Origin of the sequence: Parahaliea aestuarii (assembly GCF_008064635.1) — a bacterium.
GTDB lineage: Bacteria > Pseudomonadota > Gammaproteobacteria > Pseudomonadales > Halieaceae > Parahaliea > Parahaliea aestuarii.
Genome location: NZ_VRYZ01000006.1, coordinates 285,099 through 342,769, shown reverse-complemented (window position 1 = coordinate 342,769; position 57,671 = coordinate 285,099). Strand labels below are relative to the sequence as shown.

Here is a 57,671-nt window from a genome sequence, read left to right as displayed (position 1 = left end):
CGCCGTGCTGGAGGAGGTCGGTTTCGATCCCAACCTGGTGACCATGGTCGCCGACACCCGCGCGGCGCCCGCCGCGCTGGCCCTGGTGGAGCACCCCGACACGGCGATTATCGATTTCACCGGCAGCCCGCGTTTTGGCAGTTACCTTGAGCAGAACTGCCCGGGCAAGCAGGTGTACACCGAGACCGCCGGCTGCAATTCTGTGGTGCTGGAGTCCACTGACGATCTCGCGGCCACCGCGCGGGCCATCGCCCAGTCCCTGTGCCAGGCATCGGCGCAGATGTGTACCAGTGTGCAGAACATTCATCTGCCTGCGGCGGGGGTGAAAGTCGCCGGTGAACGTGTGCCGCTGGCGCAGGTGCAGGCGGCGATCTGCGAGGCTGTTGACGGGTGGCTGGCTGATCCGCGGCGCGCCGCCACATTGTGCGGGACGCTGTTTGATCCCTCGGTGACCGACAATATTGCCCGCTACCGGGAGCTGGCCGGTGATCGCATCCTCAGGGACTCGGCGCCGCTGCACTATGCAGAGTTTCCCGAGGCGCGAACCGCGTCACCGCTGGTGATAGCGGCGACGGAAAGCGACCGCGAACTCTATCGCCAAGAGGTCTTTGGTCCGGTCTCCTTTCTGATCGCCAACAGCTCGGCTGAAGCCTGCCTGGCGGACGCCACCGCCAACGCGCGGGACTGTGGCGCCATTACCTCCCATGTGTACTCTGTGGACGAGTCTTTTATCGAAGCGGCAGTAGAGGCCTATCATGCGGTGGGCGCGTCGGTGGCGGTAAATCTCCACGGCATGCCGATCAACTTTGCCGCGGCCTACTCCGACTTCCACGTCACCGGGCTCAATCCCGCCGGCAATGCCTGCCTGGCGGACCTGGCGTTTGTCACTTCGCGCTTTCGCATCGTGCAAAGCAAGTTCATGCGCAGCTAGAAGGTGTTTGAGATGGGCGATGGCGTTTTTATCGTCGGCGTTGGCATGACGGCGCTCGGCAAGTTCCCGCAACGATCGGTCAAGGACCTCAGTCGGGAGGCGGTTGAGGCCGCACTGAAAGATGCCGGCCTGACCGTCGGTGATATCGAAGCCGCCTGGTTTTCAAACACCCGGCAGGCTCTGCTGGAAGGCCAGAACACAGTGCGCGGCCAGTGCGCGCTGCGCAGTATGGGATTTGAAGGCATCGCCATAGCGAATGTGGAAAATGCCTGTGCCAGTGGCAGTACCGCGCTGCTGCAGGCCTATGCGCACCTGCGTGCCGGTTTGTGTGACATCGCGCTGGTGCTGGGGGCGGAGAAAATGTTTTTCCCCGATCGCCCGGAGGCGATGCTGCGGGCATTCCTTGGAGGCACTGACATTTACACAGTGGACGAGACCCGCGCGCGGCTTGCCGCCATGGCGGCGGACCTGATTCCCGCTGCATTGCGCGGCGCCAAAACTGGCGAGCACAGTTTCTTCATGGATATGTACGCCGCGTTCGCCCGGCTGCATATGAAAACCTTCGGCACCACCCAGCGCCAGCTGGCTGCGGTGGCCGCCAAGAATCACTGGCACTCGACGATGAACCCGCAATCCCAGTACCAGCACAACATGAGCGCGGATGAAGTGCTCGCAGACAAGCTCATCAGCTGGCCCTTCACCCGCTCCATGTGCGCGCCGGTCAGCGACGGCGCCGCGGCGCTGGTTGTCTGCAGCGAACGCGTGTTAAATCGCTTTCGCGACCGCGCCCCGGTGCGTGTCGCCGGCATCAGCCTGGTCAGCGGCACGCAGCGAGAGGCAGCAGACTATGAGCGCCACCTCGGCCGGCGTGCCGCATTCGCTGCTTACGAACAGGCCGGTATTGATCCCGCGGATATAGATGTAGTCGAGCTCCACGATGCATCAGCCTTCGCCGAGATTCAGCAGATTGAAAACCTCGGTTTGTGCCCGGTAGGTGAAGGAGGGCCTTTCAGTGAGAGTGGTGCCACCGCGCTCGGGGGAAGGGTTCCCGTCAACCCGTCAGGAGGCCTTGTTTCCAAGGGACATCCGGTCGGTGCCACGGGCGTTGCACAGCTGGTTGAACTGGCTACCCAGCTGCGCGGCCGGGCCGGGAAGCGGCAAGTGGAAGCAGCCAGAGTGGCCGTTGCCGAAAACGGCGGTGGTTTCTACGAGGTTGAGGAGGCCGCGACTGTCGTCACGGTGCTGCAGCGCTGACATGACAGACCAGCTTGAACATTATCACCCGGTTGATTGCCTCTATCGCGGACTGGCCATTGATCCTGATGCGATTGCTGCCGAAGATGAAAGCGTCCAACTCACCTATCGGGAACTGACCCGGCGCAGCGAAGCGCTTGCTGCTGCGATAGTCGAGCAAGTACCGATGGGCGGCTGCGTTGCCATCTGTGCGCGTAACAGCTGTGATCACCTTTGCGCCTTCCTCGCCGTACTACTGGCTGGACGCGTCTGGGTGCCGGTAAATCCGCGCAATGGGGTCCAGACGAATCTCGCTGCTTTGAAACGGGTGCAGCCGGCCTTGTTACTGGTGGATGTTTACTCGGCGTCGGCGCTGTCTGACTGCACGGTGGAAACAAGGTACCTGGACGCGGCACCGGACGCCAAGGATAGTGTTGACTATCTGCTGACACCGCACCTTGACCAGCCGTTCGTCCCGGACAGGCCGCCACTGGATGAATTGATGGCTATCAAGTTCACCGGCGGTACTACCGGCGAACCCAAGGGAGTACTGCAGAGCTACCGGAATGTCGCAGCGGTAATTGCAACTTTTGATACTTTCTATCGCCTGGGCCCTTCTGATACCAATCTCGCTGTGGCACCTCTCACGCATGGCGCGGCGCACTATATCCTGCCGCTCCTGGCGGCCGGTGGTCGGCATGTTCTTACGCAATCGGCGGAACCTCATCACCTGGTGCAGCTGATAACGGAACGACGGGTAAGTGTGAGCTTTATGCCGCCAACCCTTATCTACAAGCTGATAGAAGCGCCTGAAAGTTCACCCGAGGCGTTCCGTAGTCTGCGTCATATCACTTACGGCGCGGCGCCAATGCCGGGAGAGCGCATCGCGGCGGCACAGGCTGTACTGGGTCCCTGTGTCTCGACCGTCTACGGCCAGACAGAAGCGCCGATGGTGATTACCATGCTTGGCTCCGATGAGATGTGCCGGCCGGAGTTGCGAGCTTCGGTCGGGCGGGCTGGCCCACATGTCCAGATTGAGATTCGTGATCGGCAAGGTGGCGCCCTGGCTCCGGGGGAAATCGGCGAGATAACAGTGAAGGGCGCGCTGGTGACTTCGGGCTACTTCGAGGCTCCGAAGCAGACCGCAGAAGCTCTTCGTGACGGTTGGCTGTATACAGGCGATCTGGGGTACCTGGATGACGCCGGCTATCTTTATATCTGTGGCAGGGCGAAAGAGGTGATCATCACCGGTGGTTTTAATGTATATCCCGCCGAGGTCGAGGCTGCGTTGATGGATCTGGGAGGCATTCGTGAATGCGTGGTGGTTGCAATGCCGGATGCCTACTGGGGGGAGCGGGTGGAGGCGGTCTTGCGGGTGGAGGACACCGAGTCCATTGGCGCAGATTTCATTGAGGCGACACTCAAAGCGCGTATCGGGCCGGTGAAGACCCCCAAGGCTTTTCACTTCTGGCGTCAGATACCCAGAAACGCGGTGGGGAAAGTCGTTCGGCGTGAAGTTCAGCAGCAGCTACAAAAGCAGATGGGTCAGGTCGACGAGCAGGCAATTTCAGATGATTGATTATCATAAGGAGTATGGTCACCTCAGCGGACTTGAGAGAATGCGGCTGTTCGAGCGCGATGTCGAAGCGCGCTTCGGTATGGCAGCCAATCTCGGCTATGAAGTCGCCAGCATTGCGGAGGGTAGTGTTGTTTATATCTATACGCCGCAAGAGAGCCATATAAACCTTATCGGTGGCGTTCACGGCGGTGCACTGGCTTCGCTACTCGATACGGCCATGGGGGGCGCCGCAATGACAACACTGGCACCCGGTGAGCGTCATACGATCGTTGATCTGGCAGTAAAGTTCCTGCGGTCGCTTCGCCAGGGAGATCCGGATGTCTCGGTTGAGGCCAGTGTTGAGCACAGGGGGCGGCGCTTGGGTACCGTGACTGGACGAATCCTATCCGCAGATGGCAAGTTGATTGCCAGTGGCACCGCTACCGCAATGATTCTGTAGAAAGTGGTGGCGCCCTGTATATAGCTATCGCAAAAATACTAGAAATATAAATACTAATATCAAATAATTCTCTAGGTTATCTTTATATACGATCTACGTTGAAGGTTGGGTCTACTATAGCTTGCAATATAGTAGTAGAATTGTCGGTGCCATGCCGATACTCTATCGGTTGTCGGTGTACAAGAGTTACTCCGCTGATATACCTGCTTCTCTGGAGGGCGTAGTTATGACAAGTAATCCCCTATCTGTAGTCCATGAAATGGTCATCGCCTGGAATGGGCTGGATGTTGATGCCATCGTCGGGATATTCAGTGAGGATGGCGAGTTTCACAGCATGATGAATCGATCGCCGACCAAGGGTCGGGAAGCATTGAATGCGCATTTAACCAGGCTGTTCGGTGGTGCCGGTATGTTAAAGCTGAATCTCAGGAATATTGCAGTATGTGGCAATACGGTATTTCTGGAACGATTGGATGTTTTTGAAGTGAACGGCCGGCGCGGGGAAATTCCCGTAGCTGCGGTACTGGATGTGGAAGGGGCGCATGTTGTCAGTTGGCGGGAGTACTACGACAGGGCACAACTGGTTTCGCAGATGGATACGCTGTCTGAATAATGCGGTGGTGAGTTAAATGCGGGGCAGAAGCAGATATGTACTTGGTGGCGCGCAGCCGATTCATGTCAGGCAGTGCTTGAGCGGGGAGTCAGAGTGAGAATAGACACCGGATCGAAATTGCCAGATGGAGTGTTCAGAGTGCTGGAAGCAAGCGGGCCTGCCATTGTCAGCGCCGCCGACCTGTTTAGCGGAAAATCGGTGGTGCTTTTTTCCTGCCCCGGAGCATTCACGGAGAAAAGCACCCGACTCCAGGTTCCCAGCTACCTAAGATACTCATCGGAACTGTTTTCGCTCGGCGTGGACACGATATGTTGTGTTTCTGTGAATGACGCGTTTGTGATGCATGCATGGGGCGAGCGGTGCGAAGTGGGAAATAAGATACTGATGCTGGCCGATGGCCAATGTGAGTATCACACGCAACTTGGTCTGGAAATGGACTGTACGCGCTTTGCTCTCGGCTTTCGGAGCCATCGGTTCTCGCTGCTCGCAGTCGATCGGGTTGTCAGGATTCTCAATATCGAAGAACCCGGTGCTTATGAGGTCAGTGACGCAGCGGTCATTACAGGCCAGATCAGAGAATCAGGAATATTCGACGAAGGTGACAAAAATGACTTCAGGTAGCAGTAAGCAGCTGGAAGTGGAGCAGAGGAATCTGGGCGTTATAAAAGCGTGGGCAGAAGCCTGGCGTCTCCCGGGGGGTTCTGCTGCGCGAATGGTTGACGAAATCTACGCGGACGAGCCGGATGTTGTCGCAGTTTTGCAGGGGCACCGGGTTTCCGGGGAAGGAAACTTCAAGCAGGCCTGGCGAAAGGCGGAGCTCCAGATTGAGGGGGTTTATGCCGAACGGAAAATCGTCTTCGGGACAGTCATAGCAAGCGGAAATTCCGTTGCCTTCGAAGGAGAGGTGCGCATGACAACGAAGGAGGGTGAGTCCCGCGGCTGGCCATTCTCTGCGTTCATGGTATTCAATGAGGAAGGCCGGATCGTCAGCGATCATACATACATGCCGGATTCCCCGCACGGCCAGCTTTTTGAAGATGCGGCTCGTTGTTGAGCCGCGTCCTGCCGGACTGAACCCCGGTTTCCGGTTAGCCAGAGTAGCCGTATACCTCTTTGGCTGCTTCAACTGATACCTTGCCATCGATTACATCGTTCTCGACGGCGATACGATCTCTTTCGCGAGGATTGCCATAGCCGCCTCCGCCGGTTGTATAGATGGACAGCCTGTCGCCGGCAATCAATGCCCTTCTGCATTTGCCAGGCAGTTCTTCGTTGCTACCGTCGATCCCGAAGAACTCAGTGCTGCAAAGTGGTGCATCGCTTCCTCCCAGGGCGCCCCAGGGTTTGAACTTCATCCTCTCGCGTCGTAGCTGGGCGTAAACAGCAGGCCCTCTCCATTCAACATCGACGTGGTAGCCGAGTCCGCCGCGATTGCGTCCTGCTCCCCCAGAATCGGTCCAGAGCGAGCACTGCCTGAACAACAACGGTAGCTTTGCTTCGGCTACCTCGAGCGGAATGGGAGAGCCGTTGGTTGCGCCATGTTCTGTGACATCGATGCCATCTTTGCGCGGACGAGCCCCATGGCCGCCGGCGTAAGGTCCTCCAATATGCCCAAGTAGCGCTCGACCGGTTTCCGGATCCTGGCCCGCGATAGTGACCATGGTGTACTGGCCACTATGGGCAGCCGTGAAGAACTCTGGCACGGCTTTTATCATGGCGCCCAGCACTACGTCCTCGATGCGTTTTAGCGACATTCCACGGGCTGCTACTGGTGCCGGATAGTTGGCACTTACCAGGGTACCGGCAGGAAGCACGGTTCTGATGGGGCGATAACATCCGTCGTTATTCGGTATTCGGTCGCCGGTCAGCAGGCGGACTGCGTAGAACACTACGGCATTGGTCGAGGAAGGGACGTTATTGATGGCAGAAGTAGCCTGTGGATCAGTCCCGGTAAAATCAAATTCTATTTCGTCTCCGCGGACCCTTAATGTAACGGCAATTTTCAACGGATCATTGGCAGGATCAAGGCCGTCATCATCGAGCCAGTCCTCGAAGTAGAAGTCGCCGTCATTTATGCGACCAATCTCTGCTCGTGTGAGTGATTCGGCGTAATCCATCAATTGCCGATTTGCCTCGGCGATGGTCTCCCTGCCCCAGCGAGAGAATACACGTGAGTACCGCTTGAGGCCGGTACGGCATGCGGCAATCTGTGCGCCCAGGTCGCCACGCAGGCTCTCGGGGGTGCGGGTGTTGGATTCCAGGAGCGCATTGAGGGAATCGTTCAATTCGCCCCGGTGATACAGTCGTACTATGGGAATGCGGAGCCCCTCCGCGTGCAGATCCCTTGCCTCTACGTTAACGCTTCCAGGCGCGTAGCCACCAATGTCGCGATGATGGGTCATGGTGGCAACGTAGCCAACCAGGTAATCGTCATAGAAAACAGGGGCTACTACCGCAATGTCCGGCAAGTGCGTGCCACCACAGTAGGGATCGTTGCAAACATAGATATCACCAGGCTCCGCAACTCCTTCGGGATACTGGGCTGCGAACCTTTTCCCCATCTCAACAAGCACGCCCAGATGTACCGGAACGGCAGTTGCCTGCGCTATGTTTCGACCCTCTGTATCAAAGATCGCCGCAGTGGCATCCTGCCCTTCAGTAATGATTGGAGAGTGTGACGTACTAATCAGAGTCTGCTGCATCTCTGCAGTCACTGCGTTAAGCATCCCGCTTATAACTTCGCGGGTGACGGGGTCTACCACTGTATTATGCATGCCCTGCTCCTTCGACTTATTCTGTATCGGGAACATCAATAATGATGTTGCCATAGACATCTACGCTGGCACGGTGATTTCGATAGATCAGTGTGGTTGTATCGAGTTGCTCAATGATGGCGGGGCCAATGAGCGAAAAGCCTGTCGGCAGAGTGGCACGGGAATAGACCGGGGTATCCTCGAAGCCGATGCTCTTGTCAAAGCACATTCTTCGGTAGGTAGGCTCCGGGGTTTCCTTCGCCGTTCCTGCGTCCTCGCCCAGCAAGGCTTGTTCCTGAGCGTTGCTGAGGTGAACGCTGCGCAGCGAGACGAGCTCAACCGGCGCAGCTGGGTCACTGTGATTGTAGGTTTGATGATGAGTTTCGTGGAAAAGCTGTATGAGGTGATTTATGCAGGATGGGCCCAGTTCAGATCCGATGGGAATTTCAAGTTCGTGGGCCTGTCCCACGTAGCGCATCTCCGCGTAGTACTCCATGATTACGTCGGAGGTATCCACGCCATCAGCGCTCATGCGGGCGCTGTTCTGGCTGTCCAGCTGTGCCAGTGCTTCACGCAGGCTGTCTACGCTTGTATCACTTGCGGTAGCCTCGTAGCTGACCATAGACTCATGCTGAATTGGAGCCAGCATGAGCCCCATCGCAGACAGCACGCCTGGCGCCGGTGGTACAAGGATCTTGCGGATACTGGCAAACTCAGCACAACGCCCACCCTGTAGCGGGCCGGCACCGCCGAAGGGAATCAGGGTGAAGTCCCTTGGGTCAAAGCCGCGCTTGATTGATACAAGCCGTAACGTCTGAGCCATGTTTGAATTGACAATGGCGTGGATCCCAAGTGCAGCTTCCAGCGTATCCATTCCAAGCGGTTTTGCAATTTGCTCCTCAATAGCCTTGAAGCTCTTTTCGCGGTCGATGTTGAGGTCACCTGCGAAGGATTCAGGGTTTAGATAGCCTAGTACAAGACTGGCATCGGTAACGGTCGGCCTGGTGCCGCCGCGACCATAGCAAACTGGTCCGGGTACTGCGCCGGCACTTTCCGGCCCGACTTTCAGCGCCCCGCCCTCATCAACATATGCAATACTGCTGCCGCCGGCTCCAATTGTTCTCACGTCAACCATGGGAATGTTGAGCGGATAGTCTTCAAAACTGCCATTGCTGGTGATGATGGGTTTGCCATCGCTGATAAGGGCAACGTCTGTGCTCGTCCCGCCCATGTCAAAGCTGATGCAGTTCGGGTGTCCTGAAGAGCGTCCGACATTCGCTGCGCCAATGACGCCCGCAGCGAGGCCGGAAAGCACCGTGCGCACGGGGCGTTCCACGATATTCGGTACTCCGCCAACGCCTCCGTGCGATTGCATGATATGGAACGGGGCATTTATCCCGGATTCCTGCAGGCTGGTAGAAAGCTTGGTGAGATAGTCGGTTACTGCCGGCTTTACATAGCCATCAAAGCCAGTGACGACCAATCGGCGATATTCGCGCTTCCTGGGTAGTACATCGCTGGAAATGCTGACAGGTATATCCGGGTACATCTGAGCCAGGATGTCCCGACTGCGCCGCTCATTTTCCGGGTTGACGTATGCGTGAAGATAGCAGATCACAAAAACCTCTACGTCGTGTTCTTCAACCAGACACTTCGCAGCACTTCTAAGACTTTGTTCATCCAGTGGTGTGATGATGTTGCCTGACACGTCTGTTCTTTCCTTGACTTCCAGTGACCGGCGTCGTGGAGCAAGAAAAAGTGGCTCCACCGGGTCCATGTCGAGGTCGTACATGTGCGGCCTCCATCCCAGGCCTATGTACAAAATATCCCTGAATCCCTCTGTCATGAGAAAGCCAACGCGAGCGCCGGTTTCAGTAATGATGGCATTGGTTGCAACGGTAGTGCCGTGTATCACCCGACCCACTTGCGGCGCAGACGATCCGGACTTGCCAAGTATGCTCCCAAGGCCGTTCATGAAGCCCTGTTCAAAATGGGGCGGCGTCGAGGGGACTTTCTGTACGACCCAGTGCTTGCTGTCACTATCTCTCAGGAATACATCAGTGAATGTTCCGCCTACATCTATGCCTATGGTGATCATGGGTATCTCCGGTTATACTGCGTTCAGGAACTTTTACCTTTCATTATAGTAGTAATATATACGAATGATGTATATTTGGTAAAGCATAAAAAAAGCGCTATTGTCGTTAATGTATATATTTATATCGTGAAATGCTTGCAGAACGATATCTAGATTCTGATCGAGTGCGAAGGCCCGCCGATTGCTGCGGTGGCCATTGCCGTGGGGAGCATATGTGGGAGGCGGGTTTGGAAGAGAGTTCCGGGGCTGGAGTAGGGGCGGGTGCAGCTTCGGGTGCAAGCGGCAGGGAGCTTTTCTCGCCGCTTTCGATTCGGGGGGTCACCCTCAGAAACCGGATTGCGCTGTCACCTATGGTTCAGACCAGTGCATTTGATGGCATGCCCAATGACTGGCATTTGATGCACCTCGGGGCGAGGGCGGCGGCTGGTGTCGGGCTGGTTATGACTGAGGCTACGGCTGTGAGTCCGGAGGGCAGGATCAGCCCCTATGACCTGGGCTTGTGGTCAGAGGGGCATGTCGATGCTCATCGCCGATTGGTGGCTTTCATTGAGAGTCAGGGGGCGGTGCCCGGTATTCAGCTTGCGCATTCCGGCCGAAAAGGAAGTATGGCGCGGCCCTATAACGAATGCGGACTGGTTCCAGTGCACTGGCTGTATCCGGGGGAGGGGGGGTGGCCGGTGATGGGGGCGAGTTCAGTCCGTTTTGGTCCGGGGGCGCCAGTGCCGAGAGAGATGGCAGCGGCTGATATTGAATGTGTTCAGAGTGAGTTTGAGAGGTCGGCCGGATATGCTGTAGAGGCAGGCTACCGGTGGATTGAGCTACATGCCGCCCACGGCTATTTGCCACATTGCTTCTATTCGCCTCTGTCAAACAAGCGAGAGGATTCCTATGGTGGTGACAGGGTCGGGCGTTCGCGCTTCCTGCTGGAAACCGCTGCTAGGGTGCGGCGCCGGATCCCGGCCGATACGGTGCTGTCTGTGAGGATTTCGTACACAGACTGGTTGAGCGGCGGGTGGGATATTGATGACTCAATATATCTGGCAGGTCGGCTAAAGCAGCTGGGGGTGGATATCATCGATGTCAGTTCCGGGGGCAATAGCCCTGACACGGTTGCAGTGATGAAGGATTTGCCCCGTGAAGGGTGTGATGGAGAGTCCCCCGCTAGTGGTGTCATACCCTTGTATCCGGGATATCAGGTCGACGCAGCTGCGCGGATACGTCGTGAAGTCGATATTCCGGTGGCTGCTGTTGGCTTGATTGAAGATCCCGTGTTCGCCACGGAGATCATTGCGGGTGGCAGGGCCGACCTCGTCATGCTCGGGCGGGCGCTTTTGCGCGATCCGCTGTGGGCGGCTCGTGCTGCATCGACCTTGAACTGCTGTGAGCTGGTGGCATTGGCACCGCAGTATTACCTTGGGTGGAAGAGTGTCGGTAACTACGCATACCACTATTCGTGTGGAGTGCCCGGGTAGCGCGTCTGCCGATTGCTTGGCCGGCGCGTGGCTCGAGGTGCGCGCCGGCGAAGCCTTGGTGATCTAGTTCCTCTTTTCAACGCGAATTCTTGCGCTGTGTTCGTGCGCAATTTCCCAGTCGCCATCGTCGCGCAGCCTCCAGACCAGGGTGAAGTTTCCGTCTACAGTTTTGTCCGGGAAGCGGTGCTGAAACAGCCCGTGTGAGAGGGCCGTGGTCGGGGAAAGAATTCTTGCAGTTACATTGAAAACTTCAAACTCCCCCATTGCCTGCTTGGTGGGCCAGGTTGTGAGGTACAGCTCCCTGGCGGATTCTATGCCAAGGTTCTGCCCCCCTGAGTAGTACAGGGCAAAATCCCCTGTCTGCTCGTAGCTGCCAATGTATCTGTTGATGTCGCCGGTATTCCATGTGTGAGAGAACTCCATGGTTTTCGAAACAATGGTGTCCGTGATACCGCTTTCAGTGCGGCTGGCCTGGGACGCGGGCGGGGGTTCCGCAGCCACGGCTGTGGAAGTGCCAAGCAGAAGCGCAATGCTCAGTGTGTAATTCAGGATGTTCATGGCTTTCTCCATTGTTATAGGTTCTTGGTGTGGTCGCGGATACAGGCGGGCCGCGCCTCACGCTAGAACTCCGGGTGTGCCACGGCGTTGCTCCGGGCTGTGTTGAGGCTGATTGGGTTGCCGCAATCGGAAATCTATCCCACGATATTAGACTTGTCTAGTAGTATCTACAGTATGGTGTTGCGCGGCATGAGTTTCGGAAGCAATGCTTGGACAGAATCCTTTTATACTATGCCAAAACGTAGATGAATGGCCGGAAAGATTCCGGAATCTGTTGGGCATAGTCAGGGCCATCTGGTCGGTGGCGAATATTTACAACAAACTCACTTGCACAAAAGTATGTAAGGTTGTAGTGTCATTGTGGTGGGGTGGGCAACTGGCGCTACCTGAAGTGAGTGCATACCTGTAAATGGAGCGAGCAAGCTGATGAGAATAAACATCAAGAATATTTCACTTGTCGCAAGCTGTGTGCTGTCCGTCTCAGCGAAGACGGCGTTAGCGCAACAGCTTGAAGAAGTGATAGTGACCGCCAACAAGCGCGAGCAAAGCATTCAGGACGTAAGCATTGCGATGACAGCCTTTTCTGGCGCCGAAATTGCCGATTACGGCTGGTCTGACGTTACGCAGATTGCAAACCAGGCGCCGAACGTGGACATAAAATACGCTTGGGGTAACTCGATGCCGATATACACCATCCGCGGTGTTGGTATGAACAGCTTCCAGGCTAGTGATACGCCGAGCGTCGGGCTGTTCATTGACGAAGTGTTCCAGACCTCGCTTGTCAGCATGGGCGCGCAGCTTTTTGACATGGAGCGTGTAGAGGTGCTCAAGGGGCCTCAGGGTGCCCTTTTTGGTCGCAACACCAATGGCGGTGCCATTAGCTATTTGTCAGCCAAGCCCGGTCAGGAAGCGGAGGGCTTTGTCAGGGCGGATTACGGAAAATTTGACCGGCTGGAAGTAGAAGCCGCCTACGGTGGACCAATCTCGGATACGGTTAGCGCGCGAACGGCAATCTACTCCATACAGCAGGGAGAAGGGTATGTACACGACAGGACGAGCGGCAAGGACCTCGGTGAGGTGGACATCAACGCCGGCAGGCTGCAGCTGCGCTGGCAGCCAAGTGACTTCCTGGACGCAAATCTGAAAATTTATGGAAGCCGCGACCGCTCCCAGCCCTCCGTATTCCAGCATATAGGCTTCTGGTCGAAGGACTTCGCCGGGGGCGTACCGGGCGCCAACCAGTACTGTTCTTCGTTTGCGGCGGGCAGGGCTCCAAATCCTTCTGAATGTGTCGATGTGCTCGGCTACAGTGACACGGATGGGCGGGATTATGCGGGCGATTATACCAACCGGCTCGATACGCCGATCAATGCGGGTGCAAAGCTCAAGAATGATAGCTACGGCGCTACGCTTGCGATGGATTTCAACTTCGACAGCTTTACGCTGACGTCAATTACCAATTTCCAGCAGTACGACCGTTCGCAACCCAAGGAATCTGATGCGAATCCGTTGCTGTTTGTGGATCTTGTCTTTAACAGCGATGTCAGCCAGCAGTCTCAGGAATTGAGAATTACCTCCGCGACAGATGGCCCTGTCAGCTGGATTGCGGGAATCATACTCAGCAATGATGAAGTTTCGGAATCGCCGCCAAGAACTATCTATGCTGATGACTATCTCGGTGTTCGCGCCTCTGTGGACTACACCCAGGATCGCGATTCCTATGCGGCCTATGCGCAGGCAGACTGGCGAATCAGCGATGAATGGGCGCTCTCTGTCGGTGGTCGCTGGATCGATGAAAGTATTGAGTTTGAGGAAGAAACAGCTTTCCTGTTCCCGCCTGATTTTTCCTACGATGAGCGACTGGTTCTCGTGACCATTCCGGCACCCGCTTTCGGCGTGGATGGCAAGCTCGATAGCAGCGAGCCAACCTGGCGTGTTGCACTGGATTATACGCCTACCGAGGAAATACTGGCTTATGCGTCGGTTTCCCGTGGCTACAAGGGTGGCGGTTTCAATGCGGGATTGATTACCAATCCGCGTCTCGCGCTACCATTTGATCCTGAACAGATCACGGCTTACGAGTTGGGTGTAAAAAGTCAGCTGATCGACAACCGCGTGACCCTGAATGCAGCCCTCTTTTACTACGATTATTCCGGGCTCCAGGCGGCGACGCCACAGTTCGACCCGGTGGCTCAGTCGCCCTTGAACTTCCTGACCAATCTTGATGATGCAAAGATCACAGGGTTCGAGGCGGAGCTGGATTGGGCGGTCAGTACAGCGTTCCGTATCCAGGCGGGGCTCGGCTGGCTGGATACGGAGAATAATGATCCCGGTGTCAACTTCGATGGGGTATTTGGTCGCGCGCCCCGCGTGCTGCCGAATGCGCCAGAGTACAACTTTAATCTGGCGCTGACTTATGACATTGATCTTTCCAGCGGCGCTCGCGTGCGATTCTTTGGTGACTATGTCTGGCAGGACGATCATTACAAGGAAATCGTCAATAATCTGGAAGTCGATTCCCAGTACCAGGTTAACAGCCGCATCACCTGGCTTTCCCCTGATTCGCGATACAGCCTTTCGCTATGGGGCAAGAACCTGACCGACGAAGTCTTTGTACACGACACTCTGACAGATCCAGTGGGGTCTGGCTGGGGAGTCTATGTTAATGGTATGCCCAGAACCTATGGCGTTAGCGCCAAGTACAACTTCCTCTAGGGCTGCTGCTCCTGGCTGATCCTGCCGCTTGGAGTTCGGTGCACTGTTACGCGTTAGTAGCGGTGCGCCGGCTTGCCTGATCTTTCCTTGCAGGTGTCTGCTCTTGATCAATGGGGCGCGGGCAAAGGACAGGTTTCAATACGAGTTAACCCTGGGAAGACTACAACTATGGATCTCGGTATTGCTGGTAAACGTGCAATCGTATTTGGGGGGCAAACGCCTTTGAGCCAGGCTTGCGCAAAGGCGCTGAGAGCTGAGGGTGTTGCAGTACTGGTTGTGTCGCCCCTGCCGGTAGAAGAGAGCGATCTATGCTGTCACGGAAGTAAGCTGCCTGGATCGATCGAAATCCTGGTTGCGGACTCTACGCGTGAGGAGGCGCTCGCATTGGTCGCTAATCGCTGTCCGGAGCCAGATATTCTTATCAATCATGCAACTGGATTGCCGCCTGGCGATTTCCGACGCCTTTCTCACAGTGACTGGCTCGAGTCAGCGAACAGCATCATGCTGCCGGGTATTCTCGCATCTACCCGGTTCTATGATGGCATGGTGGACAGAGGATTTGGGCGGATTATCAATATAACCAGCCAGTGTGTGAAAGCGCCCATGGACAATATGGACACTTCCAATGCAGGCAGGTTGGGATTGACGGGTTTTGCAGCGGGCCTGGCCCGATACAAGAGAGCCAGTGATGTAACCGTGAATTCAGTGCTGCCAGGCTTATTCGATACGCCGTCTCTCAGAAGCCACCTCAGTAGAATGGCTTTGGACAATCAGTGTACCGAAGAGGATGCAATGGCGCAGCTTGTGCAGGGGAACCCGCTTGGGCGCGTCGGAGACCCGGCAGAGCTTGCCCAGGTCTGCACCTTTTTATGTGGCACATCATCCGGATTCATTAATGGCCAGAATATTCTGGTGGATGGCGGTGCGTTTCGAGGAGTGATGTAGATGGCTCGGGACGATAATGCTGCCGCAGAAAGCGAGGAGCCTCTAGGAGGCTGGCGTGCCTGGTATACGGTTGGCATGTTGTTAATCGCCTACATGGTGGCGTTTGCTGATCGCCAGGTTATTACCTTACTGGTTGAGCCGATAAAGTCCGATCTCGGGATCAATGACACACAGATCAGCTTGCTGATGGGTTTTGCCTTTTCGATTTTCTACGTCACGATGGGCGTGCCTATTGCTCGCCTGTCCGACCGCTTCAATCGCAGAACCATTATCTCGGTTGGCGTATTTTTCTGGAGTCTCGCTACCGTCTCCTGTGGCTTTGCCAGAAGCTTTCTCCAGTTATTTTTCGGTCGGGTGGCTGTGGGCGTCGGTGAGGCCGCGTTGACTCCGGCGGCCTATTCGATCATTGCAGACAGCTTTTCGGTCAAAACCCAGGGGCGGGCAATAGCGGTGTACTCCACCGGTATTTTCCTTGGGTCGGGGATAGCGACCATTGCCGGTAGTGCATTGATCGCTATGATTGGAGATGTCGCGTCGCAGATGCCGGAGTTCCTGCAGAGCTTTCGACCCTGGCAACTGGTATTCATGATCGTGGGTGCGCCGGGCTTGTTACTGGCGCTGATGATCCGCTTCACCGTGAAGGAGCCGCTGCGACGGCATCGCCTTTCCTCCAATCCAGGGGGAAAAGTATCCGTTAAAGCCCTGTTGAGTTTTGTCTGGGAGCGGCGCTGGTCCTATTTTCCCATTTTCATTGGCTATTCGCTCGGCGGCATCGGGTTCTGGTCGTATCTGTTCTGGTCTCCGGAGTTGCTGAGACGCCAATTTGGGATGGACATTGGTGAGGCGGGAACGGCTTTTGGCGTAATTCTGACGGTTTTTGGCACGCTGGGGGTGCTCCTTGGCGGCTGGGCCTGTGACAAGGCGGTATCGATGGGATACAGGGATGCTTCGCTACGTCTTGCTATGATCTTCTTTTTATTGGCCTTGCCTGCGATGGTTGCGACCCCGCTGGTGTCGGATAAGCATCTCGCGCTAGCTTTACTGTCTGCGACTATCTTCCTGGTGTCGTTACAGCAGGCTCTGTCACCCGTTGCACTGCAACTTATAACGCCTAACGAAATGCGTGCTCAGGTCGTGTCCCTTTTCCTTATGGTGGCATCCTTTAGTTCAATAGCTTTCGGTGCGAGCTCAGTCGCAATCATTATGGATTTCGTCTTCTCTGACTCAATGGCCATTGCAAAGTCTCTGTCCATTGTGGCGGGCGTCACCATGACACTGGCGGTTATCACCTTGTGGATAGGCCTGAAAGGCTTTGCAGTCAGTGTGAAAGATGCTGAGCGCTGGTCCCAGCAATAGGCTGCATTAGCTGGGTTTTCGCCCAGGCGTGAAAGGCTTCGGGTAATTGGTGTCGATGCACCAAGATGTCACGGTTTCTTCGTACGCTGTCGCTCGCCTGGCTTTGTTGACGTCAACCGCCCTTTGCGCGGATACTAGATTGCGTTCTTCGCGATCGGCGCCCTGTTTTCCTTTCCTTAATTGTCCGAATTGTATTGCCAGTGAATTCCACTCCACAATCAGGATTAAATGTTCAAGACCGGATCCTCAAGGGGCAGGTACGTCGAGCCCTCGATGAAATTGGCGACCGTTGGACCTGCCTTATTCTTCTCGGCCTGTTTCGTGGCATTAACAGTTTTGATGCGTGGCTTAATAATTACGGCATTTCTCCGGGCATTCTGAGTAGCCGGCTGAAGCACCTCGCGCAGATTGAAGTGTTGTCCAGGTCAACTTGCAAATCCGATTCGCGGCGTGTCATCTATTCGCTGACCCCCAAGGGACAGGATCTGTACATGTGGGCGCTGGCGATTTGGCAGTGGGAATCAAAGTGGGTTTTTCGTGACTCTCCGCATACCGTTTTGCTCAATCACGCTGATCATGGCACGGTTAGTGATTTGCATTTTGTTTGTGCAGAATGCCTGGCTGGTGTGAGTTTTGACAATGTGGCTATTACCACGGGGCCGGGCTATGAATCGCTGAAGCTTTTGCCCGGGAGTGCCGAGCGAAAGACCCGGACTTCGCAGAAAGTGACAGTGGAAGCCGAGCACTTCGGGCGTTCGATGGATATTATCGGCGATCGCTGGAGCTTCCTGATTATTTCTGCGGCCTATTTCGGTGTGGCAAGATTTGACGAGTTTCAGGCGCAGCTAAACATTTCAAGCAATATTCTTTCGGATCGCCTGGCGAATCTGAGTAACCACGGAATGCTGGCGCGAAATCGCTACTCCGAGCGGCCTCCACGCTACGAATATATTCTGACCCAGAAAAGTCTCGACTTTTACCAGATACCCCTGATGCTCGCACTTTGGGGCGATCGCTGGTTGACTGTGCCGGAGGGGGAGTTGTTTGTTCGCCACCATATACCCTGTGGTCACAGGCTCAAGGTGGTGGCAATCTGCGCGGAGTGCAGTGAGCCGGTCAGTGCGGCATCGATGTCATTCGCCTGATGAGCTAGCGGGAAGAGAGGTGATGGCGGTTTCACCTCTCTTTTGCATGACACTCCGCAAGGTAGCGTCAGGCGATAGTCAGTATGTCCCGCGGGTTTTGAACGAGGAGCTTGTCGATGAGTTCCTCGTCAAACCCTTTGTAGCGCATCAAGGCGGTGACAGATTCCGGAATATGTTGCCACCCGTGACCACCATACTTCCTCTGCCAGTGCTGAAGCGCGATATCGTGTGACATGAGTACTTTTCGCTCGTAGCCGGCATCCGCAAGGGCTGCGATATAGTTCAGTCTTATTGCGTCATTTGGCATGTCAATCTTGCCGCGTTGGCGGAAAGACTCCTCCCAGCCAAAACAGTCCAGTTCCAGGTAAACCCCGGTCTCCGCAAGGCGCAGAAAAGGCTCTGGCTCGAAAGACCTCGGGGCCGGTTTGTCGGGGAGCCTGTGCTCGACATGGCACATGATGGTTCGCGACAGATCGCCGCCTTCTTCTTCGATGACGCGCACGGCATCCCAGATGGAATCAGGACCAAATCCCGGATGGATGCTAAGTGCGGCGCCGGTCAGCTTTTGCGCCCGCACGGACGCTCTCAGCACCTTTTCCTCGTCGGGATGCATTGGCGTACTCAGGCCTACTTCGCCAATAATGCCTGCCTGGATGCCGCCGCTGACCCCCGTGTCGAGGTCCCTGACAATGCGTTCACAGATCTCATCAATGCTTAATGTGGCGACGTGTCCCGGGTGATACTCATGTGTGTAGTAGCTTGTCGCCATCACGATGTGAATGCCGGTAGCGTGAGATACCTGCCGCAGGCCCTGTGGGTCCCGGGCCAGGCCAATCGAGGTCTGGTCGACGATGCAAGTGCCGCCGTGGCGCTTGAAGGCATTGGCTTCTTCGATGACATCGTCAATTGAGTTGATTTTATAGTTTCCGTAGTAGAACCAGTTGCGTGCCACGTCTGCGCGGTTGCCAAGGCAGATGGGTTCGTTCCACTTTGCGCCCCAGGTGGCGGCCGTTCCCGGCCCGTCTTCGCCTGGCTCCCAGCCAGCGGCCACAACAGATGCCGCCGCCTTTGCGCTCTCGGTTGCTTCGATCAATGACTCGGCGCTGCAGGCGCCCTTGGTCATATCGATGAGCACATGTTCGTGCGGGAGGGTTATGCCAAGAGTGTTGGGGTCGATCGGGCCCAGCACAGTCTGGATTTTTCCTTTGTGTAGCATGTCTGCCGTTTCCTCTTGTTATCGGTGCCACTGGCGTGAGATGCAGGGTGGCAATAAATGCCTTTTGGGCCGTGTTGAGTGCGGTCCTCCTGCTCCTGGGGGGTATCTGCGTTGTGGCCTCACTTGCTTGCCATGGACTGTAGATAGCTTATGACTTCAGCTTCCGAGTTCCGGGACGAACGTGTGGCATCGAACATGTGGGCACTGCGCGCCTTGCGGTCAAACCAGAGGACATCTTCTCCTCCCTCCGCTATCGGTGGCCGATTGGCGCAAAGCCAGATTGCGGTATCTGCGCCCTGGGCTGGGGTGCGGAGTATTTTCCCCTGGTAGCGGACGAGTCCGGGTAAGGCTGAGTCCACGCCCGGTGTGCGGGTCCAGCCCGGGTGCATGGTGTAGCAGCGAATATCGCAGTCTTTGTGATGGAGGTTCCAATGGTTGGTTAGCGTGATCTGCGCGCGCTTGGCGCAGCCATAGGCCATTTTTCCGTTGTAGAGCGCCGGGTCGTCAATGTTCAGGCCGTCCAGCATCAGTGGCCATTTATACAGTCCGCCGGAGGCCATGTTGATGATGGTAGCGCCCTGGTTGACCAGCCCCGCCGACAGGCAGCCTTCGGTCAGGATATAGTGAGAAAGCAGGTTGGTTGCAAAGCTGGTTTCCAGGCCCTCTTTGGTCAAGGTGAGGCTGCCCAGCATTACCCCGACATTGTTGACGATGACGTCAAGTGTAATGCCCGCCCCTGCTAGCTTGTCTACCAGGGCGTGGGTTTCCGACTTCAGCGACATATCGGCAATAGCCGGTTCAACCTTCCCGGCGACCTGTGGCGGGAGTGAGGCAATGGCATCGCGCAGTTTTTCTTCGCTGCGGGCAACGGCAATAACCCGGGCGCCATTTGATGCTGCCGTTTCCATAATGGATCGCCCAATCCCGGCGTTGGCACCTGTAACCAGCCAGACCTGGCCGGTGAAATCATCTCGCTTTCGGGGCCCCCAGAGGACAGAGCGGGAGAAGTAGCCGATTTTTGTGTAGCTGGGAGAGAATCGGGCATAAAAATTCATCAGCTGCAGAAATTGCTTTATTTTCATGGGTCTTTCCGTCCGGGCCTGTTCCAGTCTATGGGTTGAAGCTTTCGTGATAATATCTAACTTTTGTAGATGTATTGAGATTTCAAGATATATGCGAACGAGATAAAAGGCAATAAACAAAGTATATAAGTTGCTGTTATAACTCTGACAAAGTGCTTGTCGATCATAAAAGGCTTCTGCTAAAGTAGCTAAAAGCGATGCCGTGCGGGTGGCTGGATTTGTCTGTGACCCGGATTCCGCTACTCCCTTTTGCCTGTGAGAGAGACCATGGAAAACCATAACGTTAGAGTTTCAGAAGTTGATGCGGTGACCTTGCAGGTGCTTCAGGGGCAGCTGTCAGCCGCGGCCGAAGAGATGCAGATCACCCTGCTGAAGAGTTCTTATTCGAGCATCGTGACCGAATCGCAGGATGCTACCTCGGCAATCTTCGACAAGCATGGGGCAACGGTCGCCCAGGCGGTGGCAATCCCGATTCATCTGGGTGTGCTCGCTGAGCTGGGCAAGCGCTTTGCCGCCAGCTTCCCTGAGGGGGTTGCTCGCCCGGGTGACGTTTATGTTATGAATGACCCCTATGCAGGAGGTACGCACCTACCCGACCTTGCCGTTGCCAGCCCTGTATTTGCGGGAGGTGAACTGGTGGCGTATGTCGTGACTATGACGCATCATCAGGATGTGGGTGGATCGGTACCAGGCAGTACAGCGATCAAGGTATTTGATCACTTTGCCGAGGGGCTTCGTATCCCGATGTGCAAGCTTTACGATGGGGGGGAGCGGAACGAAGCCCTATTCGCCATGATGTTGTCCAATACACGGACACCTTCCAATATGCGCGGAGACCTCAATGCCCAGATATCCGGTTGTATGACCGGCGCGGGGCGGGTAGTGGAGATGTTCGAAAAGTGGGGTGCACCGGTTGTCAACGCGGCCATGCAGCAACTGCTGGATTATGCTGAAAAGCTGACCCGGCTGGAGATTGAGCGCATACCTGATGGCCAGTATCACTTCACAGATTACCTCGACGATGATGGGTCTTCCCCTGATGCCGAGCCGCTCCCTGTGGTTTGCTGCATGACGGTCAAAGGATCCTCGCTGCATTTTGATTTCACGGGTACCGCGGATCAGGTGTCTACGGCCATCAACAATGTTCCTTACTCGGCTGTCTCAGCTGTGTATTACGTAGTGCGGACTCTGACCGGCGATCAGGCGCCGAACAATGATGGTGGTTACCGCCCGGTAACTTGCCATATGCCGGAAGGGTCGCTGATCAACCCCCGTTTTCCAGCGCCTATCAATGCCCGGGCAGTTTCCCTGCGTCGTGTGGTGGATGTGGTGCTCGGTGTTATGGCGCAGGCGATACCAGAACGAATGCCAGCCGCGAACTGCGGCCAGAGCTCTCTGATTCATGTGGGGACCACACGCAGTGCCACCGGAGAGCGCGTTGTCGCTACGGTTGGCGGCCCCTGGATGGGCGGCATGGGCGCCCGGCCAGGGAAGGATGGTGTTGATGTTACGGATCATGATGCGTCAAACGTTTTCCACCTTTCGGTTGAAGTCAGTGAGGCTGAGCTGCCAATTCAGTTCAAGACCGTCCAGCTTTGGACAGATTCGGGCGGCGCGGGCAAGTACCGCGGTGGACTGGGTTACCATTGTGAGTTTACCTGGCTGGAAGGTGAGGGTATGGCCACGGTGCGACGCGACCGGCACAAGTTTGCGCCGTGGGGACTTGACGGTGGTCTGCCGGGCCCGCATTGCAGAACGGTGCTTCAGCCCAGCGATGGGGATGAGCTGCCACTCATGTCCAAGGTACAGCTCGTCCTGAAGCCGGGCGATACGCTGAAACTCTGGACTACGGGTAGTGGTGGTCACGGCGACCCCCGCGAGCGAGAACTGGATCGGGTCCTGGATGACGTCATTGATGGCAAAGTGAGCGAAGAGGCAGCGGAAAGCTTGTACGGTGTGCATATCGACCGGACCAGCATTGAGGGCTCGTCTGCCCAGCAGTTGCGCCCCCGCCGCGTAGCAAACGCCGGATAGGCTATCTGGCGGTGTCGAGCGTGGAACAGTCTGCTTCTGAGCGCTACGCCTGGTATGTCGTGGCGGTGCTCACATTCGCGTATACCGTGGCTTTTATTGATCGGCAGATAATCAGCTTGCTGGTAGAGCCGATCAAGGCCGATCTACAGATCAGCGATTCCCAGTTCAGCTGGCTGGCTGGATTCGCCTTTGCCCTATTCTATTCTTTTATGGGTGTTCCAATCGCGCGTTTGGCTGATCGATACAACAGGAAGTACCTCATTTGCGCTGGTGTTTTCCTGTGGAGCCTGCTGACTGCCATGTGTGGATTGTCACGCACCTATGCCCAGCTGTTTCTGATGCGAATGGGTGTGGGGGTGGGAGAGGCAGCGCTGTCACCGGCAGCGTACTCTATGATTGCGGACTATTTTCCGCCGGCCAGGGTGTCGCGTGCTATTGGCGTGTACGTGATGGGTCTGTATCTCGGCTCTGGCATCGCGCTTGTCGCAGGATCTACAGTCGTCGCGCTGGTTTCGACTGCGGACCCGGTGACAGTGCCCTTCATTGGCGAAATCAAGCCGTGGCAGATGACATTCCCGATTGTCGCTCTGCCCGGCTTTCTTGTGCTGGCGTTGATGATGACTGTCAAAGAGCCGCAGCGCTCAAGGCCAGCGGGGGTTTCGGACAATGCGCCGTTGCAGCAACGAAAATTTGCTGATGTTCGCCGCTTTCTGATGCGGAACTGGCAATTCCTGGGCCTTCTGACGCTCGGCTTCCTGCTTCTGGGTACGGTAGTCAGTGCTTACCTGATCTGGTTGCCGGAAACGTTGAGGCGGACCCATGGCATCAGTATTACCGAGGCGGGCTTTATGTACGGTGTGGTGCTGCTGCTGTTCGGGACAACAGGGCCAATCTTTGGCGGGTGGCTGGCAGGTTATCTGAACCGGAAGTGTGTGCGCCATGGAGAAGGAGAAATCAAGGCGACCGAGTGGTGTACCCTGGCGATGATCCCGCTGGCTACCCTGGCGCCTTTGGCGCCCAGCCTGTCGCTGGCTGTGGTGTTGATTGCCGGCGCCACATTTGTCCTCTCGGCACCCCAGGGTCTGGCACCTTCGATTCTCCAGGTGGTGTGCCCTGCCGATATGCGAGCCCAGGTAACTTCTCTATATATTCTTGTATCCGTCCTGCTTGGTTTTACACTCGGGCCGGTGCTGACTGCAGGGATCAACGACCACCTGCTGGGTGACGAGAGCGCGCTGAACATCAGCCTGGCGATTGTCACCGGGTGTTTGCTTCCGCTGGGCTTGGTCTGCTTGAGGATGGCGAGGTTGCGCTTCTGCGAGCAAGGCGTCACCCAGGTCTGGTAATGTCGGTATCCACACCCCGAGCAGGGGGGTGGTTATTGTCGCAGCGGGGTAGCTCTTTCTGTGCCCGCTTAGTCTATAGCAAGCGCGAGCCTTGGGCGGCAGGCCACTCACAGTCTTCGGTAGGCCAGTGCTTCGGTCAGATGGGCTGGGCACACGGCGACCGCCTGTTCCAAATCCGCCAGTGTGCGCGCTACCCGCAATAGCCGGTGTACGGCGCGCATCGATAGATGCAGGCTTTCTGCCGCCTTTGTCACCAGTTGCTCGCCTTCACGGCCCAGCTGGCAGGCCTGCATCAGCGCCTTGTTACTTAGCTGGTCGTTGGTACAGCCCTGCCTCTGACGCTGTCGCGTCTGGCAGCGGCTGACGCGTTCGCGAACGACGGCTGAGGGCTCGCCTCGTGTTTCCCCCCTCAACAAATCGGCAGCGCTGATGCGCTGAACCTCCAACTGCAGGTCGATGCGATCCAGCAGGGGCCCGGAAATGCGCTGCCGATAGCGCTGTATCTGGTCCGGCGTGCAGCGGCAGTGATGATCCCGATCGCCCAGGTAGCCGCAGGGGCAGGGGTTCATGGCCGCCACCAGCTGGAAGCGGGCGGGGTAGGTAAAGCGGTGGCGGGCGCGCGACAGGGTGATCTCGCCCGACTCCATGGGTTCGCGCAGCGTCTCCAGTACCTGGCGACTGAACTCGGGCAATTCATCGAGGAACAGTACACCGCCGTGGGCGAGGGATATTTCCCCGGGGCGCGGCCGGCCACCGCCGCCCACCAGCGCCGCGGCACTGGCGCTGTGATGGGGCTGGCGGAAGGGGCGTCGGTAGTGCAGGGCGGCGCTGTCGCCGCTCAGGCTTTGCAGGGCGGCATGGGTGAGGGCCTGTTCCCGATCCATGGCGGGCAGGATCCCCGGCAGGCGGCTGGCAAGCAGGGTTTTGCCGGTGCCCGGTGGGCCGCTCAGCAGCAAGTGGTGCCCGCCGCTGGCGGCTACTTCCAGCACTCTGCAGGCCAGTGGCTGGCCGATGACCTCTGCCAGGTCCGGATAGTGTGTGTCATCGGCTGGCGCTGCCAGCGGTTGGCAGTGATCGAGCGTGGCTTTGGCGGCCAGGTGGGCACACAGGGTCAGCAGATCTTCGGCGACGATCACCCGGCTGCCGGGAACCGCCGCTGCAGCGGGGCCACAGGCCGGTGCCGTGACCAGGCTGCGCCCCGCTTTGGTGCAGCTTTGGGCGGCGGTGATCACTGCTGGGGAGCCGCGAAGGCATCCATCCAGTGCCAGTTCGCTCAAGAATTCATACCGCGGGAGCTTGTCAGGAGGGATTTGGCCGGAGGCGGCGAGTATGCCCAGGGCGATGGCGAGATCGAAGCGCCCGCCCTCCTTGGGTAACTCCGCCGGGGCCAGATTGACGGTGATGCGCCGGTCGGGGAACTGGAAGTGCGAATTGAGCAGGGCGCAGCGCACCCTGTCCTTGCTCTCGCGTACCGCGGTTTCCGGCAGGCCGACAATATTAAAGGCAGGCAGGCCATTGGCGAGGTGGGTTTCCACCTGCACCAGCGGCGCGTCCATGCCGGAGGACGCCCGGCTGTAAACCACCGACAGTTCCATCGCTCATCCTTGAGCCTGGCGCGGCGGGGCCGCGCGCTTTGCCGGGGCCTGGCGCCCCGGACACTTCAATGTTCGGAAACCGGCACCGTGAAAAGGCTGGCGTACTTTAGCGGGCGCCTTTCTCCAGTGCCTCCACCTCCCGGGTGAGGGTCTCCATCTCCGCTTCCAGCGCGGCAACCCGGGCACGGGTGCGTTGCAGTACCGCGGCCTGGGCGTCGAACTCTTCCCGGCTGACCACATCCAGGCGCTTCATGGCCGCCTGCGCCAGGGTGCGTACACCGCGGTCAACGTCCTCCCGCAGCCCGCTGGAACCCACCAGATCATTCATCTGCTGGATGACCTCGCCGATGGGGGGCGGTTTCAGCGCCATGTGGGGTACCTGCTGTGTTTGCCGTGGGGATGGCCGGCAGTCTAGTGGAAAACTACGGTGGGGCACAGGTCATTTGGGTGCACTGTTTGGGAGCGATGCACCAACAGTGTGCGCAAAGCTTGCGCCGTTGCCGCCTGTGATCCGGGTCTGAATCGCCAGAATAGTTATAACTATTTGTTTAAAAAGAAGAAAAAACTTTCTGGCACATGCCGTGCACTTCCGGCAGTGCAGGTATGACAACGTTCCCGAAGCCGTGTGCAGCAAGCTTCACCCCGAAAAAATCGGCCAGGGGATTTATTACAAGGAGAATGAAAGATGCTCAACAAGAAACTGCTCACCGCAACGACAGCCGCTGTCCTCCTGACCGGCGCGGCCGGCGCGATGGCCGAAGTAGAAATCAGTGGCAACGTGACACTGACCAGTGACTACCGTTTCCGCGGTATTTCCCAGTCCAACGACGACATCGCCATCCAGGGCGGTTTCGATGTCTCCTTTGGCCCCGGCTTCTATGTGGGCACCTGGGGCTCCTCGGTGGACTTCCTGACGGCAGAAGGCGAGGGCGTCGACGGTTCCCTGGAGCTTGATTATTACGCCGGCTGGGCGATGGAGACCGAAAGCGGTGTCGGTGTCGATGTCGGCTACCTGTACTACGACTACCCCGGTGACGATGGCCTGGAAGGGGATTACCAGGAAATCTACGGCAGCGTGTCGTTCTGGAATGTGACGCTGGGGGCGGCTTATTCCGACGACTACTACGCGGAAACCGGTGACTTCAAGTACTACTACGCCGACTACAGCCTGGGGCTCAGTGACAACCTGTCTCTCGACTTTCACGTTGGCTACAACGATGTGGAGGACGGCGGTGGCTACCTGTCCACCGATGCGGACGGCTTCGTGGACTACTCGGTCGCCCTGACCGCCTCCTACTGGGCGGTGGACTGGACCCTGGCATATACCGGCACCGACCTGGATGGCGACGAGTACTTCGATCTGGACGACCTGGTCGAGCCCGACCTGGTGTTCTCCATTTCCAAGAGCATGTAAGCAGGGGCGTGTAACGCTAGAACCGGCGCCTCGCGGGGCGCCCATATAACACCGGGAGAGTTCCATGAAACTAATCACGGCTATCGTAAAGCCATTCAAGCTGGACGACGTGCGCGAAGCGCTGTCCGAGATCGGGGTGCAGGGCATCACGGTCACCGAAGTGAAAGGCTTCGGGCGCCAGAAGGGCCATACAGAGCTCTACAGGGGTGCGGAATATGTGGTCGATTTTCTGCCCAAGGTAAAAATCGAGGTAGCAGTGGCTGACGGCGTGGTCGACCAGACCATCGACGCCATCACCAAGGCGGCGAATACCGGCAAGATTGGTGACGGCAAGGTCTTTGTCTCCGATCTGGAACAGGTGATTCGTATTCGTACCGGCGAGACCGGCGAAGACGCTATTTAAAGCTCCCAGGATCACAGAACAGAGAGACTCTTATCCCATGGAAAACAATATTTACGAATTGCAGTATGCAATGGACACCTTCTATTTCCTGGTGTGCGGCGCGCTGGTGATGTGGATGGCTGCCGGCTTCGCCATGCTCGAGGCGGGGCTTGTTCGCGCCAAGAACACCACGGAAATCCTGACCAAGAACGTGGCCCTGTTCGCAGTGGCCTCGACCATGTACCTGATTTGCGGGTACCACTTCATGTACGACGGGGGCTTCTTCCTGTCGGGTGTGACCACTGTTGCCCAGATGGATGACGCGGCGATTGCCCAGGTGCTGGCGGACTCCGCCGAGAATGGCTTCGGCGGCGATTCCGTGTATTCCGGTGCCTCCGACTTCTTCTTCCAGGTGGTCTTCGTCGCTACCGCCATGTCCATCGTGTCCGGTGCCGTGGCCGAGCGCATGAAGTTGTGGGCCTTCCTGGCCTTCGCCGTAGTGATGACCGGTTTCATCTACCCGATCGAGGGCGGCTGGACCTGGGGCGGCAAGGACGTGCCCTTCATCGGCGCACTGAGCTACAGCGATTACGCCGGCTCCGGTATCGTTCACCTGGCGGGCGCCGCGGCGGCCCTGGCGGGCGTCCTGCTGCTAGGTGCACGTAAAGGCAAGTACAAGGCCGATGGCAGCGTCAACGCCATTCCCGGCGCCAACATGCCGCTGGCCACCCTCGGTACCTTCATCCTGTGGATGGGCTGGTTCGGCTTCAACGGCGGCTCCACCCTCAAGCTGGGCGGTATCGCAGTCGCCAACGAAGTGGCCAACGTGTTCCTGAATACCAACGCCGCCGCTGCCGGTGGCCTGATTGCGGCCCTGCTGCTGGCTCGCATCATGTTCGGCAAGGCCGACCTGACCATGGCCCTGAACGGCGCCCTGGCGGGCCTGGTGGCCATCACCGCCGAGCCGGCCGATCCCTCGCCCCTGCTGGCCACCATCATCGGTGCCATCGGCGGTGTGATCGTGGTGTTCAGCATCGTGTTCTTGGACAAACTGAAGATCGACGATCCCGTCGGCGCCATCTCCGTTCACGGTGTGGTCGGCATCTGGGGCATCTTCGCGGTACTGCTGTCCGATGCCGACGCGACCTTTATGGGCCAGCTGGTTGGCACCCTGGTGATCTTCGCCTGGGTATTCATCTCCAGCCTGATCGTCTGGTATGTCATCAAACTCATCATCGGCCTGCGCGTCAGTGAAGAGGAAGAGTACGAAGGTGTGGACCTGTCCGAGTGTGGCCTCGAGGCCTACCCGGAGTTTGTCTCCGCCAAATAAGCTTGCGGGCGCATTTTCGGATGCGTGTTTGGGGGCCCTTCGGGCCCCCTTTTTTTTACCCGGCACGAGCGTTCTCCTGCTACCCCCTGCACTGTCAAAGCTGCCCCTCCCGCTGGAATTCTGGGAAGTACTACCGCTGGTTTGCCTTCTTCTTTCCCGCCTCTGCTGTCATTGTTCGCCCCGATAGTGCCGTTTATTCGCCCGGCAGGGCGACCATCACTGTGGGCAGGATCTCGCAGTCGTTGATCCAACTGCCCGGCCCGAACTGTTAAGGGGTTCTTGTTCTGTATGATGCTGGCTTTTTCCGCTGTCATTTTTGGCCTGGTGCTTCTCGTCTGGAGCGCCGACCGATTTGTGGAGGGGGCAGCTTCTACTGCCCGCCATTTCGGCATGCCGTCGCTCCTGATCGGGATGGTGGTTGTCGGGTTCGGTACTTCTGCACCGGAAATGGTGGTGTCGGCCCTGGCATCCTCGCAGGGCAATCCCGGCATCGCCCTGGGTAATGCCTATGGCTCGAACATCACCAATATCGCCCTGATCCTGGGAGTGACGGCCCTGATCAGTCCCATCGTCGTACACTCACAGGTGCTGCGCAGGGAGCTGCCGATCCTCGTGGTGGTGACCGCGCTGGCGGCATGGCAACTGTGGGATGGCGCCATCACCCGCCTTGATGCCATTGTGCTGCTGGGGGTATTCGCCGGGCTGATGGCCTGGACTATCTGGCAGGGGCTGCGGAAGAGCACCGATGCGCTGGGAAGCGAGATGGAGCAGGAGCTGGGCGTCCGCGCCATGCCCGTCAATCGCGCCCTCCTGTGGCTGGTGGCCGGACTCGCCCTGCTGATTGTCAGTTCCCGCATTCTGGTCTGGGGCGCGGTGGAGATCGCTCATGGCTTCGGGGTCAGCGACCTGATTATCGGACTGACCATCGTCGCGGTGGGTACCTCGCTGCCGGAACTGGCCTCATCCATCATTGCGGCCAGGAAAGGCGAACACGATATCGCCCTCGGCAATATCCTGGGCTCCAACCTGTTCAACACGCTGGCGGTAGTGGGCATCGCGGGTGCGATTCACCCGCTGGCTGTTGCGCCGGAAGTCTTCACTCGGGACATACTGGTGATGGCCGCCCTGACCCTGTCGCTGTTTGTCCTCGGCTACGGGTTCCGCGGGCCGGGCCGCATTAATCGTATTGACGGCGCCGTGTTGCTGGCCTGTTACTTAGGCTATACGACCTACCTGATCAGTACAGTTTTCGGCCAGCCTGCTTGAGACCGGAGGTCATACCGCCTGCCCATTCTGCTGTGAAGCTATTTCCGCCGGCGCGAGGTGAATACCCCGCCACCCTGGATGGTCTTGGCCTGCTGCTTTCGCGGGCAAAAAAAAGGCCAGTCAATCGACTGGCCTTTCTCTAAATTGGTGCCCAGGAGAGGACTTGAACCTCCACGCCCTTTCGAGCACTAGCACCTGAAGCTAGCGTGTCTACCAATTTCACCACCTGGGCAATTCGGGTTGCGAGCATCGCTCACCACCTGAGGGCGCGCACTTTACTTTTGCCAAGCGCCGCTGTCAATACTCGCGTATACTGCTCGGGCAAAAATTTTATGAAACGGACAATTATCCCAGGAAGGCCCCCAATCTATGGCCAAACAAGGCAAGTCTGCCGACCCCCACGCCGAGCGCGAGGCCCGGCTCTACGATAACCCCATTCCCAGTCGCGAAGTCATTCTTGAACTTCTCTCCGACTCCGACCAGCCCCTGGGCCGCGAACAGATTGCCGAGCGGCTCGGGCTGGCTGACGAACGCGACCTCGATGCCCTGCGCAAGCGCCTGCGAGCCATGGAGCGCGACGGCCAGTTAATGCTGAACCGGCGCGGTGTCTATGCGCCGGTCGACAAACTCCACCTGATCCACTGCCGCGTGCAGGGCCACCGGGACGGCTACGGTTTCGCCATCCCACTGGGTGACGAAGACGATATCTACCTCAGTGCCCGCCAGATGCAGTTTGTGTTCGACGGCGACGAGGCCCTGGTGCTGATCACCGGTACCGACAATCGCGGCCGCTCCGAGGGTCGGGTGGTCGAGGTGCTGAACCGCAGTAACCGCAGCATCGTCGGCCGCTACCAGGAAGAGAGCGGCATCGGCTATGTAATTCCCGACAACGCCCGTATCCAGAACCACATCCTGATTCCGCCTAAAGAAAAGGGCGGGGCGAAAAACGGCCAGATCGTGACCGCCAGCATTACCGACTACCCCACCCGTAAACTGGGTGCCAAGGGGCGCATTGTCGAGGTGCTGGGCGACCATATGGACCCCGGTCTGGAAATCGATATTGCCATTCGCTCCCACGGTATTCCCTTTGAGTGGCCCGAGGCCGTGCTGCGGGAGGCCGGTTCGCTGGAGGCCGAGCCACTCGAGTCCGACAAGGAGCACCGTGTCGATCTGCGCAATAAGGCCTTTGTCACCATCGACGGTGAAGATGCGAAGGACTTTGACGACGCCGTTTACTGCGAGAAGCGCATCGGCGGTTGGCGCCTGTGGGTGGCCATTGCCGACGTATCTCACTATGTGCGGCCCGGCATGGCGCTCGACGAGGAGGCCGCCCTGCGCGGCAACTCGGTCTACTTCCCCGAGCGCGTGGTGCCGATGCTGCCCGAGGCCCTGTCCAACGGCCTGTGCTCGCTGAAGCCCAAGGTCGACCGCCTGGCTATGGTGTGCGAGATGGAGCTGGGCCGCAGTGGCAAACTCAAGCGCTTCCGTTTCTACGAGGCGGTGATCCACTCCCACGCCCGGCTGACCTACACCCAGGTTGGAGAATTGCTGGAAGAGGGCTGGCACCGCGATATCGACGGGCAGATTGCGCCGGACGTAATGCGCCTGCACAGCCTCTACAAAGTGCTGCGCAAGGCCCGGGACGAGCGGGGCGCCATCGACTTCGAGACGGTGGAGACGCGCATCGTCTTCAATGAGCAGCGCAAGATCGACGCCATCGTGCCGGTGGTGCGCAACGACGCCCACAAGCTGATCGAGGAGTGCATGCTCTGCGCCAACGTGGCCACCGCGAACTTTTTCGAGAACTGCGGCCTGCCCATGCTGTATCGCGTGCACCAGGGGCCCACCGCTGAGAAGCTGGAAAACCTGCGCGGCTTCCTCGGGGAGCTGGGGCTGGAGCTGCGCGGCGGTGACAAGCCGGCGCCGGAGCACTACCAGGACCTGCTGCAGCAGGTCGCCGAGCGCGACGACGCCACCGTCATCCAGACCATGATGCTGCGCTCCCTCAGCCAGGCGGTCTACCACCCGGAGAACGAGGGCCACTTCGGCCTGAACTACCCGGCCTATACCCACTTTACCTCGCCCATCCGGCGCTACGCCGATCTGCTGGTACACCGCGGCATCCGCCATGTCGTGCGCTCCAACATAAAGAACAAGCAGGTGCAGCGGGTGAAGGGCGCCGAGCCGATCCCGGCCAAGCGCATCTTCCCCTACGACGAGCACCAGATGGCGGTCCACGGCGAGCACATCTCCATGACCGAGCGCCGCGCCGACGATGCCACCCGCGATGTGCAGGCCTGGCTCAAATGTGAGTACCTGCAGGATCACGTGGGCGACACCTTCGATGCCGCTGTGGCCGCGGTCACCAGCTTTGGCCTGTTCGTGGAACTGGACGACCTCTATATAGAGGGGCTGGTTCACATCAGCGCCCTGCCGGGTGACTACTACCAGTTCGACGCCGCCCGCCAGCGATTGGTAGGGGAGCGCAGCGGCCGCATCTTCAAGCTCGGCGGCCGGGTGAAAGTGCAGGTCGCCCGCGTCGACCTCGACGACAAGAAAATCGACCTCGAGCTGATCGACAGCAAGCCCCCCGGGAAGAAATCCTCCAGCCCCAAGCCCGTGCGCAAATCGGCTGGCAAGCGCCGGGACGGCGGGAGCAAGGGGGGCGCCAGGAAGAGTGGGGGCGCTAAAAAGCCCGGCACCGGCAAGGGCAAAACCGGCATGCGCCGGCACCACTGATTAACAGAACGTTTTCATGCAGCATATATACGGTATCCACGCCGTCGACGCCCTCCTGCGTCGCCGCGCCGCCAGCGTGCAGCGCCTGCTGGTGCAGCAGGGGCGGGACGACAAGCGTATCGCCGCACTCCTGGAACTGGCGCGGAACCAGGGCGTCAATGTCCAGCGCCTGCCGCGCAAGACCCTGGATGAACTCGTTGCCGGGCGCCACCAGGGCGTTGTCGCCGAGGCCCTGCCCGCCGCCGGGGAAGAGGCCAACCTGTGGCAGGAGGCGGACCTTCTACGCCACGTCGACGAGGCCGATACGCCCGCCTTCATCCTTGTTCTCGACGGCGTCACCGACCCCCACAACCTCGGCGCCTGCCTGCGCAGCGCCGACGCCGCCGGTGTCGATGCTGTGGTCGTGCCCAAAGACAAAAGCGCCGACCTCAGCCCCACCGCTCGCAAAGTCGCCTGTGGCGCCGCCGAGGTCGTGCCCTTCGTGCGCGTCACCAACATCGCCCGCACCCTCGAGGCCCTGAAAGAGCGCGGCGTGTGGCTCTACGGCGCCGCCGGCGAGGCCGAGCAGTCCCTTTACGAGGCTGACCTCAAGGGCCCCATTGCCCTTGTTATGGGCGCTGAAGGCGACGGCATGCGCCGCCTCACCAAAGAGGTCTGCGACCACCTGGTGAAATTGCCCATGGCCGGCTCCGTCAGTAGTCTCAATGTGTCGGTGGCGACCGGCATCTGCCTGTTTGAGGCGAGAAGGCAGCGGCTAAGCACTACCTGAACCCTGCACTGAAGCAGGCGTGGTTTCGGGGGTGGCTTTCTGTCCCGGAGAAACTCGTACCGGGGCAGGTGCAGGGGCGGGAGGCGGCCTGCGGGACCGTCAGCGGCCCGGATGGCCGCTGCCGAGCCCCCATGGATGGGTCCACGGCGTGTCTCGCAGGCCGCCTCCCGGCGCTGTGCCGGGCTACGGAGTCCCGCGTTGGGAATGCTCTCTATCCAGTCGGAGGTGGCTCTTTCGCAAGCTATTGCACCCATCTCCCAAAGCCAGTAGAATCCGCGCCTCGAATTTTACCCGGTGGCCCCAGGGCTGCCGATCTCCTTGCCACACCGCCTCGCACGAGTGTCGGGTGGCATTAACCCGTAAGGAGCACACAATGCGTCATTACGAAATCGTGTTTATGGTCCACCCGGACCAGTCCGAACAAGTGCCCGGCATGATCGAGCGCTACTCCAACACCATCCAGAAAGACGGCGGTTCCGTTCACCGCCTGGAAGACTGGGGCCGTCGCCAGCTGTCCTACCCCATCAACAAAATCCACAAAGCACACTACGTGCTGATGAACGTGGAAGCGTCCAACGACGCGATGGAAGAGCTCACCACCACCTTCCGTTACAACGACGCCGTGATCCGCAACCTGGTGATCCGTCGCGACGAGGCTGTGACCGACGAATCCTTCATCATGAAGGCCGAGAAGGAAAGCCGCGAGCGCAAGACCCGCTTTGAAGAGCGCCAGGCTGCCGACAAGGCTACTAGCGATGATTCCGCTGAAGAGAAGAAGAGTGACGAGGCCGACGCCGAGTAAGGCTGTCAGCGCCCCCTTCTTCCGTAACGACCGAGCTTAGACAGGAGTATTCACCATGGCACGTTTTTTCCGTCGCCGTAAGTTTTGCCGCTTCACCGCCGAAGGCGTTAAAGAGATCGATTACAAAGATCTGGACACGCTGAAAGCCTACGTTTCAGAGACCGGCAAGATCGTACCGAGCCGCATTACCGGCACCAAGGCCAAGTACCAGCGCCAGCTGGCGACTGCCGTGAAGCGCGCGCGCTTCCTGGCCCTGCTGCCCTACACGGACTCACACCAGTAAGCAGCTTATCTTCCGCGCCGTACTGAGCCCCACAATGGGCCTTCGGGCGGGCTTGTCATGAAAGCCCTGGCCGAATTCGTCATGCGCGGACGCTTCCAGGCGCTGCTGGTGACAGTGGCGGGCGCCGGGAGCCTGATGCTGTGCTGGATCAGCGCCGCCGTGGTGGCGCTGGTCACCTTGCGCAAAGGCGCAAGTCAGGGCGCCTGGCTGTTGCTGTGGGCCCTGCTGCCGGCAGGAACGCTGATGTTCGTGTTCGGCGATAGCGGCCCACTGGCCCTGCTGGTATCCACCGGGATCCTGGCGCTGGTGCTGCGCACCACCGTAAGCCTGCCGCTGGCGGTGCTCGCCGGTGTCCCCCTGGGAGCGCTGACCGGGTTCGCGTTGATGGCCTTCGGGCAGGGTCTGCTGGAGCAGATGGTGGGGTTCTTTGACCAGTTCCTCGCCAGCCTCGAACAGCAACTGGCGGCCCAGGGCGGCCAGGCCGTGCAACTGCTGCGGCCCACGGCGTTACAGATTGCCGGCATGATGGGCGCGGCGACCAGCCTGCTGTCCATCGTCTGCCTGCTGCTGGCGCGCTGGTGGCAGGCGGCCCTGTACAACCCGGGTGGCTTTGCCACGGAATTTCGGGCCCTGTACTACCCGCCGGCGGTAACGCTGGCACTGGCCCTCGCGGCACTGGCACTGGCCAGCCTGGGGGTGGAATACAGAACCTGGGCGGTGATTTGCCTGATCCCGCTCAACTTTGCCGGTCTCGCACTGGTTCACGCCCGCGCGGCGTGGCGCGGGCAGGGCAGCGGCATGCTGGCGGTGTTCTACCTGCTGTGGCTGTTCCTGGACCCGGTGAAGCTGGCAGTGGTGGCCGCGGCGATAGCCGACAGCTGGTTGCGTTTTCGCCAGCGCTGGCAGTCGAAGTCCGGCAGTGGTCCGGACTGAGGCCAAAACAGAATTTTAAACAGCGGGAGTTCGCTCCCCGCAAATAGAGGAAAGTAAGATGGAAGTCATTTTGCTGGAAAACATCGTCAACCTGGGTGGCCTGGGCGACAAGGTTGACGTGAAAGCTGGCTACGGCCGCAATTTCCTGGTACCCCAGGGCAAGGCGGTTCCGGCCACTGAAACCAACATTGCCGAGTTCGAAACCCGTCGCGCGGAACTGGAAGCTGCCGCCGCTGAAGCGCTGGCTGCCGCCGAGAAGCGCGCAGAGGCCCTGAGCGCTCTGGAGGGCGTGACCATTGGCGCCAACGCCGGTGAGGAAGGCAAGCTGTTCGGTTCTATCGGCACCCGCGATATCGCCGATGCCCTGACCGCCGCTGGCTGCGAAGTCGACAAGTCGGAAGTTCGCCTGCCCGAAGGCGCCCTGCGTGAGCTGGGCGAGTACGAGGTAGACATCCAGGTGCACGGCGACGTCACCGCGACTGTCGCTATCGCCGTCGTCGCCGAGTAAGGCGAACGACTCACTGCCCGCCGCCCGGCTCTGACGGGCGGCAAGCTCTCCAGTACACCGGCTGCGGCCGGTGTCTGTGTTTCTGTGTGTCCTGCCCGCCGCGGGCAATAAGCTGTAATTTCGCTTAATCCGCGCAGCGATCTTGGTTACCCTGTGCGATCCTGATTGATCGTCAAGACGACCACTGCATTCCATGTCCGAACCCGACTACAGTGCCGATTACCCGGCCGATTATCCCCCCGAGCCGGTCGCTGAGCCTGCGGCGGGTGGATACGATCGCGATATCGCCCGCATCAAGATGCAGCCCCACTCCATCGAGGCGGAACAGTCGGTACTCGGTGGCCTGCTGCTGGCCGGAGATGCCTGGGACGCGGTGGCCGAAGCGGTCAGCGCCAACGACTTCTACCGCCCCGATCACCGCCTGATTTTCCGCCACATCGCCAAGCTGGCCGAAGCGGTGGAGCCGGTGGACGTGATCACAGTGGCCGACAAGCTCACTGCTGCCGGTGAGCTGGACGCCGCCGGGGGCGTGGCCTACCTGGCGGAGCTGGCCAGCAACACGCCGAGCGCCTCCAATATCCGCGCCTATGCCAAGGTGGTGCGCGAGCGCGCCGCCCTGCGCAAATTGATCGAAGCGGCCCAGGGCATTGCCGAGAGCGGCTTCAATCCCGAGGGCCGCAGCTCCGACGAACTGATCGACGAGGCCGAGCGCCTCATCATGCAGATCTCCGAGCACGGCCCCAAATCCGGTGGGCCAAAGGAAGTGAACCCGCTGCTGCAGGCGGCGATTGAACGGATCGAGGAGCTGTTTACCTCCGGCGGCGATATTACCGGCCTGTCCAGCGGCTTCACCGACCTCGATCGCATGACCTCCGGCCTGCAGCCCTCGGACCTGGTGATCGTCGCCGGCCGACCCTCCATGGGTAAAACCAGTTTTGCCATGAACCTGGTGGAGAACGCGGTGCTGGGCCAGAAAAAGCCCATCCTGGTGTTCTCCATGGAGATGCCCGCGGAGCAGCTGGTGATTCGTATGCTTTCTTCCATCGGCAAGATCGACCAGACCCGCATCCGCAACGGCAAGCTGGAGCAGGAGGACTGGCCCAAGCTGTCCGCCGCGGTGTCCAAGCTCAAGGACGCCCCCCTGTTCATCGACGACACCCCGGCCCTGACCCCCACCGAAATGCGCAGCCGGGTGCGGCGTATCTCCCGCGAACACGGCGAACTGGGCATGGTGATGGTCGACTACCTGCAGCTGATGCAGGTGGCCGGCTCCTCGGAGGGACGCACCGCGGAAATTTCCGAGATCTCGCGAAACCTGAAGGCCATCGCCAAGGAGTTCCAGTGCCCGATGGTGGCCCTGTCCCAGCTCAACCGCTCCCTGGAGCAGCGCCCCAACAAACGGCCGGTGAATTCGGATCTGCGCGAGTCGGGCGCGATCGAGCAGGATGCGGACGTGATCATGTTCATCTACCGCGACGAGGTCTACAACGAGGATTCGCCCGACAAGGGGGTGGCCGAGATCATCATCGGCAAGCAGCGGAACGGGCCGATTGGCACCTGCCGGCTGGCCTTTGTGGGGCAGTTTACGCGCTTCGAGAATCTGGCGCGGGGGTCGTACGAGGACTACTGATTTTTGACGGTAGCCTTGCCGACACATCCACTGCTGACACAGGACTCTGTTTTTGGTTCCTGCGGTTCGCTACAAGGTGCAGACAGAGCAGTGGGGGCGACCGGGGGCCTTCGCGGACTGTGTGCGACATGGATGTCGCACTCAAGCCCCCATGGATGGGTTCACGGCGTGTCCGAGAAGGCCTCCGGTCGTTCCCGCTGCGGCGAATTCCGCGAGCAGTGCCAGATAACGCGCCATTACAATCCCGTCTCCTCCCGCAACTTCCGCAACTGCTCCAGTTGCTCCTCAACCGGCAGCGGCTCCGCCTCATGGTGCTCCAGCGCCTGTTCCGGCGGCACAGTCAGCGCCTCCCCCCGCATTACCCGCGCACAGTACTCCTTGTAGTGCCGCTCGAAAACCGGTAGTGCCTTCTGCTCCGCATTGTTGGCCAGAAAAAACCACTCGCTGTCGCGCCCCGCCAGGTATACCGCCGGGTGCGACCAGCGCTGGGCGGATTTCGGCGAGCGGGCGTTGCAGGCCTCCACGTAGGCGTCGCGTGTCGAGGGCAGGCCGAACTCGGCCAGCCCCGCCTGGCAGCACTCGTGCATGCGGTTCAGGGTGGGCAGGTACTCATTGTGTTCTATGGCGTGGCGCGCCCCGCGCAGGAGCTGCTCCACCGGGTAGTCGCGCAGGGAGTCCAGCCACAGCTTCTTGATCTGCTTGAGCTGTTCGGCGTCGGGGAAGGCGGCGTAGTACTGGTTGTGATAGTTGAGGCGGAACAGGGCGAATATCTGGTTGATGGCCTCGATATGTTCCGCCGCCGCAAGCGGGCGGTTCTCGGCCTCAGTTTGCCCAGGAGGTGTCGTTGAGGTCGTCTGCGAGGCTTCGATCCCTTGTGCGACCCGCTGAATGAGATCCCGGCTGTTGTCGGTCATGCTGTTGTCCCGCCTGTTGTACCTGGTGCTGTCTGGCCCAGTGGTATTTTACATGCTGCAGGAACTTGCTGTTCCATGAAGTGTGGGCCTGTCCGCTGTCGCGCCAGTAGACGATGAACTCCGCAATCAGGTTGCGGGCGAACTGCTCGTCGATGTGCGACAGGCGCAGGATGTCGTAGACATCCCGGTCCGGTTGCCAGTCGTTGCTGATGGGGGTCGCATCGCCGCCGCGGGCCACGTTGTTGTAGCGCGCCCACTGCAGGCGGATATGCTGGATGAACTTGCTGTTCAGGGTGGCCGGCGGTTCGCCGCGCTCGCGCCAGTAGAGGACGAACTCGGGGATGGCCTCTTCGATAAAGTCGGGGTCCACCCCGCCGCGGGTCATGATCTCCACTGCGTCCTCACTGGGGCGCCAGTAGCGATCCAGGGGCTCGGGGTCGGCGGGGCGGGTGGCCTCGCCTTCCTGTTGCTGGTGGCGGCGCCAGGCGCCGGTCACATGCTGGCGAAACTTGTTCTCCCAGGCGTGGTGGGTCTCGCCGCGCTCGCGCCAGTAATAGATGAAATCTTCCAGTTGGTCGATGGCGAACTGGCGCGGTATGTTGTGGTTCAGGGCCAGCAATTGCAGCAGGTCTTCGCTGGGCGCCCAGTGGGCGGGCAGCGGGGCCGCGCTGCGGCGCTGTGTCGGTGTGTCGGCGCGGCTATCGGCTGCGGCCGCCCGGGAAAACGTGCCCGGCGCTGAATGACGCTGTCCTGCGCCCGCGCTGCCAGTGGCCGGCTCATTGAGGGCAAACAGTAAACGCTCGGCACTGTGGATGGGCGGAGACCCGACCAGCAGCACGCCCTTGTCCACCAGGCTGCGCAGAATGCGGTGCAGCTGTGGCGCCTCCCAGAACGGCAGCAGGCGCAGCAGAAAGCCGCGCTCCACCTCGAGCCAGGCAAAGCCCTCCCGGAGGGTCGTGGGGCGGTGTTGCAGCAGGCCGTGAAGCTGCTGCAGCAGGATGGCCTCTTCCAGCCCGATGGTCGCCGCCAGGCCGGGGGAAAACACCAGCTGCTGTTCGGGGACGAGGGAAGAATCGGTCATGGGAGCTCGCTTGTGGCCGCCGCGCGGGGCGGCGGCAGATTATCGGGACAGGTCTGCTTGCACAGGCCGGGGGCCTGCCGGCCTGGGCGACAGGTGCTCTCTGGCGCGCCGGGGGAGACCGTGAAAGTCTGGTAGCATACCCAGCTTGCCGGTGAGCCCACAACCGGCGCGCGCGAAAATCACAGCAGGGATTCTCCTCCACCATGGCCAAAAACAAAACCGCCTTCGTCTGTAATGACTGCGGCTCCGACTACGCCAAGTGGCAGGGGCAGTGCAGCGACTGCGGCGCCTGGAACACCCTCAGCGAAATCAGGCTCGGCCCCGCCGCCCGTAGCGGCGCAGGGCGGGCGGCCAACGACCGCCGCAGCGGTTTTGCCGGTGCCCTGGCCGAGGCCCGGGTACTGGCGGATATCGATCTGGAAGAGCTGCCGCGCTTCTCCAGCGGCGCGGAGGAGTTTGACCGCGTCCTCGGCGGCGGCCTGGTGCCGGGCTCTGCCATTCTGGTCGGCGGCAATCCCGGTGCCGGCAAGAGCACCCTGCTGTTGCAGACCATGTGCCACCTGGCCGGCGGCATGGAGGCCCTGTACATCACCGGGGAGGAAAGCCTGCAGCAGGTGGCCATGCGCGCCCGTCGCCTGGGCCTGCCCACCGATAAATTGCGCCTGATGTCGGAAACCAGTGTCGAGGCCATCCTCGCCGCGGCGGAAAAATACCGGCCCAGGGTACTGGTGGTGGATTCCATCCAGGTGGTGCACTCCGAGGACATCACCTCCGCCCCGGGCAGCGTCTCCCAGGTGCGCGAGTGCGCCGCCTACCTCACCCGCTTCGCCAAGCAGAGCGGCACCGTACTGTTCCTGGTGGGGCATGTGACCAAGGACGGATCACTGGCCGGGCCGAAAGTGCTGGAGCACATGATCGACTGCTCCATCCTGCTGGAGGGCAGTCACGACTCCCGTTTCCGTACCCTGCGCGGGCAGAAGAACCGCTTCGGCGCAGTGAACGAACTCGGCGTATTCGCCATGACCGAGCAGGGCATGCGCGAAGTGAAAAATCCCTCGGCCATCTTCCTCGATCGCAGCGCCGAGCCGGCCTCGGGCAGCGCGGTGATGGTGGTGTGGGAGGGCACCCGCCCCCTGCTGGTGGAAATCCAGGCGCTGGTGGATGACAGCCAGCTGGGCAACCCGCGCCGGGTGGCGGTGGGGCTGGAGCAGAACCGCCTGGCCATGCTGCTGGCGGTGCTGCACCGCCACGGTGGTTTACAGGTTGGCGACCAGGATGTCTTCGCCAACGTGGTGGGCGGGGTAAAGGTGCTGGAGACCAGCGCTGACCTCGCCCTGTTGCTGGCCATCGTCTCCAGCTACCGGGATCGCCAGCTGCCGCGCGATATGGTGATCTTCGGCGAGGTGGGCCTTTCGGGGGAAATTCGCCCCGTGCCCAGCGGGCAGGAGCGGCTCTCGGAGGCGGCCAAGCACGGCTTTCGGCGGGCCATCGTGCCCCGGGCCAACGCCCCGCGCAGCGCGGTGAAGGGCATGGAAGTGATCGCCGTGACCCGCCTGGAAGAGGCCCTGGCCGCCATCGACTGAACCGGGGCGGCGGCGCACTAAGGGGCATTGTGCCCCCCCGGCCCGGGGGTCGGGGGGCGTGATCTGCCGCCGGTTTTACGGCTTTTCCCTATACATTCGCGGCGCTATCTTCTATACATGGGCTTCCTGTGACTGCTATCTCCTGAGCCATGGCCGAACATCCCGACAAGAAAAACATCGCTCCTCTCGACGTGGACAAGACCGTGCTGCTCGAGGATGAAGCCGCGGAGCGCGCGCGCGAAGAGGCGGCCGTGGCGAAGACTGTCTACGTGCGCCCGGAGCGTGTAGCCAATCCCGAGTTCGAAACCGACCTGCCTGCCACCGAACTGCTGAGTGCCGACGAGCAGGCCGCCGCGGATGCGGAAACCGTCATGCTTGATGCCACGGTGGTGGACGGCCTTGGCGGTGGGCAACCCGCGGCGGACCCACTGGAGCAGGTGGTGATCAAGGATCGCTTTGTGCTCGAGGCGCGCCTTGGCAAAGGCGGCATGGGCCACGTTTACAAAGCCCTGGACCTGCGCAAGCAGGAGGCCCAGGACGACGAGCCCTACGTCGCCATCAAGTTCCTGTCGGCGGAATTCAGCCGCCACCCCAAGGCCCTGATCAGCCTGCAGCGCGAAGCCAAGAAATCCCAGCAACTGGCTCACCCCAATGTGGTCACGGTGTACGACTTCGATCGCGATGGCGACCAGGTCTACATGACCATGGAGTATTTGAAGGGCGCGCCGCTGTCGGGTTGGACCTCACTGGAATTTGCCGAAGGCAAGAAGCCCTCGGTGACCAGGCTGATCACCGAGATGGCCGCCGGCCTCGCCTATGCGCGCCGGCAGGGCATGGTCCACTCGGACTTTAAACCGGACAACGTTTTCGTCACGGTGGATGGGCGCATCAAGATTCTCGACTTCGGCATTGCCCGCATTGTCGACACCGAATTGAACAAGGACAGCTTCGACGCCGGCGAGCTCGGTGCGCTCACCCCGCGTTACGCGTCCATGGAGATGCTGCAGGGCCGGCCGCCGCACCCGGCGGACGACGTCTACGCCCTGGGCCTGGTGGCCTACCAGCTGTTCGCCGGGGTGCATCCCTATGGCGGGCGCACCGCGCTGGAGGCCTATCAGGAGGGGCTGACCCCGCAGCCGATCAAGCAGATCAAGCGCCACCAGTGGAAAGCCATCGCCCATGCCATTCAGCTGCCGCAGGACAAGCGCACGCCGTCGGCGGACGTCTTCCTGCGGGAGTTTTCCGGTACCAGCCGCCGCAACCGGAGCCTGTTGGCGCTGGTCGGCGTGCTGGCACTGACCTCCGCCTGGCTGGCGTGGAAGGCCAGCCAGGGCGAGGGCCCGGCAGTGCCCTTTGACGAACTGCCGGTGGCGGTACAGCAACAGTTCCGCAGCGATATGGAGCTGGGTCACAAGTCCGCCGCCATCGGCGACTGGGATGGCGCCTCGCGTTATTACCTGGAGGCCTATACCCTGCACCCGCGCAATGCCGAGGCGGAAGAGGGGCTCGATCAACTGGTGGCACACCTGGTGGCGCTGGAGCCCACCCTGCAGTCTGCCCGCCAGCGCGAATACCTGCTGACCATGCTGCAGTCCTACCAGGACAACGAGTACCTGGCCAACCACAAGGCGCTGGAAGCGCTGCGCCAGCAACTGGAGGGTGAGCAGGGCGGCGCAGAGCCTTAGGGGTCAGCGCTGTGCCGGCGGGGCCAGTGCCAGCAGTCGCGGCCATTGTTCCACCCAGCAGCAGCGGTGGTCGAAGTCCGGCAGCTGGATCGCCTTCGCTCCCGGATGGCGCTGGAAATAAAGCCGGGTTGTTGTGGGCGGCACTATGGTGTCCTCACTGCCCTGCAGGTGCATCTCGCTTGCTGTGGTGGTTATTGCAACGGCGGGGTTCAGTGAATCGCTGAGGGATAGCACCCGGTGATGACCGGTCCAGGCATCGGTGTCGAGGTTGGCGGCCACGGTCAGCACCGCCACGGCCACCGTTGCTGGCAGTCGCGGCGCCAGCAGCAGGGCGAGGTTGCCGCCGCCACTGTAGCCGATCAGCAATACTTCCTCGATATTGGAGTGATTCTCAAGTAGCGTAGTCAGCGCATCGCTCATACTGGCCACCACTTCCGGGGAATAGCGCCCCGAGGTCCAGAGTTTTGCAGTACACCTGGCAGGCATCGTGTCCAGGTGGTAACAGGGGCGGGCGAGGTAGAGTGCCGGCGAAGGATCCTGTTGCAGCAGTTCCAGCGCCATGCTGCGCCGTCCGGTGGGATTGCGGGCCGGGCGGGAGCCGTGCCAGGGTTGGCCGTCTCCCGCCAGGTAAATATGTAGTCGCCGGCTGTGCAGGGCGCCGGGCCGGGCCAGGCTGAGCAGGGAAAAGTCACCGCCGGTTTGCCAGGCCGCTTCCAGCTGGTAGTGTTGCGCCAGTTGCTGCGGGCCGGGAATGTGCTCACAGGCTGCAATAAAAATCAGTGGAAGTGTGACGAATACCGACTTCAGCAGTTGTCGGGGCGTCCCAGTTGGACTACTGTTTCTGACTACGAAAGGGAATGTTCGGCGTGAGCTCATGAAGGGAATTATAGCCACGAGCTCTCCGCCGCCGCAGGCGGGGAGAATAAAAAGGCTGAAAGCGCGGCTTCCGGCTGCAGGCGCCTGCCTTGCCGTCCTGTTGTCCGCCTGTGGTGGCCAGCCCAGCGCTGATGTCGCCGCTATCCCCAAAGATGCCGAGGTCAAGGATCTCTACATCGTCGACTGCTTGTTGCCCGGACAGGTGCGCCAGCTCGGCAATACCACTTACATGACCCCCCGCCGGCCGGTGCAGACAACTGCCCAGGACTGCCGCATCCGCGGCGGCGAATACGTCGCCTACGATCGCGCCAACTACAAGACTGCGCTCAAGGTCTGGCTCCCCGCCGCCGAGGAAGGCGACGCCGAGGCCCAGAACACAGTGGGCGAGATCTTCGAGCAGGGCCTGGGCACCGAGCCCAACTACGAGGTGGCGGCCCTTTGGTACCAGCGCGCTGCCGAGCAGGGCCACAAAGGCGCCCAGTTCAACCTCGGCACCCTGTATGAAATGGGCAAGGGTGTGCCCCGTGACAAGCAACTGGCCCTCAACTGGTATCGCGCCGCCTGGGGTATTACCGACGACAGCCTGGTGTACCGCTCTGACGCCCAGAAGGCCCTGATCGCCCAGGCGGAGATGTACACCGAGAAGCAGGAGCAGGCTGTTTCTGCTGCCACCGCTGCAGCGACCGCCGCGGCGGTGCAAGCCGTCGAGGAGAAGGCCCGCCTTGAGCGCGAACTGGAAGAAGCCAGAGCCAGTGGTGGTCGCAGCCAGCCGCTGCCGGATGCAGTGGCCGCCAGCGGTTCCACTGCCGGCGCAGCGGTCGAGGCGCCGGCGGTGCGCGAAGACCTCGCGACCCCGGAACCGGTCAACATGCAGGGCAAGAACTTTGGCCGCTACTACGCCCTGGTGATCGGCAATGGTGACTACACCTACCTCGACAAGCTCGCCACCTCCGTGTCCGACGCCCAGCGGGTGAGCGAGGTGCTGCGCAATCGCTACGGCTTCCAGGTCAAGATGGTCACCAACGGCGACGACGCCTCGCTGCTGCGTGCACTGAACCAGATGAACAGCGAGCTGACCGCTGAAGACAACCTGCTGATTTACTACACCGGCTGGGGCAACCGCCGGGAGAGCGGCAACTACGAGGTGGGCTATTGGCTGCCGGTGAATTCCGAGCCGCCGCCGGACGACACCTACTGGGTGCCGACGTCCCAGATCAGCTCCCACCTGGCGCGGCTACCGGCCAAGCGCATCATGGTGGTGGCGGATTCCTCTTTCGCCGGCCTGCTGGCCGATAACCCGGCCTTCCTGCTGGCCAGTAGCGCCGCCCAGCTCAACAGCGAGGCCTATGTCAGCCTGCGCTTTCCCAACCGGGCGCGCCTGCTGATGACGTCCGGCAAGGACTGTCCGCTGCCGGCCAGTGACAATGCGCGCAATTCCGTATTTGCCGATGCCTTTATTGAAGTGCTGCAAAGCAACAAGGCGGTACTCACTGCGCCGGCCCTGTACCTGGATATGATCGAGAAACTGGAAAGCCGCCAGCCGGAGCTGGCACCCGAGTTCAAGGCGATCAAACGCGCCGGTGACGAAGTCGGGGATTTCTTTTTTGTTGCACTACAGTCCTGAGGGCTGAAAAGTAGGGATGCGGCGTCCTGCGGGGCGCCGTGCTATAAAAGTAAAAGCGCCCGCAGGCGGTGGAGAAAAGCCGCCCCTGGGGGCAAGGGATTGAACGCGATAGGGGGCAGGATGCCACCCGCTATAACGCAAATTGCTGCTGGGGAAGAGCCGTGTCAAAGCGGTACCACATTGCCGTAGTCGGAGCGGGGCCTGCTGGTCTGTCTGCCGCTGGCCGCGCCGCCCATTACGACCGGGAGGCGGGGGTCAGCGAGCCCAGCTATGTTCTGCTGGAAGGTTTCAACACCTTCGCCAAAACCATCCAGAAGTACCAGAAAGGCAAGCACGTCATGGACGAGCCCGGCTTTCTGGACCTGCGCAGTGAGGTCGGCTTCACCGCCGGCAAGCGCGAGGAAATCCTCGGGGTCTGGGACGAGGCCCTGGCCGCCGGCATCAATATTCGCTACGACAGCGAAGTGGTCGCTATCGAAGGCGAAAAGGGGGAATTCCGCCTCAAACTCGGCAGCGGCGACGTGGTGGAAGCCGAGAACATTGTTTTCTCCATCGGCACCCAGGGCAACCCGCGCACCCTCGGTGTGCCGGGCGATGCCGAATCCGATTTCGTCCGCTATACCCTCGACGACCCGGAGGATTTCAAGGGCGAGACCATCGTGGTCATTGGCGCCGGTGACGCCGCCATCGAAAACGCCATTGCCCTCTCCGATTACAACAAGGTCTATATCGTCAACCGGCGCAACGAGTTCAGCCGCGCCAAGGACGGTAACCTGAACGCCGTCCTGGCGGCGATCAACGACAAGAACCGCCCGTTCTACTGCCGTTACGAAAGCGGCGTGGCGGGGCTGGAAATGCCGGCATCCCCCGGTGCGGCCGGCGCCATTGTGCTCAGCACGCCCACTGGTGAAGAGCGTATCGAGTGCCATCGCATCATCGCCCGCCTCGGCACCGTGCCACCGCGCAAGTTTGTCGAGTCCTGCGGCATTGTCATCACCAGCGACAATCCGGAAGCCGTGCCGGACGTGGATCGCCACTACCAGAGCAATGTGCCCGGCCTGTATATCATCGGTGCCCTCGGTGGCTACCCGCTGATCAAGCAGGCGATGAACCAGGGCTACGACGTGGTGGAGTTCATCCACGGCAAGGATACCAAGCCCGCCGATTACCCCCTGCTGCAGGACCAGTTCTCCGGCCTGCCCTATGTGATGGACGCCGAGGACGTGCTGGATCTCTACCAGCAGCGGGTGCCCATGTTCCGGCGCATGAACCCGCTGGCTTTCCGCGAACTGATTATCGAGAGTCGCATCATCGTCAGCCTGCCGCCGGCGGAGCTGGCTCGTGCCCCCCAGGGCGGGGAGCGCTCCACGGCCTTCGTTGCCGCCGGCGAACCCCTGTACCGCCACGGCGAATTCAGCACCACCTTCTACACCCTGGTGGAGGGGGAAGTGCAGCTGCAACTGGAGCAGGACGGGCCCTGGCATACCATCAAGCCGGGCCAGTTCTTCGGCGAGATGAGCCTGATTTCCGGCCGCCCGCGGCAGGGCGACGCGGTGGTGTCGGCGGACGCCATCCTGATCGAGACCCCGCGCCGTATCATGGTCAAGCTGATGAACTCCAACAAGGAGGTCAGCAGCGGTATCGACCGGGTGTTCATCATGCGCGCCCTGCAGGCAGCCTTCCGGCCCCAGCTGTCGCTGGCCGAGCTGGGTGATATCGCCGGGCGAGTGGAAACCTGCCAGTTCAAGGCCGGGGAGGTACTGTTCAGCGAAGGTGAAGAGGGCGACTGCCTGCACCTGATTCGCAGCGGCACGGTGATGCTCACCCGCGGCGGCGCCAATCTCGTGGTCAACCAGAATCACTCCGGCGAGCTGGCCGGGCAGATGGCCCTTATGGGTGCCCCCAAGCGCCGCGACACCGCGACTGCCGCGGTGCGCACCGAGACCATCCTCATCCGGCGGCCGGAATTCCTGGCCCTGGTGGGCAGCCAGCCGGAACACGTGGCCACCCTGCAGGGTCGTCTCTCCGATGTGCTGCGCAAATCCAACCGCATGGCCTCCCAGCCCCAGGCCGCCCGGGCCATCGGCTTCCTGATGGGCGAGGGTCTGGGCGAGGCGACCAACGCCCTGGTGATTGATGAAACGCTCTGCGTCGGCTGCGACAACTGCGAAAAGGCCTGCGCCGAGACCCACAACGGTATTTCCCGTCTCGACCGGGAGGCGGGCGCCTCCCTGGCGGGTTTGCACGTGCCGATTTCCTGCCGTCACTGCGAGCTGCCCCACTGCATGAAGGACTGCCCGCCGGACGCCATTCGCCGTTCGGCCAACGGCGAGGTATTCATCTCGGATAGCTGTATCGGCTGTGGCAACTGCGAAACCAACTGCCCCTACAACGCCATCAAACTCAGCTACGCGGCGCCGAAAAAGCCGAGCCTGCTGTCCTGGCTCTTGCTGGGGCGCGGTAGCGGGCCCGGTGAGCCGGAATACTTCACCCCCAGCGCCGCGGCCAAGGACGCGGGCAAGAAGGCGGTGAAATGCGACGCCTGCATGGGGCGCAAGGGCGGCCCGGCCTGTGTGCGGGCCTGCCCCACCGGCGCCGCCGTGCGCCTGTCGCCGGAGCAGTTCGGCGAACTGGTGGAGGGCCACTGATGCATACATCGCTGCTGGCCTGGCGCGGTTTTCGCTACGGCAAATGGGCCCTGGTGCTGGGGCTGGTTTCGATCGCGCTCTACCTGAGCCAGGGCGGCAGTGCCGCCCAGCCGCCCAACGGCGGCACCTGGCAGGGCTATGTGCTGGGCACTGTCGGCGCTCTGCTGATCGTGTGGCTCAGCGTGCTGGGGGTGCGCAAGCGCCGCTACAGCTCGACCCTGGGTTCTGTGCAGGGCTGGACTTCAGCCCACGTCTACCTCGGCGCGGTGCTGCTGCTGATCGGCACCCTGCACAGCGCGGCCCAGGTGGGATGGAATGTCCATACCCTGGCCTACGCCCTGATGTGCGCGGTGATTTTCTCCGGCTTTTACGGTCTCTACGTCTACATCCACCTGCCCGGGCGGCTGGCTTCCAACAATGCCGGCAAGGATCGCGACGCCTGGCTGGAGGAGCTGGGCGAGCTGGACAGCGCGATCCGCGACACGGTGGAAGCCTGCGATGCCGAATTGCAGGCGATGGCCCTGTCCGCCCTCGATCTGACCGCCCTGGGCGGCTCCGCCTGGCGTCAGCTGTCGGCGCGGGATTACTCGCGCATTATCCTGCCGGGCCAAAGTAAACCGGTGGGCAATGCGGAGCAGGGCGTTATCGTCAAGGCCCTGTCGGAGCGCATTCCCGACGCCCGCAAGCAGTCCCAGGCGGAGGTGCTGAACGAGCTGCTGGGCCTGTTTGGCCGCCGCCGGGTCATCCTCAACCTGCTGCGGCGCGAGATCCGCCTGCGCGGCCTGATCCGGGTCTGGCTGTTTGTGCATATACCCCTGACGGTGGCGCTGCTGGTGGCGCTGCTGATTCATATTTTCTCCGTGTTCATCTACTGGTAGCGGCCGTGTATTTCCTGGTAAGACGACAAACCGGCCGCGGCAGCGGCGAGGCCCTGGAGAACGAGTACCAGGGCAGCGAGCTGACTCTCGGCAGCGCCGATGCCATGGTGCTGTTGCCCGGCCTCCCGGGCAGCCTGCAACTGAAGCCGTCGAAGGGCGGTGCCCAGGTGGTTGCGAAGGGCATGGAGTTCCAGCTGGATGAGAAGAGCCAGCGCAAAGCGACCCTGGCGCCCGGCCAGGTGCTCAGTGTCGGCGGCTATGAACTCAGCCTGTTCGAGGCTCCCACCGGGTTTGAACTCGGCCTGCAGGTGCGCCGCACTGGCCCGGTCAGGGCCAGCTTCGGCGGCGCCATGGAGCTGCGGCCTGCGCTGTTCACCAACCGGCGCCTGAGCTGGGTACTGGCCCTGCTGGTGCTGGCCACCTGCCTGATACTGCCGTTGGCGGGAGTGTTCAAGCACGAACTGGCGGAGACCCTGCGCAGCTCCCCCCTGCCGGACGACGGCCTCTGGTCCAGCGGTCCGCTGGTGGCGGCCCACGATACCAGCGGGGTGTCGGAAGACTGCCAGGCCTGCCATACCACACCGTTCGTGATGGTGGAGGACGCCGCCTGTCTCGACTGCCACCGCGGCATGACCGAACACGTAAACATCGCCCTGCACCCGGCGGAGGCCTTCGCCGGCGAGCGCTGCGCCAGTTGTCACCGCGAGCACAACGAGCCGCAGCGGCTGGTGCGCCTGGACAACGGCCTCTGTGTGGATTGCCACGCCGCCCCTGCGGACTGGCCGGCCGCCGAGGGCATGGAGGCGGTTACCGCCTTTACCGCCAGTGCCCACCCCGAGTTCCGTATCGGCCTGCTCACCCCCCGCGGGCCGGGCGGCGCCCACGGCTGGGAAGTGGAGCGGGTGCGTCTTGGCGAGCCGGGTTTGCAGGAGCGCTCCAACCTGAAATTTACCCACGCCGTGCACCTGGATGTGGAAAAAGTGCAGGACGAATCCAGCGGCGAGGCCCTGGTTTGCGCCTCATGCCACACCCCCAAGGATGACGGCGAGCACTTCGAACCGATTTCCATGGACGCCCACTGCCGCAGCTGCCACGGCCTCAGCTTCGATGTGTTCGACCCGGAACTGGAACTGCCCCACGGCGACCTGCGCGCCGCTATCACCGCCATGGAAGCGCATTTCATCCGCGAGTTCACCGACCCGCAATTGCGCGCCGAGCGCGCCGGCCAGAAGCCGCGCCGTGTGCCAGGCAAGCGTTTCGCCGCCGCCACCTGCCAGGGTACTGGCCTGGAGTGCGGCCGCGCCGAGGCCCTGGAAGAGGCTCAGTACCAGTTTGAGCAGACCGGCTGTATCACCTGCCACGAGGTGATGGACACCGGGGCCAGCGACATTTTCGACCGCTGGTATGTGCAGCCCATTCGCATTACCGAAGACTGGTATCCCAAGGGCGTGTTTGACCATACCAGTCACCTGAGCTTAGCTTGGGATGAGTCGACGGAAGTCTGTGAGGCCTGCCACGAGGCCAGTCAATCGGATGACGCCCGGGATATTCTGATGCCCGGTGCCGATAACTGCCTGACCTGTCACGCCGAAGACAAGGGGCTGACCACGGTGGGTTGCGTGGGTTGCCACGCCTTCCACCAGCGCGATGCCAGCCTGTCTGTGCAGGCACGCCAGATGCCGGCTTCCCACGCGGGCATGATGCCGCCGAACCACGGCCAGGCTGAGCCGCCGGATTCGGGCGAGCAACAAGGAGAGTGACGATGAACTGGCGGATTGTTGGCCTGTGCCTGACCCTGACCCTCGGTGCCTGCGGTGGTGGCGGCAGTGGTGGTGGAGCCGGGGAATCGCCCGATCGCGACGATGACGATACTCCCTGCACCGGCCAGTGCGCCGGCGAGGAAAACTGGCTGACGGTCAGTGACGTTAAACAGGTACTCGGTCAGGCTATTGCCCAGTCCCGCGCCCTGGGGGTGGAAGCCACCATCGCAGTGGTGGACCGGGTAGGCAATGTGCTGGCGGTGCACCGCATGGCCGACAGCGGCCCGGCCGTCACCATCAGTACCACCTTCCCCACCACGATCTCCACCGGCCTGGAGGGCGTGGTGCTGCCACCCGGCACCAACGGTGATGCGCTGGCGGCGATTGCCAAGGCGGTGACCGGTGCCTACCTGAGCAGCGAAGGCAACGCCTTCTCCACCCGTACCGCTAACCAGATCGTGCAGGAACACTTCAATCCCGGGGAGGAGAACCAGCCCTCCGGCCCGCTGTTCGGGGTGCAATTCAGCCAGCTGGCCTGCTCTGACTTCACGCTCGCCGCCACCGGCCCCCAGACGGCGGTGCCCGCGGCTCCGGTAGCGCTGCCCCTCACGGCCACTGTCGGCCCGCAGCGTTCGCCGCTGGGGCTGTCGGCGGATCCGGGTGGCTTCCCCCTGTATAAAAACGGCACCGCCGTCGGCGGCGTCGGGGTGATTGCCGACGGTCGCTACAGCATCGACAGGAACATTCTGGATACCGACCGCGATATCGATGAGCAGATCGCCTTTGCCGCCACCTTCGGCTACGCCGCGCCGACCGACCGGCGGGCGGACCGCATCACGGTAGAGGGCAAAACCTTCCGCTTCAGCGATGTCGATTTTGGTGACCTCCCCGAAGATCCGGAGCAGGCGCCGGCCTACGACAGCCTCAACGATGCCGGTGCCCTGGTGGCGGTGCGCGGCTACAGCCGCAACCAGATCATCGCCGGCACGGCTTTTGGCCGGCCCGGTTCCGGCATTCGCCCGGCCACCGACTTCGCCGATCTCGACGCCTTCGTCTTCGTCGACCAGAACAACAACAATCGCTTCCCCCCGCGGGCCGGCACCGATGCGGCGCAGTTGGGCGATGCCGCCCTGAGCGCCGCCGAAGTGCGCCAGTTGCTGAGTTCGGCGATTGCGGTGGCCAACCGCGCCCGGGCCCAGATTCGCCGCCCGGTGGGCAGCCAGGCCCGAGTGACAGTGTCCATCGTCGACAGCCAGGGTGAGATTCTTGGCATGCTGCGCACCCGCGACGCGCCGGTGTTCGGTGCCGATGTGTCGCTGCAGAAGGCGCGCACCGCGACCATTTTCTCCTCGCCCGATGCGGCGGATTTTTTCCGCGGCATCACAACGCCCACGACCTATGTGGATGAAAACCTGCAGCCCAAGGCCCAGGTGCTTATCCCCGACTACGTGGACGCCGCCCAGACCTTTATCGGCCCCCAGGCCCTGACCGACGGCACTGCCTTCTCTGACCGCGCCGGTGGCAACCTGTCGCGGCCCTTCTACCCGGACGGTATCCGCGGCAACCCCAACGGCCCCTTCAGCAAGTCCTTCGCCAACAACGAGTGGAGCGTGTTCTCCAGCGGCATGCAGCTGGACCTGGCCCTGAACAAGATTCTGCAGCACGTGCTGTTTGCCGCCGGCGCGGATGCGCCGGATGTCGGCCCCAACTGCGTCGAGTCGGCGCTGCCGCGCATCGCCAACGGCACCCAGATCTTCCCCGGCAGTGTGCCGGTCTACCGCGGCGACACCCTGGTGGGCGGAATCGGCGTCTCCGGCGACGGTATCGACCAGGACGACATGATTTCTTTCCTCGGCGTACACGAGGCAGGTGAAGCCCTGGGCGGCGCCATCAACAATGCACCGCCGGAAATTCGTGCCGACCGCCTGACCCCGGCCGGTGAGCGGCTGCGCTATATCCAGTGCCCGCAAACCCCTTACATCGACAGCGATGAACAGCAAGTGTGTTCAGGGAAGTGATGCCATGGATGCCTATCGCGTAAACCGCCTCTGCTCTTCTTCCGCCACTTCCCTGCGGCGCTGGCTGCCGCCGCTGGCACTGGCGGCCAGTGCCAGCCTGTTGCTGGGAGCGGGCGCCCAGGCCCAGCCGGAGGAAGACCCGGCCCTGGTGGCCTGCGACGACAAGGACGCGCGCGACCGCGGGCGCAGTACCCGGCGCCGCGCCGGCGGTTCCAACCGGGACTGTGAGTATCGCGAAGTGGTGGTGGACGAAACCACCGGGGAAGTCCTGCGCGAACGGCCGGTGGCGGTGCAGCGCAACGTGGTGCCGCGCCGCTATACCAACATCCCCCGGCCCACCGCCGAGGACTACGTGGCGCTGGTGCCGATCCCGGACCGCTGGCGCATCGTCGACAGCCTCGACCCCGAGGGTTATCCCAACGTGTGGTGGGACCCCTATAACCAGAACACCATCAAGGGTGACAAGCCGATCCACGGCGACTGGTTCTTCAACGTGACCGCGATCTCCGATACCGTGGTGGAGTTCCGCGAGGTGCCGACCCCGGTGGGCGTGCAGTCCACCGATGGCCCCGGTTCGCTGGACGTGCTGGGCGGCACCGAGCAGGCCCTGTTCAACCAGAACGTGGCGGTGGAACTGGTCTACTACCAGGGCGATACCGTGTTCCGGCCCCCGGACTGGGAGTTCCGCTTCACCCCGGTGTTCAACTACAACTACACCGAACTGGAAGAGATCACCGGCGTCAACGCCGACCCGGGCGATGGCATCACCCGCAACGACAATCATGTGGGCATCCAGGCGGCCTTTGTCGACAAGCACCTGCGCAACGTCTCGGATCGCTACGACTTCGACAGCCTGCGGGTGGGTATCCAGCCCTTCTCCAGCGATTTCCGCGGTTTCCTGTTCCAGGACGCCCAGCTCGGTGCGCGCCTGTTCGGCACCCGCGACAACAACCGCTTCCAGTACAACCTGGCCTGGTTCCGCCTGCTGGAGAAGGACACCAACTCCGGCCTCAACGACGTCAGCGAGGACCTGCGCGACAACGATGTGTTCTTCGCCAATATCTACTGGCAGGACATGCCCAAGCTGGGCTTCTTCTCCCAGGCGACCCTGGCCTACAACCGCAGCCGGGAAGACGAATTTTTCTACGACACCAACGATTTCATCCAGCGCCCGGCCTCCCTCGGCCAGGAGCGGATGCGTGACTACGACGTCTACTACGTGGGTTACAACGGTGACGGCCACTTTGGGCGCCTGAACCTGACCGTGTCCGCCTACGGCGCCTTCGGTGAGGAAAAAGGCGGGGTGTTCAGCGGTGAGGATTCGGATATCGAGGCCTTCTTCTTCGCCGCCGAACCGGGTATCGACTTCGACTGGATTCGCCTGCGCGGTTCCTTCCTCTACGCCAGCGGCGACGACGATCCCTTCGACGACAAGAGCCAGGGCTACGCCGCCATTTTCGAGAACCCGCAGTTTGCCGGGGCCGACACCAGCTACTGGATTCGCCAGGGTGTACCTCTGATCGGCGGCGGCCGGGTGGCCCTGTCCCAGCGCAATGCGGTGCTGCCCGACATGCGCTCATCCAAGGAGCACGGCCAGTCCAACTTCACCAACCCGGGCCTGTGGCTGGCCGGGGCCGGTGTCGACCTGGACCTGTTGCCGGAACTGCGCCTGTCATTCAACGCCAACTACCTGGCCTTCGCCGAAACCGAAGTCCTGGAAGTGGCGCGGCAGCAGGCCAATGTGGACGAGGAGATCGGTCTCGATCTCTCCGCCGCCCTGATCTGGCGTCCCTTCATGAGCCAGAACGTGGTGGCGCGGCTGTCCTATGCCCAGCTGCTATCGGGCCAGGGCTTTAATGATTTGTACGGGGAGGAGGATCCCTACTCCCTGTTACTGAACGTGATTCTGACTTTCTGAGGGGCAGACGATGGAACGCAAGGCAAGCCCGAGAAGGCCGACACTGTTCCAGTGCTGGGCACTGGCCATGGGGGCGGTGCTGCTGGCACTGCCGGTAAGCTACAGCCTGAGCGCGTCCGGCGAAAAGCCGGTGGAGCGCAATCACGTGACGGCGCCATCGGCCCCTGTCAGCCAGACGGCCGAGGAAATGGCCGCCAAGACCGATGGCTGTGTCACCTGCCACACGGCCACCGACCAGAAGACCATGCACGCCAACCCGGCAGTGAAGCTGGGTTGTACCGACTGCCATGGCGGCGACGCCACGGTTCGCAAGCCGGGTGGCACGAATTCACTGGCAGACGCCGGCTACCTTGATGCGATGGAACAGGCTCACGTGCTGCCCCTGTATCCCGAATCCTGGCATTACCCCTCCAGCGCCAATCCGGAGCGTACCTACACCCTGCTCAACAAGGAGAGCCCGGAGTTCGTGCGTTTTATGAACCCGTCGGATTACCGCATCGTGGAAGAGGCCTGCGGCGCCTGCCACCTGCCAATTATCGAGGCGGCCAAGCGCAGCCTGATGGCGACCTCCGCCATGCTGTGGGGCGGCGCCTCCTACAACAACGGTATTCTGCCGCTGAAGCGCTACATCCTTGGCGAGGGCTATACCCGCGAGGGCGAGCCGGCCGCCATTCCCGGCCCGGTGAAGCCGACCGAAGAAATGATCAAGATGGGCATCCTCGAAATTCTCTATCCGCTGCCCGCCTGGGAGACCCTGAAGCCCGGGGATATCTTCCGTGTGTTCGAGCGCGGCGGCCGCAACATCTCCAACCTGTTCCCGGAGACCGGCCTGCCCAATGCCCTCGGCCAGTTGCAGCGGCTGGAGGAGCCGGGGCGGCCGGACTTCCGCCAGTCGAATCGCGGCCCGGGCACCGGCGCGCGCATCTCGGTGCCGGTGATCAACATCACCAAGACCCGTCTCAACGACCCTCACACCTGGTTCATGGGCACCAATGACCAGCCTGGCGACTACCGCCAGTCCGGCTGCGCCTCCTGCCACGTGGTGTATGCCAATGACCGGGACCCGGATCACTCCGCCCTCTACGCCCAGTACGGACACACCGGCGTAACCCAGACGGCCGACCCGACCATCCCGAAAGGGGAGAGCGGTCACCCGCTGAAGCACGAGTTCACCCGCGCCATTCCCACCAGCCAGTGCATGGTCTGCCATATGCACCAGCCCAACATGTTCATCAACACCTACATGGGCTACACCATGTGGGACTACGAGTCCGACGCGCCTTTCATGTGGCCGGAAAAGCAGGTCTATCCCAGTGACAGCGAGCGTCACGAAGTGCTGGAGCGCAACCCGGAAGGTGCCGCCCCCCGCGGCAAGTGGGCCGACGTGGAATTCCTGAAAACCGTGTCGGAGTTGAACCCCCAGCTCAAGGACACCCAGTTCGCCGACTACCACGGCCACGGCTGGAACTTCCGCGCCATCTTCAAGCGCGACCGCAAGGGCAACCTGCTGGATGCAGAGGGTGACCTGGTGGCGGATGACGATCCCGAAAAATTCCAGAAGGCGGTGCACATGTCCTCCATTCACATGGATGTGGGCATGCACTGTGTCGACTGCCACTACGGCCAGGACAACCACGGCAACGGCCATCTCTACGGCGAGGTTGCCGCGGCGGTGGAGATCGACTGCAAGGATTGCCACGGTACCGCCAAGGCCTATCCCAACCTGTTCACCTCCGGGCCGGCGGCATTGGACGGCGGCACCGACCTCGGTGCCATCCGCAACCCGGACGGGAAGAAGCGCTTCGAGTGGATCGGCGATACCCTGGTCCAGCGCTCGGTGCTGGACCCGGAACTGGAGTGGGAAGTCAGCCTGGTCAAGGATGCGGTGACCCCGGGCAACGCCCACTACAACGAGAAGGCGGCCCGCGCCAAGCTGATGAGCAGCAACACCGAAACCCAGGAATGGGGCACGGAAGTGGCCGATGAAGACCTGGCCCACTCCTACGATGAAATGGAGTGCTACACCTGCCACACCTCCTGGACCACCAGTTGCGGCGGCTGTCACCTGCCCATCGAGGCCAACAACAAGACCGAGCGCCACCACTACGAGGGCGGGGAGACCCGCAACTTCGCCACCTACAACCCGCAGGTAGCCCGCGACCAGACCTTCCTGCTGGGCAAGCGGGAGACGGCCAAGGGCGGCAAGTACGCGCCGGTGCGCTCCACCTCGGCGCTGGTGCTTTCGTCCACCAACTCCAACCGCGAGCGCATATACATCCAGCAGCCGCCGATCTCGGCCAGCGGTTACAGCTCGCAGGCCTTCAACCCGCACTTCCCGCACACCGTGCGCAAGACCGAGACCAAGGACTGCGAGGACTGCCACCTGTCGAAGAGCAACGACAACAACGCCATCATCGCCACCCTGATGATGTTCGGTGCCGACTTCCTCGACTTCCTCGGTCACTTCGCCTACATCGGCGGGGACGGGCATATCAACGCGGTGGAAGTGACCGAGTGGGAGGAGCCCCAGGCGGTGCGTGGCAGTTACCTGCAGAAATACGCCTACCCGGACTTCTACCAGCAACACCTGGACAACGACCGGGTGCTGGCGGCGGACACCGGACACAGCCACAGCTCCGGCCCGGCCCAGTGCCTGCAGTTGCGCGGCGAGTACCTGTTCGTGGCCGAAGGCGACAAGGGCATGCAGGTCTACGATGTGGCCAGCATCTCCAACAAGGGCATTTCCCAGCGCATCATCACCGCGCCCTTCAGTCCGCTGGGGCATGACACCCAGGTGGAGAGCGCCAATGCCACCTGTGTCGTGCTGCCCACCACCCAGCCCATCCAGCCCTCGCGCAACCAGGGCGAACTGATGCGGGTGGTCAACGAGGAGCAGCCCTTCCACCCGCTGTACGACTACGCCTATATCACCGACGCCCAGGAGGGCCTGATCCTGGTGGACGTGGACACCCTGAGTGACGGCGAGCCGCGCAACAACCAGCTGCAGCGGGCACTGACCTGGAACGAGGGCGGCGTACTCAACGGCGCCCGGCACATGACGATCGGCGGCAAGTACGCCTACGTTATCGCCGATCGCGGGCTGGTGGTGCTGAACATCGATACCCCCCTGCAGCCGACGGTCGAGGCGACCCTGCCGCTGAACCGGGGGCACTCGGTGGCCCAGCAGTTCCGCTACCTGTTCGTGACGGATGCCGACGGCCTCAAGGTGGTGGATATCACCGATCCGACCGCGCCGCGGCTGACTCCGAACAATACCCTGCCCCTGACCCAGGCCCACCGTCTGCACCTGGCGCGGACCTATGCCTATGTCGCCGCCGGCAGCGAGGGCCTGGTGATCGTCGACATCACCAACCCCGAGCAGATTCGCCAGCTCACCCGTTTCACCAACGGGGTGGCGGATGCCCGGGATGTCACCGTGGCCAGCACCAACGCCTCCCTGTTTGCCTATGTGGCCGACGGGCGCGAGGGCCTCAAGGTGATCCAGCTCACCTCGCCGGAC

At 61.1% G+C, this 57,671-nt stretch carries 44 protein-coding genes and 1 tRNA gene (2 of these 45 cut by a window edge); 34 read left to right on the top strand and 11 right to left on the bottom strand.

What is annotated here, in order from left to right; genetic code table 11:
* The 7 genes from paaN to FVW59_RS14790 form a co-directional block, all read left to right on the top strand.
* Nucleotides 1-931, top strand: the 3' portion of a protein-coding gene (paaN, locus tag FVW59_RS14820) for a phenylacetic acid degradation protein PaaN (protein ID WP_148065129.1). 740 nt of this gene lie to the left of the window's left edge; only the last 931 of its 1,671 coding nucleotides appear in the window; the start codon falls outside the window, past its left edge; it ends in the stop codon at nucleotides 929-931.
* 12 nt (nucleotides 932-943) lie between these two features.
* Nucleotides 944-2,185 carry a thiolase family protein gene (locus FVW59_RS14815; protein ID WP_148065128.1) on the top strand — a complete coding sequence of 414 codons (1,242 nt, stop codon included), beginning with the start codon at nucleotides 944-946 and terminating at the stop codon, nucleotides 2,183-2,185.
* 1 nt (nucleotide 2,186) lies between these two features.
* A complete protein-coding gene (locus FVW59_RS14810) occupies nucleotides 2,187-3,743 on the top strand; it encodes a class I adenylate-forming enzyme family protein (protein ID WP_148065127.1) in 1,557 nt (518 codons plus the stop codon).
* Nucleotides 3,736-4,182, top strand: coding sequence for a PaaI family thioesterase (locus FVW59_RS14805; protein ID WP_148065126.1), 447 nt, complete (start codon nucleotides 3,736-3,738; stop codon nucleotides 4,180-4,182). The genes FVW59_RS14810 and FVW59_RS14805 overlap by 8 nt, the downstream gene beginning before the upstream one ends.
* A 226-nt stretch (nucleotides 4,183-4,408) precedes the next feature.
* A complete protein-coding gene (locus FVW59_RS14800; RefSeq protein ID WP_187275915.1) occupies nucleotides 4,409-4,795 on the top strand; it encodes a nuclear transport factor 2 family protein in 387 nt (128 codons plus the stop codon).
* Between the two features lie 93 nt (nucleotides 4,796-4,888).
* Complete coding sequence (locus tag FVW59_RS14795; RefSeq protein ID WP_187275914.1) at nucleotides 4,889-5,416, top strand: peroxiredoxin family protein; 528 nt, start codon at nucleotides 4,889-4,891, stop codon at nucleotides 5,414-5,416.
* Entirely contained in the window at nucleotides 5,403-5,849 is a 447-nt protein-coding gene (locus tag FVW59_RS14790; RefSeq protein ID WP_187275913.1) for a nuclear transport factor 2 family protein, read from the top strand. The genes FVW59_RS14795 and FVW59_RS14790 overlap by 14 nt, the downstream gene beginning before the upstream one ends.
* Nucleotides 5,850-5,883: 34 nt before the next feature.
* Here FVW59_RS14790 and FVW59_RS14785 read toward each other — a convergent pair whose 3' ends face one another.
* Nucleotides 5,884-7,569 (bottom strand): hydantoinase B/oxoprolinase family protein, encoded by a 1,686-nt coding sequence (locus tag FVW59_RS14785; protein ID WP_187275912.1) that lies wholly within the window; start codon nucleotides 7,567-7,569, stop codon nucleotides 5,884-5,886.
* A 16-nt stretch (nucleotides 7,570-7,585) separates the two neighbouring features.
* On the bottom strand, nucleotides 7,586-9,646 hold the full coding sequence (locus tag FVW59_RS14780; protein ID WP_148065121.1) for a hydantoinase/oxoprolinase family protein: 2,061 nt from the start codon (nucleotides 9,644-9,646) through the stop codon (nucleotides 7,586-7,588).
* A gap of 131 nt (nucleotides 9,647-9,777) precedes the next feature.
* On the opposite strand from FVW59_RS14780, the gene FVW59_RS14775 reads away from it, so the two are divergent.
* Entirely contained in the window at nucleotides 9,778-11,118 is a 1,341-nt protein-coding gene (locus FVW59_RS14775; protein WP_342779706.1) for an NADH:flavin oxidoreductase/NADH oxidase, read from the top strand.
* A gap of 63 nt (nucleotides 11,119-11,181) precedes the next feature.
* On the opposite strand, the gene FVW59_RS14770 is transcribed toward FVW59_RS14775, so the two are convergent.
* Nucleotides 11,182-11,676, bottom strand: a complete 495-nt coding sequence (locus FVW59_RS14770) for a YybH family protein (RefSeq protein WP_148065119.1) — start codon at nucleotides 11,674-11,676, stop codon at nucleotides 11,182-11,184.
* Between the two features lie 426 nt (nucleotides 11,677-12,102).
* On the opposite strand from FVW59_RS14770, the gene FVW59_RS14765 reads away from it, so the two are divergent.
* The 4 genes from FVW59_RS14765 to FVW59_RS14750 all read left to right on the top strand — a co-directional run bounded on the left by FVW59_RS14765 (nucleotide 12,103) and on the right by FVW59_RS14750 (nucleotide 17,837).
* Nucleotides 12,103-14,391, top strand: a complete 2,289-nt coding sequence (locus tag FVW59_RS14765) for a TonB-dependent receptor (protein WP_148065118.1) — start codon at nucleotides 12,103-12,105, stop codon at nucleotides 14,389-14,391.
* A gap of 168 nt (nucleotides 14,392-14,559) precedes the next feature.
* Nucleotides 14,560-15,336, top strand: a complete 777-nt coding sequence (locus FVW59_RS14760; RefSeq protein WP_148065117.1) for an SDR family oxidoreductase — start codon at nucleotides 14,560-14,562, stop codon at nucleotides 15,334-15,336.
* Complete coding sequence (locus FVW59_RS14755; protein ID WP_148065116.1) at nucleotides 15,337-16,692, top strand: spinster family MFS transporter; 1,356 nt, start codon at nucleotides 15,337-15,339, stop codon at nucleotides 16,690-16,692.
* Nucleotides 16,693-16,892: 200 nt separating this feature from the next.
* Nucleotides 16,893-17,837 (top strand): winged helix-turn-helix transcriptional regulator, encoded by a 945-nt coding sequence (locus FVW59_RS14750; RefSeq protein ID WP_187275911.1) that lies wholly within the window; start codon nucleotides 16,893-16,895, stop codon nucleotides 17,835-17,837.
* Nucleotides 17,838-17,904: 67 nt separating this feature from the next.
* Here FVW59_RS14750 and FVW59_RS14745 read toward each other — a convergent pair whose 3' ends face one another.
* Together FVW59_RS14745 and FVW59_RS14740 are read right to left on the bottom strand one after the other, a co-directional pair.
* The gene (locus FVW59_RS14745) at nucleotides 17,905-19,053 is read right to left on the bottom strand and encodes a phosphotriesterase family protein (protein WP_148065114.1); all 1,149 of its coding nucleotides are present in this window, start codon (nucleotides 19,051-19,053) and stop codon (nucleotides 17,905-17,907) included.
* A gap of 119 nt (nucleotides 19,054-19,172) precedes the next feature.
* A complete protein-coding gene (locus tag FVW59_RS14740; protein ID WP_187275910.1) occupies nucleotides 19,173-20,135 on the bottom strand; it encodes an SDR family NAD(P)-dependent oxidoreductase in 963 nt (320 codons plus the stop codon).
* A gap of 267 nt (nucleotides 20,136-20,402) precedes the next feature.
* Here FVW59_RS14740 and FVW59_RS14735 point away from each other — a divergent pair, with 267 nt between their 5' ends.
* Together FVW59_RS14735 and FVW59_RS14730 are read left to right on the top strand one after the other, a co-directional pair.
* Entirely contained in the window at nucleotides 20,403-22,169 is a 1,767-nt protein-coding gene (locus FVW59_RS14735) for a hydantoinase B/oxoprolinase family protein (protein WP_148065112.1), read from the top strand.
* 20 nt (nucleotides 22,170-22,189) lie between these two features.
* A complete protein-coding gene (locus FVW59_RS14730) occupies nucleotides 22,190-23,515 on the top strand; it encodes a spinster family MFS transporter (RefSeq protein ID WP_187275909.1) in 1,326 nt (441 codons plus the stop codon).
* Between the two features lie 107 nt (nucleotides 23,516-23,622).
* On the opposite strand, the gene FVW59_RS14725 is transcribed toward FVW59_RS14730, so the two are convergent.
* Together FVW59_RS14725 and FVW59_RS14720 are read right to left on the bottom strand one after the other, a co-directional pair.
* Nucleotides 23,623-25,110 carry a YifB family Mg chelatase-like AAA ATPase gene (locus FVW59_RS14725; protein WP_148065110.1) on the bottom strand — a complete coding sequence of 496 codons (1,488 nt, stop codon included), beginning with the start codon at nucleotides 25,108-25,110 and terminating at the stop codon, nucleotides 23,623-23,625.
* Nucleotides 25,111-25,216: 106 nt separating this feature from the next.
* Nucleotides 25,217-25,480: an accessory factor UbiK family protein gene (locus FVW59_RS14720; RefSeq protein WP_148065109.1), complete on the bottom strand. Its 264-nt coding sequence runs from the start codon at nucleotides 25,478-25,480 to the stop codon at nucleotides 25,217-25,219.
* Nucleotides 25,481-25,795: 315 nt separating this feature from the next.
* Between FVW59_RS14720 and FVW59_RS14715 the strand changes: the two genes are divergently transcribed.
* The 4 genes from FVW59_RS14715 to FVW59_RS14700 all read left to right on the top strand — a co-directional run bounded on the left by FVW59_RS14715 (nucleotide 25,796) and on the right by FVW59_RS14700 (nucleotide 29,502).
* Nucleotides 25,796-26,524 (top strand): TorF family putative porin, encoded by a 729-nt coding sequence (locus FVW59_RS14715; RefSeq protein ID WP_148065108.1) that lies wholly within the window; start codon nucleotides 25,796-25,798, stop codon nucleotides 26,522-26,524.
* A gap of 64 nt (nucleotides 26,525-26,588) precedes the next feature.
* Entirely contained in the window at nucleotides 26,589-26,927 is a 339-nt protein-coding gene (gene glnK, locus FVW59_RS14710) for a P-II family nitrogen regulator (RefSeq protein WP_116366988.1), read from the top strand.
* A gap of 37 nt (nucleotides 26,928-26,964) precedes the next feature.
* A complete protein-coding gene (locus FVW59_RS14705; RefSeq protein ID WP_148065107.1) occupies nucleotides 26,965-28,236 on the top strand; it encodes an ammonium transporter in 1,272 nt (423 codons plus the stop codon).
* Nucleotides 28,237-28,524: 288 nt separating this feature from the next.
* Complete coding sequence (locus FVW59_RS14700) at nucleotides 28,525-29,502, top strand: calcium/sodium antiporter (RefSeq protein WP_148065106.1); 978 nt, start codon at nucleotides 28,525-28,527, stop codon at nucleotides 29,500-29,502.
* Nucleotides 29,503-29,647: 145 nt separating this feature from the next.
* Here FVW59_RS14700 and FVW59_RS14695 read toward each other — a convergent pair.
* A tRNA-Leu gene (locus tag FVW59_RS14695) sits at nucleotides 29,648-29,734 on the bottom strand.
* 137 nt (nucleotides 29,735-29,871) lie between these two features.
* Between FVW59_RS14695 and rnr the strand changes: the two genes are divergently transcribed.
* The 7 genes from rnr (at nucleotide 29,872) to dnaB (ending at nucleotide 37,166) form a co-directional block, all read left to right on the top strand.
* Nucleotides 29,872-32,241 carry a ribonuclease R gene (rnr, locus tag FVW59_RS14690; RefSeq protein WP_148065105.1) on the top strand — a complete coding sequence of 790 codons (2,370 nt, stop codon included), beginning with the start codon at nucleotides 29,872-29,874 and terminating at the stop codon, nucleotides 32,239-32,241.
* A 16-nt stretch (nucleotides 32,242-32,257) separates the two neighbouring features.
* Nucleotides 32,258-33,010, top strand: a complete 753-nt coding sequence (gene rlmB / locus FVW59_RS14685; protein ID WP_148065104.1) for a 23S rRNA (guanosine(2251)-2'-O)-methyltransferase RlmB — start codon at nucleotides 32,258-32,260, stop codon at nucleotides 33,008-33,010.
* Nucleotides 33,011-33,383: 373 nt separating this feature from the next.
* Nucleotides 33,384-33,812, top strand: coding sequence for a 30S ribosomal protein S6 (rpsF, locus tag FVW59_RS14680; RefSeq protein WP_148065103.1), 429 nt, complete (start codon nucleotides 33,384-33,386; stop codon nucleotides 33,810-33,812).
* A 55-nt stretch (nucleotides 33,813-33,867) separates the two neighbouring features.
* Entirely contained in the window at nucleotides 33,868-34,095 is a 228-nt protein-coding gene (gene rpsR, locus FVW59_RS14675) for a 30S ribosomal protein S18 (protein ID WP_148065102.1), read from the top strand.
* 57 nt (nucleotides 34,096-34,152) lie between these two features.
* Nucleotides 34,153-35,028, top strand: coding sequence for a hypothetical protein (locus FVW59_RS14670; RefSeq protein ID WP_148065101.1), 876 nt, complete (start codon nucleotides 34,153-34,155; stop codon nucleotides 35,026-35,028).
* Between the two features lie 58 nt (nucleotides 35,029-35,086).
* Entirely contained in the window at nucleotides 35,087-35,536 is a 450-nt protein-coding gene (gene rplI, locus FVW59_RS14665) for a 50S ribosomal protein L9 (RefSeq protein WP_148065100.1), read from the top strand.
* Between the two features lie 193 nt (nucleotides 35,537-35,729).
* Nucleotides 35,730-37,166: a replicative DNA helicase gene (gene dnaB, locus FVW59_RS14660; RefSeq protein WP_148065099.1), complete on the top strand. Its 1,437-nt coding sequence runs from the start codon at nucleotides 35,730-35,732 to the stop codon at nucleotides 37,164-37,166.
* 236 nt (nucleotides 37,167-37,402) lie between these two features.
* Here dnaB and FVW59_RS19635 read toward each other — a convergent pair whose 3' ends face one another.
* Both FVW59_RS19635 and FVW59_RS14650 read right to left on the bottom strand, forming a co-directional pair.
* Entirely contained in the window at nucleotides 37,403-38,080 is a 678-nt protein-coding gene (locus FVW59_RS19635) for a replication protein P (protein ID WP_187275908.1), read from the bottom strand.
* Nucleotides 37,989-39,161 carry a DnaT-like ssDNA-binding domain-containing protein gene (locus FVW59_RS14650; protein WP_148065098.1) on the bottom strand — a complete coding sequence of 391 codons (1,173 nt, stop codon included), beginning with the start codon at nucleotides 39,159-39,161 and terminating at the stop codon, nucleotides 37,989-37,991. Before FVW59_RS14650 ends, FVW59_RS19635 begins: the two co-directional genes overlap by 92 nt.
* A 203-nt stretch (nucleotides 39,162-39,364) precedes the next feature.
* Here FVW59_RS14650 and radA point away from each other — a divergent pair, with 203 nt between their 5' ends.
* Together radA and FVW59_RS14640 are read left to right on the top strand one after the other, a co-directional pair.
* A complete protein-coding gene (gene radA / locus FVW59_RS14645) occupies nucleotides 39,365-40,744 on the top strand; it encodes a DNA repair protein RadA (protein ID WP_148065097.1) in 1,380 nt (459 codons plus the stop codon).
* A gap of 149 nt (nucleotides 40,745-40,893) precedes the next feature.
* Entirely contained in the window at nucleotides 40,894-42,429 is a 1,536-nt protein-coding gene (locus tag FVW59_RS14640; protein ID WP_148065096.1) for a serine/threonine-protein kinase, read from the top strand.
* 3 nt (nucleotides 42,430-42,432) lie between these two features.
* Here FVW59_RS14640 and FVW59_RS14635 read toward each other — a convergent pair whose 3' ends face one another.
* Complete coding sequence (locus tag FVW59_RS14635; protein ID WP_148065095.1) at nucleotides 42,433-43,305, bottom strand: alpha/beta hydrolase; 873 nt, start codon at nucleotides 43,303-43,305, stop codon at nucleotides 42,433-42,435.
* A gap of 100 nt (nucleotides 43,306-43,405) precedes the next feature.
* Between FVW59_RS14635 and FVW59_RS14630 the strand changes: the two genes are divergently transcribed.
* From FVW59_RS14630 to FVW59_RS14600, 7 genes are all read left to right on the top strand, one after another.
* On the top strand, nucleotides 43,406-44,929 hold the full coding sequence (locus tag FVW59_RS14630; protein ID WP_222711524.1) for a caspase family protein: 1,524 nt from the start codon (nucleotides 43,406-43,408) through the stop codon (nucleotides 44,927-44,929).
* 161 nt (nucleotides 44,930-45,090) lie between these two features.
* Nucleotides 45,091-47,577, top strand: coding sequence for a cyclic nucleotide-binding domain-containing protein (locus FVW59_RS14625; RefSeq protein WP_148065093.1), 2,487 nt, complete (start codon nucleotides 45,091-45,093; stop codon nucleotides 47,575-47,577).
* Nucleotides 47,577-48,455 (top strand): hypothetical protein, encoded by an 879-nt coding sequence (locus tag FVW59_RS14620; RefSeq protein ID WP_148065092.1) that lies wholly within the window; start codon nucleotides 47,577-47,579, stop codon nucleotides 48,453-48,455. The genes FVW59_RS14625 and FVW59_RS14620 overlap by 1 nt, the downstream gene beginning before the upstream one ends.
* A gap of 5 nt (nucleotides 48,456-48,460) precedes the next feature.
* Entirely contained in the window at nucleotides 48,461-50,215 is a 1,755-nt protein-coding gene (locus FVW59_RS14615) for a cytochrome c3 family protein (RefSeq protein ID WP_148065091.1), read from the top strand.
* 2 nt (nucleotides 50,216-50,217) lie between these two features.
* Nucleotides 50,218-52,233 carry a heme-binding protein gene (locus FVW59_RS14610; RefSeq protein WP_148065090.1) on the top strand — a complete coding sequence of 672 codons (2,016 nt, stop codon included), beginning with the start codon at nucleotides 50,218-50,220 and terminating at the stop codon, nucleotides 52,231-52,233.
* 4 nt (nucleotides 52,234-52,237) lie between these two features.
* Nucleotides 52,238-54,151 (top strand): hypothetical protein, encoded by a 1,914-nt coding sequence (locus FVW59_RS14605; RefSeq protein ID WP_148065089.1) that lies wholly within the window; start codon nucleotides 52,238-52,240, stop codon nucleotides 54,149-54,151.
* A 10-nt stretch (nucleotides 54,152-54,161) separates the two neighbouring features.
* On the top strand, nucleotides 54,162-57,671 hold the 5' portion of the coding sequence (locus tag FVW59_RS14600; RefSeq protein WP_222711523.1) for an LVIVD repeat-containing protein. It continues 267 nt past the right edge of the window; the window shows 3,510 of its 3,777 coding nt (coding positions 1-3,510); it begins with the start codon at nucleotides 54,162-54,164; its stop codon lies off the right edge, out of view.

Coding starts and splice junctions, on each gene's coding strand:
- rlmB (WP_148065104.1), top strand. CDS start 32,258: ATGCAGCATATATACGGTATCCACGCCGTCGACGCCCTCCTGCGTCGC.
- FVW59_RS14700 (WP_148065106.1), top strand. CDS start 28,525: ATGATGCTGGCTTTTTCCGCTGTCATTTTTGGCCTGGTGCTTCTCGTC.
- FVW59_RS14735 (WP_148065112.1), top strand. CDS start 20,403: ATGGAAAACCATAACGTTAGAGTTTCAGAAGTTGATGCGGTGACCTTG.
- FVW59_RS14760 (WP_148065117.1), top strand. CDS start 14,560: ATGGATCTCGGTATTGCTGGTAAACGTGCAATCGTATTTGGGGGGCAA.
- FVW59_RS14705 (WP_148065107.1), top strand. CDS start 26,965: ATGGAAAACAATATTTACGAATTGCAGTATGCAATGGACACCTTCTAT.
- FVW59_RS14785 (WP_187275912.1), bottom strand. CDS start 7,569: ATGCATAATACAGTGGTAGACCCCGTCACCCGCGAAGTTATAAGCGGG.
- FVW59_RS19635 (WP_187275908.1), bottom strand. CDS start 38,080: ATGACCGACAACAGCCGGGATCTCATTCAGCGGGTCGCACAAGGGATC.
- rpsF (WP_148065103.1), top strand. CDS start 33,384: ATGCGTCATTACGAAATCGTGTTTATGGTCCACCCGGACCAGTCCGAA.
- FVW59_RS14635 (WP_148065095.1), bottom strand. CDS start 43,305: ATGAGCTCACGCCGAACATTCCCTTTCGTAGTCAGAAACAGTAGTCCA.
- FVW59_RS14605 (WP_148065089.1), top strand. CDS start 52,238: ATGGATGCCTATCGCGTAAACCGCCTCTGCTCTTCTTCCGCCACTTCC.
- FVW59_RS14810 (WP_148065127.1), top strand. CDS start 2,187: ATGACAGACCAGCTTGAACATTATCACCCGGTTGATTGCCTCTATCGC.
- FVW59_RS14805 (WP_148065126.1), top strand. CDS start 3,736: ATGATTGATTATCATAAGGAGTATGGTCACCTCAGCGGACTTGAGAGA.
- FVW59_RS14620 (WP_148065092.1), top strand. CDS start 47,577: ATGCATACATCGCTGCTGGCCTGGCGCGGTTTTCGCTACGGCAAATGG.
- FVW59_RS14790 (WP_187275913.1), top strand. CDS start 5,403: ATGACTTCAGGTAGCAGTAAGCAGCTGGAAGTGGAGCAGAGGAATCTG.
- FVW59_RS14780 (WP_148065121.1), bottom strand. CDS start 9,646: ATGATCACCATAGGCATAGATGTAGGCGGAACATTCACTGATGTATTC.
- FVW59_RS14610 (WP_148065090.1), top strand. CDS start 50,218: ATGAACTGGCGGATTGTTGGCCTGTGCCTGACCCTGACCCTCGGTGCC.
- rnr (WP_148065105.1), top strand. CDS start 29,872: ATGGCCAAACAAGGCAAGTCTGCCGACCCCCACGCCGAGCGCGAGGCC.
- FVW59_RS14765 (WP_148065118.1), top strand. CDS start 12,103: ATGAGAATAAACATCAAGAATATTTCACTTGTCGCAAGCTGTGTGCTG.
- FVW59_RS14650 (WP_148065098.1), bottom strand. CDS start 39,161: ATGACCGATTCTTCCCTCGTCCCCGAACAGCAGCTGGTGTTTTCCCCC.
- FVW59_RS14770 (WP_148065119.1), bottom strand. CDS start 11,676: ATGAACATCCTGAATTACACACTGAGCATTGCGCTTCTGCTTGGCACT.
- rpsR (WP_148065102.1), top strand. CDS start 33,868: ATGGCACGTTTTTTCCGTCGCCGTAAGTTTTGCCGCTTCACCGCCGAA.
- FVW59_RS14725 (WP_148065110.1), bottom strand. CDS start 25,110: ATGGAACTGTCGGTGGTTTACAGCCGGGCGTCCTCCGGCATGGACGCG.
- radA (WP_148065097.1), top strand. CDS start 39,365: ATGGCCAAAAACAAAACCGCCTTCGTCTGTAATGACTGCGGCTCCGAC.
- FVW59_RS14715 (WP_148065108.1), top strand. CDS start 25,796: ATGCTCAACAAGAAACTGCTCACCGCAACGACAGCCGCTGTCCTCCTG.
- FVW59_RS14775 (WP_342779706.1), top strand. CDS start 9,778: ATGCTTGCAGAACGATATCTAGATTCTGATCGAGTGCGAAGGCCCGCC.
- FVW59_RS14815 (WP_148065128.1), top strand. CDS start 944: ATGGGCGATGGCGTTTTTATCGTCGGCGTTGGCATGACGGCGCTCGGC.
- FVW59_RS14800 (WP_187275915.1), top strand. CDS start 4,409: ATGACAAGTAATCCCCTATCTGTAGTCCATGAAATGGTCATCGCCTGG.
- FVW59_RS14740 (WP_187275910.1), bottom strand. CDS start 20,135: ATGAAAATAAAGCAATTTCTGCAGCTGATGAATTTTTATGCCCGATTC.
- FVW59_RS14720 (WP_148065109.1), bottom strand. CDS start 25,480: ATGGCGCTGAAACCGCCCCCCATCGGCGAGGTCATCCAGCAGATGAAT.
- FVW59_RS14745 (WP_148065114.1), bottom strand. CDS start 19,053: ATGCTACACAAAGGAAAAATCCAGACTGTGCTGGGCCCGATCGACCCC.
- FVW59_RS14670 (WP_148065101.1), top strand. CDS start 34,153: ATGAAAGCCCTGGCCGAATTCGTCATGCGCGGACGCTTCCAGGCGCTG.
- FVW59_RS14755 (WP_148065116.1), top strand. CDS start 15,337: ATGGCTCGGGACGATAATGCTGCCGCAGAAAGCGAGGAGCCTCTAGGA.
- rplI (WP_148065100.1), top strand. CDS start 35,087: ATGGAAGTCATTTTGCTGGAAAACATCGTCAACCTGGGTGGCCTGGGC.
- glnK (WP_116366988.1), top strand. CDS start 26,589: ATGAAACTAATCACGGCTATCGTAAAGCCATTCAAGCTGGACGACGTG.
- FVW59_RS14640 (WP_148065096.1), top strand. CDS start 40,894: ATGGCCGAACATCCCGACAAGAAAAACATCGCTCCTCTCGACGTGGAC.
- dnaB (WP_148065099.1), top strand. CDS start 35,730: ATGTCCGAACCCGACTACAGTGCCGATTACCCGGCCGATTATCCCCCC.